At 65.8% G+C, this 43,046-nt stretch carries 29 protein-coding genes; 9 read left to right on the top strand and 20 right to left on the bottom strand.

All coding sequences use genetic code 11. From position 1 onward, the window contains the following. From DBR20_RS05920 to DBR20_RS05905, 4 genes are all read right to left on the bottom strand, one after another. Window positions 1-4,130, bottom strand: a 4,130-nt coding sequence (locus DBR20_RS05920; protein WP_308812600.1) for a calcium-binding protein, incomplete at its 3' end; no start/stop codon positions are given. Between the two features lie 2 nt (window positions 4,131-4,132). Next, window positions 4,133-4,705 carry a hypothetical protein gene (locus DBR20_RS05915; RefSeq protein ID WP_108265536.1) on the bottom strand — a complete coding sequence of 191 codons (573 nt, stop codon included), beginning with the start codon at window positions 4,703-4,705 and terminating at the stop codon, window positions 4,133-4,135. Further along, window positions 4,702-6,096 (bottom strand): HlyD family type I secretion periplasmic adaptor subunit, encoded by a 1,395-nt coding sequence (locus DBR20_RS05910; RefSeq protein WP_108265535.1) that lies wholly within the window; start codon window positions 6,094-6,096, stop codon window positions 4,702-4,704. Before DBR20_RS05910 ends, DBR20_RS05915 begins: the two co-directional genes overlap by 4 nt. 30 nt (window positions 6,097-6,126) lie before the next feature. Further along, entirely contained in the window at window positions 6,127-8,265 is a 2,139-nt protein-coding gene (locus DBR20_RS05905) for a type I secretion system permease/ATPase (RefSeq protein WP_108265541.1), read from the bottom strand. A gap of 256 nt (window positions 8,266-8,521) precedes the next feature. Between DBR20_RS05905 and DBR20_RS05900 the strand changes: the two genes are divergently transcribed. Next, window positions 8,522-9,553, top strand: coding sequence for a LacI family DNA-binding transcriptional regulator (locus DBR20_RS05900; protein ID WP_108265534.1), 1,032 nt, complete (start codon window positions 8,522-8,524; stop codon window positions 9,551-9,553). 94 nt (window positions 9,554-9,647) lie between these two features. Here DBR20_RS05900 and DBR20_RS05895 read toward each other — a convergent pair whose 3' ends face one another. After that, window positions 9,648-11,702, bottom strand: a complete 2,055-nt coding sequence (locus DBR20_RS05895) for a PAS domain-containing sensor histidine kinase (protein WP_108265533.1) — start codon at window positions 11,700-11,702, stop codon at window positions 9,648-9,650. Continuing rightward, on the bottom strand, window positions 11,692-13,188 hold the full coding sequence (locus DBR20_RS05890) for an ATPase domain-containing protein (RefSeq protein ID WP_108265532.1): 1,497 nt from the start codon (window positions 13,186-13,188) through the stop codon (window positions 11,692-11,694). Before DBR20_RS05890 ends, DBR20_RS05895 begins: the two co-directional genes overlap by 11 nt. Before the next feature lie 314 nt (window positions 13,189-13,502). On the opposite strand from DBR20_RS05890, the gene DBR20_RS05885 reads away from it, so the two are divergent. From DBR20_RS05885 to DBR20_RS05875, 3 genes are all read left to right on the top strand, one after another. Continuing rightward, entirely contained in the window at window positions 13,503-13,967 is a 465-nt protein-coding gene (locus DBR20_RS05885; RefSeq protein WP_108265531.1) for a GNAT family N-acetyltransferase, read from the top strand. Between the two features lie 72 nt (window positions 13,968-14,039). Continuing rightward, entirely contained in the window at window positions 14,040-14,939 is a 900-nt protein-coding gene (locus DBR20_RS05880; protein ID WP_100551784.1) for an ABC transporter ATP-binding protein, read from the top strand. Window positions 14,940-14,951: 12 nt separating this feature from the next. Beyond that, entirely contained in the window at window positions 14,952-18,536 is a 3,585-nt protein-coding gene (locus tag DBR20_RS05875; protein ID WP_108265530.1) for a M1 family aminopeptidase, read from the top strand. 171 nt (window positions 18,537-18,707) lie between these two features. Here the strand turns inward: DBR20_RS05875 and DBR20_RS05870 are convergent, their stop codons facing one another. From DBR20_RS05870 to DBR20_RS05840, 7 genes are all read right to left on the bottom strand, one after another. After that, on the bottom strand, window positions 18,708-19,013 hold the full coding sequence (locus tag DBR20_RS05870; protein WP_099819314.1) for a hypothetical protein: 306 nt from the start codon (window positions 19,011-19,013) through the stop codon (window positions 18,708-18,710). Continuing rightward, the gene (locus DBR20_RS05865; RefSeq protein ID WP_108265529.1) at window positions 19,010-19,474 is read right to left on the bottom strand and encodes a GNAT family N-acetyltransferase; all 465 of its coding nucleotides are present in this window, start codon (window positions 19,472-19,474) and stop codon (window positions 19,010-19,012) included. The genes DBR20_RS05870 and DBR20_RS05865 overlap by 4 nt, the downstream gene beginning before the upstream one ends. 90 nt (window positions 19,475-19,564) lie before the next feature. Continuing rightward, the gene (locus DBR20_RS05860; protein WP_089239412.1) at window positions 19,565-19,951 is read right to left on the bottom strand and encodes an SseB family protein; all 387 of its coding nucleotides are present in this window, start codon (window positions 19,949-19,951) and stop codon (window positions 19,565-19,567) included. A gap of 140 nt (window positions 19,952-20,091) precedes the next feature. Beyond that, window positions 20,092-20,493, bottom strand: a complete 402-nt coding sequence (locus tag DBR20_RS05855) for a hypothetical protein (protein WP_108265528.1) — start codon at window positions 20,491-20,493, stop codon at window positions 20,092-20,094. 86 nt (window positions 20,494-20,579) lie between these two features. Continuing rightward, on the bottom strand, window positions 20,580-22,295 hold the full coding sequence (locus DBR20_RS05850) for an alpha-amylase family glycosyl hydrolase (RefSeq protein ID WP_108265527.1): 1,716 nt from the start codon (window positions 22,293-22,295) through the stop codon (window positions 20,580-20,582). After that, complete coding sequence (locus DBR20_RS05845; RefSeq protein ID WP_025873959.1) at window positions 22,295-23,782, bottom strand: MFS transporter; 1,488 nt, start codon at window positions 23,780-23,782, stop codon at window positions 22,295-22,297. Before DBR20_RS05845 ends, DBR20_RS05850 begins: the two co-directional genes overlap by 1 nt. Then, window positions 23,779-25,971, bottom strand: a complete 2,193-nt coding sequence (locus DBR20_RS05840) for a Six-hairpin glycosidase-like protein (RefSeq protein WP_108265526.1) — start codon at window positions 25,969-25,971, stop codon at window positions 23,779-23,781. The genes DBR20_RS05845 and DBR20_RS05840 overlap by 4 nt, the downstream gene beginning before the upstream one ends. 236 nt (window positions 25,972-26,207) lie before the next feature. Here DBR20_RS05840 and DBR20_RS05835 point away from each other — a divergent pair, with 236 nt between their 5' ends. Together DBR20_RS05835 and DBR20_RS05830 are read left to right on the top strand one after the other, a co-directional pair. Next, entirely contained in the window at window positions 26,208-28,265 is a 2,058-nt protein-coding gene (locus tag DBR20_RS05835) for a glycoside hydrolase family 97 protein (RefSeq protein ID WP_108265525.1), read from the top strand. A gap of 225 nt (window positions 28,266-28,490) precedes the next feature. Then, window positions 28,491-31,247, top strand: a complete 2,757-nt coding sequence (locus tag DBR20_RS05830; RefSeq protein ID WP_181393025.1) for a TonB-dependent receptor — start codon at window positions 28,491-28,493, stop codon at window positions 31,245-31,247. Here DBR20_RS05830 and DBR20_RS21865 read toward each other — a convergent pair. Together DBR20_RS21865 and DBR20_RS05825 are read right to left on the bottom strand one after the other, a co-directional pair. After that, window positions 31,235-31,495 (bottom strand): hypothetical protein, encoded by a 261-nt coding sequence (locus DBR20_RS21865; RefSeq protein ID WP_146186955.1) that lies wholly within the window; start codon window positions 31,493-31,495, stop codon window positions 31,235-31,237. The two genes, DBR20_RS05830 and DBR20_RS21865, sit on opposite strands and share 13 nt — an antisense overlap. A gap of 91 nt (window positions 31,496-31,586) precedes the next feature. After that, a complete protein-coding gene (locus tag DBR20_RS05825; protein WP_108265524.1) occupies window positions 31,587-33,200 on the bottom strand; it encodes an alpha-glucosidase family protein in 1,614 nt (537 codons plus the stop codon). Window positions 33,201-33,415: 215 nt separating this feature from the next. Between DBR20_RS05825 and DBR20_RS05820 the strand changes: the two genes are divergently transcribed. Then, window positions 33,416-34,414: a polyprenyl synthetase family protein gene (locus tag DBR20_RS05820; RefSeq protein ID WP_108265523.1), complete on the top strand. Its 999-nt coding sequence runs from the start codon at window positions 33,416-33,418 to the stop codon at window positions 34,412-34,414. Between the two features lie 76 nt (window positions 34,415-34,490). Here the strand turns inward: DBR20_RS05820 and DBR20_RS05815 are convergent, their stop codons facing one another. Beyond that, on the bottom strand, window positions 34,491-35,282 hold the full coding sequence (locus tag DBR20_RS05815; RefSeq protein ID WP_108265522.1) for a dienelactone hydrolase family protein: 792 nt from the start codon (window positions 35,280-35,282) through the stop codon (window positions 34,491-34,493). 128 nt (window positions 35,283-35,410) lie between these two features. Here DBR20_RS05815 and DBR20_RS05810 point away from each other — a divergent pair, with 128 nt between their 5' ends. Then, window positions 35,411-36,004, top strand: coding sequence for an SMI1/KNR4 family protein (locus DBR20_RS05810; protein ID WP_108265521.1), 594 nt, complete (start codon window positions 35,411-35,413; stop codon window positions 36,002-36,004). A gap of 109 nt (window positions 36,005-36,113) precedes the next feature. On the opposite strand, the gene DBR20_RS05805 is transcribed toward DBR20_RS05810, so the two are convergent. The 4 genes from DBR20_RS05805 to DBR20_RS05790 all read right to left on the bottom strand — a co-directional run bounded on the left by DBR20_RS05805 (window position 36,114) and on the right by DBR20_RS05790 (window position 42,251). Further along, entirely contained in the window at window positions 36,114-36,653 is a 540-nt protein-coding gene (locus tag DBR20_RS05805; RefSeq protein WP_108265520.1) for a hypothetical protein, read from the bottom strand. A gap of 170 nt (window positions 36,654-36,823) precedes the next feature. Next, window positions 36,824-38,233 carry a UDP-N-acetylmuramoyl-L-alanine--D-glutamate ligase gene (gene murD, locus DBR20_RS05800; protein WP_108265519.1) on the bottom strand — a complete coding sequence of 470 codons (1,410 nt, stop codon included), beginning with the start codon at window positions 38,231-38,233 and terminating at the stop codon, window positions 36,824-36,826. After that, on the bottom strand, window positions 38,214-39,566 hold the full coding sequence (murL, locus tag DBR20_RS05795; protein WP_108265518.1) for a UDP-N-acetyl-alpha-D-muramoyl-L-alanyl-L-glutamate epimerase: 1,353 nt from the start codon (window positions 39,564-39,566) through the stop codon (window positions 38,214-38,216). Before murL ends, murD begins: the two co-directional genes overlap by 20 nt. 90 nt (window positions 39,567-39,656) lie before the next feature. After that, complete coding sequence (locus DBR20_RS05790; protein WP_108265517.1) at window positions 39,657-42,251, bottom strand: bifunctional aspartate kinase/diaminopimelate decarboxylase; 2,595 nt, start codon at window positions 42,249-42,251, stop codon at window positions 39,657-39,659. A 75-nt stretch (window positions 42,252-42,326) separates the two neighbouring features. Between DBR20_RS05790 and DBR20_RS05785 the strand changes: the two genes are divergently transcribed. Further along, on the top strand, window positions 42,327-43,046 hold a 720-nt coding region (locus DBR20_RS05785), incomplete at its 3' end, for a PhzF family phenazine biosynthesis protein (RefSeq protein ID WP_108265516.1).

Genomic DNA, 43,046 nt, shown 5'->3' with positions numbered 1-43,046 from the left:
AGTGCATACCAGTCCTTGACCGTGATCCGGTCGCCGGAGGCAGAAAGCCGCTCGGCCTCGCCATCGCGGCCGATCACCAGGCGCAGATCATTGCCATCGCGCTGCAGCATCACATCCTGGATGTCGATGCCGACGCCGAATTCCAGCGAATCGACACCTGCATTGCGTGCGATCACACCGTTGAGCGCGCCCTTGTGCCGACGCAGCACCTGCGCCTCATCATTCCAGTCGTTGTGGCTGATCCAGGTGGAACCGTCAAAATAGACGACGCCGTCCTTGCTGACCGTGCCATCGCCGTTGCGCACATAGCCGTTGACGTAGTCGCCTTTCTCCCAGACCAGATCCCAGTTGTCGACATAGTCGTCCATGACAATGTCGTCACCGTCGCCGCGCTGGTAGCGGAAGACGTCATCGCCTTCGCCGCCCACCACTTCGTCATTGCCGCGACCGCCGACCACCAGATCCGAGCCGGTGCCGCCGTACACGCGGTCATCGCCATCATCGCCGAACACCGTGTCATTGCCGGCCCCGCCCAGCACCTGGTCGTTGCCGGAGCCGCCCATCACCCAGTCCTGGTCGCCATCGCCGGCGACGAAATCGTCGCCCGAGCCGCCATTGCCGAAGTCGTTGCCGGCCAGGCCACGGATCTCATCGTTGCCCGCACCGCCGTACAGGAAATCCGCACCGTAGGTGCCCAGGATCACGTCCGAGCCACCGGTACCAATGATGTACGAGGTCATATCGCCGATGCGGATGTCCTCGCCATCGGCAAAGCGCAGCCACTCCACGCGGTGCGAGGATTCGAACCAGTCCTTGATGGTCAGTTCGTCACCGGTCAGCGTCGCATTGCCGGCGGCGTCATAGCTGACCAACGCGATGATCAGATCGTTGCCGGCACCGCTGGCCGACGAACGGCGCATCTGGATGTTCTGCAGGGACAGACCGGTGCCGAACACGATCGCATCCTCACCGCCCTTCACCGAGCCATTGACCTCGTATTCGCCACCGCCGGCCCAGTTGCGCGCCAGCTGCCCGTTGGCGATCTTCGCCAGTCGGTCGTTCAGGCTGTCACCGCTGCCGCGGATGGCACCTGCGCCCTCTTCGTCGTAGACCACATCGCGGCCGTCACCGAGCCGGAACAGGTACTGGTCGGAGCCACCACCGCCGAGCAGGCGCGCCTCGCCATTGGCACCGCGATCATCACCTGCGCCACCGGCAATGATGTCGCCACCCTCACCGCCCACCAGCAGGTCATTGCCGGCACCGCCTTCCAGCCAATCCGAGCCCGTGCTGCCATACAGGCGATCATCGCCGGCACCGCCGTCGAGGTAGTTGCCGTTGCCACCACGCGCAGCGATCGCCAGCGCCTGTGCGCTGGCATCACCGATGGCGAAGTTCACATTGCTGACATTGCCGGCGAACAGCACGTCGTTGCCGTCTCCACCGAACAGCCAGTCATCGAGCAGGCCACCCACCAGCGTGTCGTTGCCACTGCCGCCGAGCAGATCGTTACCGAGGTCACCGCCGCGGACCAGGTCATCGCCCGCGCCGGCATCGATGACGGCCGCGATCTCGATGCGATGTGTGGCCGAAGGGGTCTTGCCGTTGATCAGCAGCCCACTGGTGCTGGACAGCGTGGCACCAGTGACGATGATGCTGTCGTTGCCGGTGCCGCCGAGCATCCGGTCCTTGTCTGCGGTGACGATGGTGTCGTCCAACGAGTGAACCTCGTCTCCAGTCCAGCTGACCAGAGTGCGCTTTCGTCCTCCATCGGGATCGAGCGCCAATGTCATGTTGGAGGCGACCAGGCCAATACCATCTACAACGCCATCTGCCAGCTGATCAAGCCATGCGGCGAATCCTCCCGTCCAATCAGACGCTGCACGACGGTTGAGTCCAAGCTCTTCGACACGAACAAGGGTGATAGCCCACTGTGCGGCAAATCCGCTCTCGGGCGCTCCCGCAATCAGAGTATTTATTTCCCATGGAGACGCAATATATCGAGCGTAGTCGGTAGCAACGGCCATGTCGCCAAACAGATTGGTCGCACTGAAACTTGTCGGCGCATCCAGGCTGACAAGGTTCTTTCCAATGGCACGCTTGATGTAGATGTCTCCACCAATCATCCGATCAAGCAGATTGGACAACGCCCGCACCGTACCGTAGGAAATTACATCCTCGGCCTTGGAGGTGGTGAATGACGGCTCCGACCAATAGCGATACTTTTTGCCATACGTTCCATAGGTACCGCCATCTACCGTCGCGCCTGTTGCCAACCGGCTCCCGGAAATCTCCAGAACCGCGTTCATGGTGCCAGCGACCTGATTGGCAAGCAGCGTAGCTCCGATACTCACGCCGCCTGAACGGGCACGAACACCAGAAACGGCGAAGGTCGAATTTGCCTCGTCCCAGGTGACCGATGCCCAGGAGCGCGGCTTTCCGCTGGAGAACAGACTTCCAATCAATCCACCGAATATGTACCCCACCAACGCACCAATGGCAGCGCCGATGGGGCCCGCATAGGTCGTGCCAACGGCCTGCAGCAAAGCACTCCAGGTCTGCGCCATCGTCGCACCAACATAGGCGCCCACGGCGGAGCCGATCTGAGCACCCAGCTGTCCACCCACCGTTTCGAACTGGACGAGGCTGGCGCCCAGGCGGGCACCGATGTATCCACCGATTGCGGTAAACACCTGCCCCTTCGACAGACCATCTGTGATGCTGATCGTGGCGCCATCAGCAATCTTGATCGCGTTCTCAATGATCTGACCGAGTGAGCTTGCGGCAACAGTCTGCCCGAGCTCACCGAGGGTTCCCTTGATACCAAGCGAACTGATCAGTTCTGCCGTCAGGTAGGCAGAAACCGTACCAGCAGCGGCGCCCTGAAGGCTTGCTCGAAATTCGTCCGGGATATCAGAGAGCAGGTCCTGGATGCCCGCCCGGGTCACGACCTTCGTTCCACCTGCGGCTGCAATCTCGCCCAGATTCTTGCCCACCGTTTTCAACGTGGCCGAGGCAAGCACCTTCCACAGTGGATCGTTGATCTTCAGCGCAGAGGCGATCGCCCCGCCAATGGCCCCGCCCAATCCCCCAGCCGTGGTGATTCGCTGCAGGGTCGCCTCATCAACGGGAAGTTGAATCTGTGAAGGGTTTCGCGGCCTCTGCGAAACGTCACCCTTTCTATTGAAGACTCGCAAAGGCCCCCGTCCATCAGAAAATATGAACTGACCATCTCGACCACCGAAGTACAGTCCGTCTGCCTCAAGCGCCGCCTGGTTTCCGCCTAACGCCTCCAGGTCAATCCGAACGTCACCAGGCTGGTTTCCTGCGGGCATCTGCCGCTGCGCCGCCAGCTCGGTTTGGATGATGTACTCCAGCTGGGGACCCAGGTAGTAGTTCCGGTAATCGAGCCCACCGGATTGGCCGAGTCCAGTACCGGTACCGTCGTAGTAGCAGATTCCGAATCCCTCGATGTTCGGCGAGTCACTTCTGGACTCAATGGAGTAGTTGTCGCGCATGGTGATGCCCTGTGCGAGCTTGTAACTACCATTGGGCTCCTTGATGACGCATCCCGGCGGCATCGCCTTGTGCATCCTGGCCAGGAACGACTGCTGGTTGATGCCACTGTTGGAATTGAGTACGGCCTGTCCCCAGACCGCGTTCCATCCGCCGATCATCGCAACCGCCTCGTTATCGCGAGTAGCCTTGAGGTAGGCGGCCAGGATGGGCGTGTAGTCTCTGACACCCTTCACGATCGAGAGTGAGCTTACCTGCTGGTAGAATGTTTTGAGCGCCTTGGCGTGCTCGACTTGATAGATGCTATGCGCGGTTTCATGGCCAAGCACGAACGCCAGCGCGTCCAACGCAGCTTCACTTCCAGAATCGAACCGGTCGCGACTTATACGGATGACGCCGGAGCCAGCGCTGTAATGTCCTCCCTCTGTCGAACCGGCGGGAAGCAACTCGATCCCTTTCAACGTTCCATTCTTGGCGGACACGTTCAAACGAATCATGAGTTCGGGTGAACTCTCGATTGTCCGCCGAATGGTCTGCTCGGCCCTGGAGAACTGCCCCCCCTTTTGACGGAGGCTTTGCAGAACGGCTTCAAGCTCTTTGTTGATCGATGGCATGCTCAGAACTCCCGGGGACCGATGCTGATCGTTTCAACGCACTGATGGCGCTGACCATTGGTAGTGCTTGTGTATGTCCTGACCGCAACTTCCACGTTTCTGGCGCCGAGGTACCAGGTCTCGGGAAGCAGCGTTGATCTGACTGGCCCGCCCTTCATCCCGATGGCCCTGAGCCTCCGGGCAAACTGATCGGCATTGAACGTGCAGGTGTTCCCTGGCGTGGCAACGTAGGTGTCGAGGAGCGTTTGATAACCACCGTTGCGAAACTCGGTTTGCATCCAGAAGGACCAGCCTTCGACAGTGATCCCTTCCCCTCTGCCCGAAGAGGGCAAGCCTTCTCCACGCCGCCATCTGACCCTCATTGCCTGTTCCAGCGCACTCGGCGAGATGCCCTTCCAGTGTTCCCCTCCCTGACGGGCAAGCAGTGCAACCAGGCGTTCCTGCAGATCCACCGACCTCATCGAGGCGTGGTCTCGTGCCTGTAGGTGCCACGGGAGAAAAGCCAGTACAAGAATCAGACCAAGGAGCCGCATGGTTATACGGTCGCCATTTGAGACTTGAACGCCCTTTTTCATCGCTCCCTCCCCGCCTCCTGCACGCGCCGCGACAGCGGCGACAGCAGGTACTCGATGATTCTTCGATCACCGGTCTTGATCTCCGCCGTAGCGGCCAGACCCGGTGCCAGCGCACGGCGTCGGCCATCCACCTCGATCCAGGGCTGCAGCAGGCGCACGCGCGCCGGATAGCGCAATCCTTCCTTCTCGGTCTGCACCGCGTCACGGCCCACCGTTTCGACAACGCCATCCACCACGCCGTAGCGGGTGAACGGATAGGCCTCCAGCTTCACCTCCACTGGCTGCCCGTCGCGGACAAAGCCGGCATCACGGTTGGGCAGCATCGCGTCAACCACCAGTTCGCCGTCGTGCGGCACCAGCACCATCAGCGGGTCGGCCGGCTTCACCACACCGCCGATGGTGTGCATCTGCAGTTGCTGCACCACCCCGGTCACCGGCGCACGCAGCAGCGTATGTCCAGCCTTGTCATGGGCTTTCTTCAGCTCTTCGGTGCGCAGCACGCGCGCCGCTTCGGCCTCGGTCAGCGCATCCAGCGCCTCGCGTGCAAACTCGCTGCGGCTCTTGCTCATCTGCTGGCTGGCCGCCTGTTGCGCGGCGGACGCCTTGCGCTGTTCTTCGCGGCGGATCGCCAGGTCCTGGCGCATGCCGACCACCCGCTCCTTCACTTCGGCCACCTGCATCCGTGGCACGTAGTTATCGCGGCTCAGCTCCTCCAGCTTGTTCAGCTGGTCAGTGGCCAACGGCAGCTGCTCTTCCAGCTTGGCGATCTCGGCCAGGATCATGCCGTGCTCGCCGTCGCGCTGGCTGCGTTCCTGCTGCAGCCCACCGACGGTGGAATCGAACTCGCGCTGCTTGGCAGCTACCAGCGCCTGCTGGACAGCGGTGATGCCCGCAGGCGTCCCCTCCGGCGCGACGAAACGCCCTGTGCGTCCTGCCACGTGATCGACCACCGCCTGCGCGCGCGCGACGTCAATCTGCGCGGTCAGCAAGGCCTGGCGTGCCTGCTCCACTTCGGCCTGGCTGACGGTCGGGTCCAGCTCAAGCAGCGGCGTGCCGGCCTTCACCGATTGCCCTTCGACCACATGGATCGCGCGGACCACGCCCTGATCCGCAGCCTGGATCACCTTCACGTTGCCGCGCGGAATCACCTTGCCTTCAGCCACCGCGACCATGTCCAGGCGACCCAGGCACGACCAGACCAACGCAATGACCAGGAAGGCGATCAACAACCAGAGCACGGTGCGGCCGATCGGGTTCGGTGGTTTCTCCAGAATCTCCAGCGCAGCCGGCAGGAAGTCCGGTGCGGCCGAGCTGCGGGTGTCCGGCTGCGCGCGCTCCGCGCGCAGGCTCTCACGCAGGATGCCCAGGTGGTGCCTCAGTCCTTTCAACATGCGTGCTGTCCTTGGCTGGGCGCGCGATGGTCAGTTCAGCGGGGCCGCCACAGCGGGTAGACCCATCTGTTTGGTATAGAGCAGTGAATAGCGGCCACCCGCACGCAGCAGGTCCTCGTGCGTGCCGGTCTCGGTGATGCGCCCGCGTTCGAGGGTGACGATGCGATGGGCCTGGCGTACCGCCGACAAGCGGTGCGCGATGATGATCACGGTGCGACCGACGGACATGCGCTTGAGGTTGTCCTGGATGACCTCTTCGCTCTCGGCATCCAGTGCCGAGGTCGCCTCGTCGAAGATCAGGATCTTCGGGTCGATCGCCAGTGCACGCGCGATCGCCAGGCGCTGCCGCTGCCCTCCGGAGAGGTTGCCGCCACGTTCGTCGATGCGGGTGTCGTAGGCTTCGGGCAGTTCCAGGATGAAATCGTGCGCGCCGGCCAGCTTGGCCACTTCCACCACGCGGCTCATCGGCATCGCCGGGTCGGCCATGGCGATGTTCTCGCGCACGCTGCGGTTGAACAGCAGGTTTTCCTGCAGCACCACGCCCACCTGGCGACGCAGCCATGCCGGATCGACCATCGACAGGTCCACACCATCCACCAGCACACGGCCGCGCTCCGGGGTGTGCAGGCGCTGGATCAACTTGGTCAGGGTCGATTTGCCCGATCCTGATGGGCCGACCACGCCGAGGATTTCGCCCGGGGCGATCTCCAGGCTGACCGACGACAACACTTCCTGTCCCTCAGGGCGATAGCGGAACGACACATGCTCCAGCGCGATCCGGCCGTCCACGGCCGGCAGGCTCGCGCGCGACGGTGAGCTGGCCGGCTCAGTAGGAGAATTGAGGATGTCGCCCAGCCGCTCCACGGCGATGCGCGCCTGCTGGAAGTCCTGCGCCAGCTGCGCCAAGCGCAGTACCGGTCCGGCAACCTGCCCGGCAAGCATGTTGAACGCCACCAGCTCACCCACGGTCAGCTTGCCGTCGATCACCAGCCGCGCACCGAAGAACAGCAGCGCCACCGTGGCCAGCTTGTGGATCAGCTGCACGGCCTGCGAGCCCCAGTTGGCCAGCATGCTGGCGCGGAAGCTGGCCTGGATGTAGCCGGCCAACTGCTTGTCCCAACGGTTCTGCGCCTGCGGCTCGACCGCCAGCGCCTTGATCGTTTCCACGCCGGTCACCGCTTCGACCAGAAACGACTGGTTCTCGGCGCCGCGCACGAACTTCTCGTCCAGCCGGCGCCTCAGCATCGGCCCGACCACCATCACCACCACGGCGTACAGCGGCAGCGTGATCAGCACGATCAACAGCAATGCGGGGCTGTACAGCCACATCACGGCCAGGAACACGATGGCGAAGAACAGGTCCAGCACCACCGTCTGCGCCGACGAGGTAAGGAATTCGCGGATGGTCTCCAGTTCGCGTACGCGCGCCACCGAATCTCCCACCCGACGCGCCTGGAAATAGGCCAACGGCAGATGCGTGAGGTGCGAGAACAGCTTCGAGCCCAGCTCGGCATCGACGCGGCTGGTGGTGTGCGAGAACAGGTAGGTGCGCAGCCCGCCCATCACCACTTCGAACACCGAGACGACCAGAAGGCCCAGGGCCAGTACCTCCAGCGTGGTGATGCCCTTGTGCACCAGTACCTTGTCGATCACTACCTGGAAGAACAAGGGCGTGATCAGCGCCATCAACTGCAGGAAGAACGAAGCCACCAGCACATCACGCAACAGGCGACGGTACTTCATCAGCGCCGGGATGAACCAGCCCACGTCGAAGCGCTGCGCTGCGCCGGTGACACTTTCGCGCGTGGTCATCAGCAGCAGGCGACCGTCGAAGTCCTGCGAGAATTCACCGAGGGTCAGCGTGACCGGGCGCCCTTCGGCCGCCGCGTCGAAGCACAGGACGCTCTCTGCATCGGCCTTGAGCACGAGGGTGTAGCGTCCATCGGCCAGGCAGGCGATGGCGGGCAGAGGATGGTCACGAAGCGCCGTGACCCGCGCCTTCACCTCGCGGGCCTTGACGTCCATTCGTTTGGCCAGGCGCAACAGGTCTTGGGTGCCGATGCGGCCCTGGGGATGGCCGAGCTGATGCCGGAGCTGGTCCGGATCGGCGGGCCGATCAAGGAATCCCAGCAGGGCGACAAAGCATGCAAGCGCCCCACCGTCGTCCACGCACGGCACCTCCTGCAGATCGATCCCTGATCCGTTGCTGCCCACGTCAACTGCCTTGTTGTCCTTGGTGCGCGGACTCTAGGGCCAGGCAATGGCAGCTGTCTATCGGCTGAACTCACTTTTGTGCAAATCAGGTCAAAATGATAATTCCGTCACATTTTTTAACATCACTCCCGTTCATTCAGATGGAGGCGGGTCGCCAGGCTTAGGCCGACCTCATGGCATCATGATGGCTGCATGTTCCCTAACCGTTTCCATGACGATCAAAGGCAAAGCCACCTCCCTGGACATCGCCCACCTGGCCGGGGTTTCCCAGCCTACGGTGTCGCGGGCCCTGCGCGGCAGCCCGATGGTCAATGCCGAAACCCGCGAGCGCATCCTGCGCATCGCCCGCGAGCTGAACTACAAGGTCGACAAGAACGCCTCCAGCCTGCGCCTGCGCAATGCCGGCACCCTGGCCCTGCTGTTCTTCGAAGACCCGACCAACGACGACTCGCTGATCAACCCCTTCTTCCATTCGATGCTGGGGTCGATCACCCGTGCCTGCGCGCTGCACGGGCAGGACCTGCTGGTGTCCTTCCAGCAGCTGTCCACCGACTGGCAGGCCGATTACGAGGACAGCAACAAGGCCGATGGCATCATCCTGCTCGGCTATGGCGACTACCACGAGTCGCGCGACCGCCTGCAGCGGCTGGTGGAACAAGGCACCCACTTCGTGCGCTGGGGCGCGGCCCTGCCCGGCCAGCCGGGCGTGTCGATCGGCAGCGACAACTTCCAGGGCGGGCATGACATCACCGCCCACCTGCTGGAACAGGGCTGCCGCCGCATCGCCTTCCTCGGCCATGCCTCCAGCCATTACCCGGAATTCGAGGAGCGCTATCGCGGCCACGTCGAAGCGCTGCGTGCGCATGGCCTGGCCGCCGATCCGGCGCTGCAGCACGATGCGATCACCACCGAAGCGTCCGGTCATGAGGCGTGCTTGGCGCTGCTGGCCCAGGACCGTTCCATCGATGCGATCTGCGCGGCCAGCGACCTGATTGCCATCGGCGCGGTGCGTGCCCTGCGCGAGCAGGGCCTGCGGGTGCCGCAGGACGTAGCGGTGACCGGCTTTGACGACATCCCGCTGGCAGCTTCGGTGTCGCCGCCACTGACCACTGTGCAGCAGGACACCAAGCAGGCCGGCCAGCTGCTGGTGGAGAAGCTGCTGGCGCTGATCGGCCGGCAACCGGTGGAAGGCCAGAGCATTCCGGTGAAGCTGGTGGTACGCGAGTCATCGCTGCGCACCTAGCACTTTTGTAGTGCCGAGCCATGCTCGGCAGAATGCGTGAAACACACGGCCAACGGCAGCCGAGCATGGGCTCGGCTCTACAAGGCCTACAGCGCTATGCGCCGCCCGGCATGGCCGTACGTACCGCCATGCTGAACTCATCCAGCAGGAAAGGCTTGGCGATCATCGCCATGCCTTCATCGAGGAAGGCCGCGCGTTCCTGTGCCTTTTCCGCATAGCCGGTCATGAACAGGATCGGCAGCGCTGGCCGCGATTGCCGCGCGATTTCCGCCAGCTGGCGGCCGTTGAGTCCCGGCAGCCCGACATCGGTGACCAGCAGGTCGATGTTCTGCGCCGACGCCAGGATCGGGATGGCTGCATCGGCATCACCCACCACTTGGGCGTGATACCCCAGGTCCTCCAGCACCACCGTCACCAGCATCCGTACCTGCTCGTCATCCTCCACCACCAGGATGGACTGGCCGGCACCACGCCGTATCGGCTGCGAGACTGCAGGCTCGTCCTCCACCACGGCTTCCGACAACGGAATGAACAACAGCACCGTCGTGCCCTGGCCCAGATTGGACTGGATGGCGATGTGGCCACCGGACTGCTGCATGAAGCCGTACACCATCGACATGCCCAGGCCCGTGCCCTTGCCGATGGGTTTGGTGGTGAAGAAGGGCTCGAACGCGCGCTCGACCACTTCCGGCGCCATGCCGGCACCGGTATCGGCCACCGCCACCATCGCGTAGTCGCCAGCAGGCACAGCCCTGTATTGCCCCTCACGCACGCTCACCGCCGATGCGCGCAGGGTCAGATCACCGCCGTGCGGCATCGCATCGCGCGCGTTGATGGCCAGGTTCAACAGCGCGCTCTCGAACTGGTTGGCATCCAGCGTGGCGTGCAACGGCAGCGGTGAGGGCTCGGCACGGATACGCACGGCCTCGCCCAGCGTGCTGTGCAGCAGGTGCTGTACCGAAACCAGCAATGTGTTGATCTCCACCGGCCGCGCATCCAGCGACTGCCGCCGGGAGAACGCCAGCAGGCGCTGGGTCAGTGCCGCTGCACGCTGGGCCGAGGCGGTGGCGGTGTCGAGGAAACGTTCGAGGTCGTCGAACCGGCCCATGTCCAGACGCAGGCGCACGATGTCCAGCGCGGACAGGATGCCGGTCAGCATGTTGTTGAAGTCGTGGGCGATGCCGCCGGTCAGCTGGCCGATCGCTTCCATCTTCTGCGACTGCCGCAGTGCGGCGTCGCTGGCCTCGCGCGCCGCCATCTGCGCTTGCAGTTCACGGGTACGCTCGGCGACCATCGCCTCCAGCGCGTGCGCGTGCTGTTGGCTGCTGGCAAGGGCCAATTTGGCGGCGGTGATATCGGTAACGAACACATGGAAGCCGTCGATGCGGCCATCAGCATCGCGGCGCGGCGAGTAACGCACCTCGCAGTCCCGACGTCCGTGCAGGCGGTGCGGCCAGACAATCTCGAACACGGCCTCGCGGCCGGCCAATGCTGCTTCCATCGCCGGCCGACGCTGCTGCCACACCGCCTCGCCGATGACCTCGCGCACATGCCTGCCAATCACTTCGCCGGTAGCCAGATCGAACCAGCTTTCATAGGTCTTGTTGGCGAAGCGGAAACACAGCGCGCGGTCCACGAACGCGATCAGCACCGGCATCGCGTCGGCGATCAGGCGCAGCTCGGACTCGCTGCGCGCCAGTGCGGCGCGGCCATCGGCCAACGCAGTGACCTGATCGCGCACCACGAACTGCTTCGCGCGCGCACGCAGCGCACCCTGCACTGCGCTGAGCAGCGACATGCTGCCCAATGGCCGGTCCATCTCCACCACGTTGATCGAGCCGGGCAGCAAGGGTTCGCGGGTGGAACGCCGATAGGAACGCGCCGAGCGCAGCAGGATGAACGGAATGTCCGACCAGGCCGGCTGTTGCTGCAGCGCCTGCTGCAATACATCGCTGCCGCGTACCACCGCTTCCTGGGTCACCACCACCAGCCCGGTGCAGTCATCGAGTTGGCTGGCCAATACCTCCAGGCTGGGCGCGATGCCCGTTCTCAACCCCGCGTTGGCCAGCACCGCCGCGATACTGTCGGCGTCGCGGCCGAAGGGAGCAACGATGCGGACAACCGTGCCGCCATCATCGCTATCGGACATCGGACTGGCCCAGCAGTGCCGCACTGTCGCCGACGAATTCGGGCGTGCCGGTGAGGATGCCCTGGAAATCGGCCAATGCCGCGCTGACCGTGATACCCCGCCCGTCGATCTTCAGTTCGCGGATGGTGTCTTCGTGCGCACCGCCGCGGTTCTTGATCACCGAGATTGCTTTGCGGATGCGTCCCTTCGCTTCGAAGAAGCGGAACAACACCACCGCGTCGGCGATGTAGGACACGTTGAGGCTGCCGGTGGACATGGTGCCAACCAGGCCGTGTTGCGGGTTGATCAGGAAGGTCGCCACGCCCTTCTGGTTCAGATAGGACAGCATCTCGTGCAGCTGCAGCATCAGCTGTTTTTCCTGCGGCATGGCGGTCACATAGCCGTTGAGGCTGTCGATCACCAGCACGCTGCAGTTGCGCTCTTCCACGGCCTTGCGCAGGTTCCAGGAGAATTCGCCCGGCGACACTTCGGCTGGGTCCATCTGCAGGATCTCCAGCAGACCCGATTGCAGGTGCTTGTCCAGGTCGATATCCAGCGCGGAAGCGCGCGCCAGCAACGTGCCGACCCGCTCGTCGAATTCGAAGATACAGCTGCGCTCACCGCGTTCGCAGGCCGCCCACACGTACTGCAGTGCCACGTTGGTCTTGCCGCTGCCGGCCGGGCCGGTCAGCAGCGTGGAGGTGCCTCGCAACGGCCCACCACCCAACAGCCGGTCGATCTCCGCTACCCCGCTGCTGATGGGCGTTCCGACGAAACGGCCATGATGTTCGGAGGCGATCAGGCGCGGGAAGATCTGCACCCCACCACGACGGATCACCATGTCGTGGTAACCGGCGACGAAATCGACACCCCGCAGCTTCTGCACCTGCATCCGGCGCCGGGCGGGGCCAAAGTCCAGGGTGAGACGTTCCAGCGACAGCACGCCGTGGCACAGGCTGTGCAGCTGGCCATCGCGTTCATCGCCGGTGGACGTCAGGTCGTCCACCAGGATCACCGTGGCGCTCTTGGGCGCGAAGAACTGCTTGAGCGCGAGGATCTGCCGGCGATAGCGCAGCGAATCCTGCGCCAGCAGGCGCAGTTCGGACAGCGAATCGAACACCACCCGGGTCGGCCCGATGCTGTCCACCTTGGACATGATCAGGTTGACCGTCTCGTCCAGCTCCATTTCCCACGAGTGCAGCACCGACTGCAGGCGGCCATTGCCCATGGCCCCCTCGGCCGAGCCCAGCTCGAACAGGTGCAGCCCATCCAGCGACCAGCCGTGCGCCGAGGCTACTTCCCTCAGCTCTTCGGCGGTCTCGGAAAGGGTGATGTACAGGCAGCGCTCGCCGCGTTGCAGCCCCTCCAGCAGGAACTGCAGCGACAAGGTGGTCTTGCCGGAGCCGGGCGGGCCTTCCAACAGGTACAGGCGCGCCTGCGGCAACCCGCCGCCCAGAATGCTGTCCAGCCCCTCTACCCCGGTTACGATCCGCATGAGCGCCTGCATGGCAATGACAAAAGAGGGTCAGAGCCTAGCGACGCGGCTGTGGACGGATTGTGTGATCCAGGGCACCGCCGCCAACGCATTCAGGAAGATTTCACGGCCGTCGCTTCAATGCACCGGTGATCCGCAGTTAAGCTATTGCGGTGCGCTCCGTGCAGCACTCCCTCCCGCCAGGAGAAGGCCTTTGTCCTCCGCCAGCAGTTCCCACACCGCACCGGTGACGGCGGCGAACGGCGAGTTGCACCTGGGCTGAGGCTCACGCTGCCCTGCCCTCGCACCGGCAATGCCCTTCCGGGCAACTCGCTGTCGAGGTTCCCATGCTCATTCCCGCGTCCGCACACGACGTGCGCGCTCTGCTGTCCTGCACCGATACCGCTGAAGACGCTGTCGCCCCACCCGAAGTGATCGCCATGCTGGCCGACCTCACCGCCGCCATCGAGCCGCAGTTTGCTCCGGCCGCATGGCGGATCGTCGACGCCGGCCGCACGGTCGGCCTGCTGTCCCTGACCTGCACGCCGCAGGACGGTGTTCTCACCCTCGGCTATGGCATCGCTCCGGCCCACCAGGGACGCGGCCTGGCCGGCGCCGCATTGGCCGAGTTCGTGCAATGGGCGTGGACAGAGCCAGGCATACACGTGCTGGCGGCCGAAACCGCCGTGGACAACCTGCCCTCGCAGGCGGTGCTGTGCCGGAACGGTTTCCGCACGGCCGGCCGGCGCGTGGATGCCGAGGACGGTGTGCTGCTGTGCTGGCAGCTGGACCGCTGGCCAAAGGCACCATGACCAAAGGGGCATGACGCCGCCCCCGTTCAGCGCGATAAACAGCAGATCAACACACGGAAAGGTGTACGTCGCATGCTGAAGATCGATTCGCTGTCCAAGACGTACGCCAACGGCGTGCACGCGTTGAACGGGGTCACCCTGGATATTCCCCGCGGCATGTTCGGCCTGCTCGGGCCGAACGGCGCGGGGAAATCCTCGCTGATGCGCACCCTGGCCACCCTGCAGGAGGCTGACAGTGGCAGTGCCACCCTGAGCATTCCGGGTGAATCACCGATCGACGTACTGCGCGACAAGGACGCCGTGCGCCGCCGCCTGGGCTACCTGCCACAGGACTTCGGCGTGTACCCGAAAGTCAGCGCGCTGGACCTGCTGGAGCACTTCGCCGTGCTGAAGGGCCTGACCCAGCGTGGCCAGCGCCGCGAGGTGGTCGATGGCCTGCTGCAGCAGGTGAACCTGTGGGATGCGCGCAAGCGCAAGCTGGGCACCTACTCCGGGGGCATGCGCCAGCGCTTCGGCATCGCCCAGGCGCTGCTGGGCGACCCGCGTCTGGTGATCGTCGACGAGCCCACCGCCGGGCTCGACCCGGAAGAGCGCAACCGCTTCCTCAACCTGCTGGCGGCCATCGGCGAGAACGTGGCGGTGATCCTGTCCACCCACATCGTCGAGGACGTGACCGACCTGTGCCCGACCATGGCGATCATGAACAAGGGTCAGGTGCTGCTGACCGGCCGCCCCACCGATGCGATCGACGCGCTGCAGCAGCAGGTCTGGCGCAAGCAGGTGGATCCATCCGAACTGGCCGACCATGAGGCGCGCTACACGGTGCTGTCCTCGCGCCTGGTGGGGGGCCGTCCGGTGATCCACGTGCACAGCGCCAGCGACCCGGGCGATGGCTTCGCGCCGGTCGCACCCGATCTCGAGGACGTGTATTTCCAGCGCCTGCGCCTGCAGGCGCGTGCCCGTGCAGCCTGAGCGGAGTACACCATGACCCTCGACTTCTTCCGGTTCGAGCTGCGCGAGCAGCTGCGTTCCCCCCTGCTGTGGCTGTTTGCCGGTCTGTTCGCTCTGCTCGCCTTCGGCGCCGCGTCCAGCGATGCGGTCCAGATCGGGGGCGGCAGCGGCAATGTGCACAGCAATGCCCCCACCGTCGTCGCCTCGATGCTGGGCATCTTCACCCTGCTCGGCATGCTGGTGTCCACCCTGTTTGTCAGCAATGCGCTGCTGCGTGACTTCGAACTGGGCACGGCCGAACTGATCTTCGCCAGCCCGATCAAACGCCGTCACTATCTGGCCGGGCGCATCGCTGCAGCGCTGGTGTCGGGCCTGCTGGTATACGTGCTGATCGCCGTTGGCATACTGGTGGCGCAGTTCATGCCCTGGGTCGACGCCGAGCGCCTGGGGCCCACCAACTGGGCCGGCTATGCCTGGACCTTCGCGGTGGTGGTCATTCCCAACCTGCTGTTCACCACGGCACTGCTGTCACTGCTGGCGGTAACCACCCGTTCGATCCTGTGGGTGTACATCGGCGTGGTCGGTTACTTCGTGCTGTACGGGGTCAGCGCCGCCCTGCTGCGCGACATCGACAACACCTGGATCGCGGTGCTGACCGAGCCATTGGGCATGCGTGCGCTGTCGCGCACCATCCGCTACTGGTCCACCGAAGAGCGCAACAGCGGCATTCCGGAACTGGCCGGCTACCTGCTGGCCAACCGGGTGCTGTGGCTGACCGTGGCCGCCGCGCTGTTCGCGGCCACCTTCGCCCTGTTCCGTACCGAGCGCAGCGGCAGTGGCCGCCGCCGCTGGGGCCGCGGCCAGGCGGTGGCATCAGCAGATCCCGTGCCGCTGCGACCGGCAACGACCACGCTGCCGCGTGTGACGCCGGTGTTCAGTACAGGCACCGCGTGGCGGCAGTTCCTGCGCCAGGTGCGGTTCGATACACGCGGCGTGCTGCGCAGCGTGCCCTTCATCGTTCTGCTGGTGTTGGGGCTGGCCAATTTCCTGCCGTCCGCGCTGTTCCGGCAGACGCTGTACGGCACCTCCATCTGGCCGGTCACCTCGCAGATGATCATGGCCCTGCAGGGCGCCTTCAGCTGGCTGCTGATCATCATCGTGCTGTTCTTCGCCGGTGAGCTGGTGTGGAAGGAGCGAGGCGCACGCATCAACGAGGTGAACGATGCGATGCCGGTGCCCAACTGGGTGCCGCTGCTGGCCAAGTTCGTCGCACTGCTGGCGGTGATCGCCTGCTTCCAGGCGGCCGGCGCGCTGGCAGCCATGGTCGTACAGCTGGCCAAGGGCTACACCCATCTCGAACCGCTGCTGTACCTGCGCAGTCTTGCGCTGGATTCGGTGGTGTACGTGCTGATGGGCGGTCTGGCGCTGGTGCTGCAGGTGCTGACCAACAACAAGTTCTTCGGCTACGCGCTGCTGATCGTGGTGATGATCGGCCAGGGCGTGCTGGGCATGCTCGACTACACCCAGAACATCTACAACTTCGGCAGCTGGCCGATCGCCCCCTATTCAGACATGAACGGCTACGGCCACTTCCTGACCGGGCAGTTGGCCTTCCAGGGCTACTGGGCGCTGTTCCTGCTGGCATTGATGTGCCTGGCGTCGGCGTTCTGGGTACGCGGCGTCAGCCAGGGCCTGCGCCAGCGGCTTGCCCTGGCCGGGCGACGCCTGCGTGGCCCGACCGGCGCGATGGCAGCGCTGGCCGCCGTCGCGTTCATCGCGGTAGGCGGCTGGCTGTACTGGAGCACCAACATCCGCAACGATTTCCTTTCGCCGGACCAGCAGCTGGACCTGCAGGCCCGTTACGAACGCGAACTGTCGAAGTACCGCAACCTGCCGCAGCCGCGCATCATCGCCGTGGACAACCGGGTGGACCTGCATCCCGAGACCCAGTCGATGGTGATCGACGCCAACTGGACGATCCGCAACACCCATGTCGCGCCCATCCAGGAGGTGCACGTGGCCACGGCCGACGACAAACAGCTGGTGGCCGTCGACCTGGGTGGACAGACGTTGTCGATGCACGACGCCGACCTCGGCTACCGCATCTATCGCCTGGCTACGCCGTTGCAGCCGAGCGAAGAGCGCCGCATCCATTTCCGCGTGGTGCAGCAGCCCCATGGCATCACCGCAGATCAGGCGCCGAGCAACATCGTCGACAACGGCAGCTTCTTCAACAGCCGCGTACTGCCGTCCTTCGGCTACAACGAAGGCGTTGAGATCAGCGACCGCAACGAGCGGCGCAAGCGTGACCTCGGCGAGCCACGACGCATGCCCAAGCTGGAAGACGAAGCCGCACGCGCGAACACCTACGTCACCAACGACGCCGACTGGCTCGACTTCCGCAGCACCATCTGCACCGCACCAGACCAGGTGGCACTGGCGCCGGGCTACCTGCAGCACGAGACCACGGTGAACGGCCGACGCTGCTTCAGCTATGCGATGGACCGGCCGATGCTGAACTTCTACGCCTACCTGTCGGCACGCTGGGAGGTTCGCCGGGCAAAGTACAAGGGCATCCCGATCGAGGTGTATTTCGATCCCGCCCATGGCTACAACGTGGACCGCATGATCGACGCGGTGCAGAAGTCGCTGGCCTACTACGAAGCCAACTTCACTCCGTACCAGCATCGCCAGGTACGCATCATCGAGTTCCCGGGCTACCAGCGCTTCGCCCAGTCCTTCGCCAACACCATTCCCTATTCGGAGTCGATCGGCTTCATCGCCGACCTGCGCGACCCGGACAAGGTGGACTATGTGTTCTACGTGACCGCCCACGAAGTGGCGCACCAGTGGTGGGCGCACCAGGTGATCGGCGCCAACGTGCAGGGTGCAACCGTGTTGTCCGAGTCGCTGTCGCAGTATTCGGCACTGATGGTGATGGAGCAGGAGTACGGTCGCCAGCACATGCGCCAGTTCCTCAAGCGCGAGCTGGATGGCTACCTGTCCGGGCGCGGAGGTGAGGCCATCGAGGAGCTGCCGCTGGAGCGTGTGGAGAACCAGCAGTACATCCACTACCAGAAGGGTTCGCTGGTGTTCTACCGCCTGCGCGAGGAAATCGGCGAGGAGGCGCTGAACCGTGCCCTGAAGCGTTTCCTGCAGGACAAGGGCTACCAGCAGCCGCCGTACACCACCTCGCGGGAGCTGCTGGCCTACATCCGCGCCGAAACGCCCGCCGACCGCCAGCAGCTGGTAACCGACCTGTTCGAGAAGATGAGCTTTTACGACAACCGGGTGTTGGCCGCCAGCGCGCGCAAGCGTGCCGACGGACGCTACGACGTGACCCTGGACCTGCATGCCAGCAAGCAGTACGCCGATGGCAAGGGCAAGGAGACCGCCGGCACGATGGACGACTGGGTCGAGATTGGTGTGTTCGCCAATGGTCCGTCTGGCAAGGAACGCGACCAGAAGGTCCTGTACCTGCAGCGCCACCACATCACCACGGCCAAGCCGAAGATCACGGTGACGGTGGATGCCAGGCCGGATGAGGCGGGCTTCGATCCGTACAACAAGCTGATCGACCGGGTGAGCGAGGACAACCGGCGCAAGGTGTCGATGTGATGTGAGCGACGGTGCCGGTCTGTGGGCCGGCATCGTTTGCGGAAGCATCCACGCATGGCGTGGATCTACTGGCATGCATCCACGCATGGCGTGGACCTGCCCGGACGATGCGATGGCGGAAGTAGATCCACGCCATGCGTGGATGCCGTACTGCCCGGTCGACGCCCTCGGCTACGCTGCGGGGCTCTGCGAACCGGCCTTCGGCCCCAGCACCGCCAGCAGCACGTAGATCACGATCGACGCCACGGTGCCGAGTGCAGCCAGCAACATGAAGGCAAACTCCGAACGGCCCTGCTGCCGCGCCCACTGCCCCAGATGCCAGGCCGCGCCCAGATTGATCAGCCAGGCGATGACGAACACCGGCCACTGCACGATGCCGACTGCGCGCAGCAAGGGCATGGCGACGAGTGCTGCGACGATGGCGCCGATCAGGAAGACCAGGGCCAGGCGGGAATGGCGTACCGAAGCGGCAGTCATGCGCCCAGCTCCCGTACCATCACCAGTACGCGATAGCCGTGGCTGTCGGCTTCCAGCAGGGGCGTCCAGCCCAACCGCGCGTAAAGGCCGCCATCCAGGGCTTCGGTCTGCAGGTACAGATGCGAGACGCCCATCCGCACCGCCTGCGCCGCAGCCTGTTCGACCAATCCACTGGCCAGCCCACGGCCACGATGACTGTCGGCCACGAACACACTGCCCAGCCAATGCTCGTATTGCGGCAAGGCCTGCATCTCCCGGCGCTTGAGCTGCACCGCGCCGGCCACCTGGCCGCCATCGAATGCGGTGATCAGGTGCGGAAAGCCTTCCGCATCCTGCGGCTGGTTGAGCCGCTGCAGTTCCTGCTCCAGCGACATGCCGGCGTCCCGGCCCCATTGCGCGTTGTACCACTGTGCCAGTTGCAGCCTTTCCGGCGCGTCAGCGGGTAGCACCCTGAATTCCATGGCGAAGCCTCGATCCCTAAGTCGTGCAAGAGGATCACGTACGGCCTTCAATTGGAAGCAGACGAGCGACGGCCTGGCGCTACAGAACGGTCAGCCCTGCGCGAAATCCTTCAGGATCTCGCCGACGCCGCTGGGCGAGATCTCAAAGCCCAGCGTGGTACCCGGATTGATCACCACACCGTAACCGCCCGGCACGCGGCGCAGCACGTCCAGCATCAGCCAGCGGGCCTGATGCTCGGCCTGCTGGTTGTAGATGCCCACCCGCGCCGGATCGGTGAACACGGCCACGTGCAGGGTGCCCTGCTTGTCGAACAGCAGCGGATCGAAGCCGCTGCCATCGGGGGTGACCAGGCTGCCAGTCAGCAGCACCACCTCGGAGGCGACGAAGGCCTCCATGAACGCGCGGATCGGCACTGTTCCGTCCATCGCGGCCTTGAGCAGGGTTTCGATCGGGGTCTGCGGGGCAAGGTCGGTCATGGCGGTACGGCTGGTTTCGGGGGGATGGCTATTGTAGAGTCGAGCATGCTCGACTGCTTGGGCGTCCGCCGGGCATGGCCCGGCGCTACCGGATTCCAGCCAGGCATGGTCCGGCTCTACCGGGGCGAAATGGCCGGGTCCTACCGGGCATGAGCCTGCAGCGGGCCCTGGTCGGACCGCCGCCAGTACCGGTGAACCAGTGCACCCAGCAGCATTCCCACGGCCCACGCCATCAGCACGCTGCCGCCGCCCTCCAGCGCATCCAGCACGACCAGTCCCGCAACCAGCGCCAGCATGGCCGCCACCAGCATGGCCGCTACTCCAGTGCCGCGCGCCCTGGCGAGGCGCAGGCCCGCCAGCATCAGCGGGAACGCCACCAGGCTGGCGCCGAGGCCGAACACCACCAGCGCGTCCCACAGGTATAGATTGAAGCTGCGCGGCATCGCGATGGCGGCGGTACGCGCCAGCCACGGGAAGGACACGGCGGCGATCAGGCCACCGGTGGCCGCGCCACCACAGAGCGGAATCAGTAAACGTCGCATCGTTCAGCCCATCCCTGTCGTAGTGCCGGCCGCTGGCCGGCAGCCGCATGTGCCAATGATGTGGAGCTGCCGGCCAGCGGCCGGCACTACCGCTTCAACCGCTGGTCGCGTGCCTGCTGGTCGGCCACGGCCTTGTCCAGTTCGGCCTGCAGCGCCGGCTGCTTCACGTCCGCATCCAGTACGAACACCTTCACCCCGTGCGCTGGCACGTCAGCCTTCAGCGCCCCCGTCACTTTCACCTCGCCGCCATCCAGCGCGTCCCGCCAGGTGCCGGCCTGCAGGTAGCGATCCACCTTGATGGTCTTCGCTGCATCGCCCTTGTTCAACAACACCAGCGCAGTCTGCGCCACGTCGGCGTGCTGCAGCACGCGGAAGAACACCGCTTCATCGCCCTGCAGACGTTCGTTCACCTGCAGGCCGCGCTGCAGTGCCGGGGTCGCTCCACGCAGCTTGGCGATGCGCTGCAGCGGGGCGAAGATCGGGCTCTGCGGGGCGGCATCCACCCGCGGCTGGCCGAAGTAGGCGCGGTTGCCGGCGTGTTCCGCACGGCCGCGCATGAAGCCGATTTCCGAACCGTAATAGACCACCGGAATGCCACGCGCGGTGAACAGCCAGTTGTGCGCGTCGATGAAGCCGTTGTCGCTGGCCTGCAGGCGCGGCATGTCATGGTTGTCGTAGAAGCTCATCAGCTCGTACGGGTTGGCGTACGGGCCACCGGTCAGGTGCAGCGGCTCGGACAGGGTTTCAAACCCCTTGCCGGCAGTGCCGAAGGTCTGTTCCAGCGCGCCGCGCAGCGGGAAGTCGAGCACGCTGACATTGGCGTTGGCCGGCCAGGTGTGTTCGGCGATGCTGGCGGCGTTGTAGTCGAACGCTTCGCCGAACATGAACATGCCCGGATGCTGCGCGCGGATGCGGTTGACGAACTCGTGCCACCACGGATGCGGCAGCCAGCCGATGGTGTCGATGCGCAGCGCATCCACACCCTGCGCGGTCCACTGCAGGTACGCCCCCACCAGGTAGTCCATCACTGCCGGGTTGTCCTGGTTGAAGTCGCCCAGCTCGGCCAGGTTGCCATCGAAGATCGAGCCGTCCTTGCTGTCGACCGGGCCGATGTTGTTGTAGAACGCGTGCAGCGGATTGTGCTTCGGGTCCAGCTTCTGTGGCGGCAGGTTCTGGTGGTCGGCAATCAACCTGCCGTCCTTGTCGAAGATCTGGCCGAACTGCGGCTGCCGCTTGGGCATGGTCCAGGCCGGCGAACCATGGTTGCCGACGATGTCCAGCACCACCTTCAGGCCGGCGCCGTGCAGGCCCTTGGTCAACCCGGCAAAATCCAGGTCCCTGCTCGGCAGGTGCTCGTCCAGCGCGTAGAAGTTGACGCCCCAGTAGCCGTGGTAGCCGGTCTTGCCACGGTCGGTCAGGGTGCTGGTACAGCTGATCGGCTTGCTGCCGGTGAAGGCTTCATCCGGGTTGTCGACGATGGGGGTGATCCACACCGCGCCGAAGCCGAGGTTGCGGATGTAGTCGGCATTGTCGAGCACACCACGGAAATCGCCACCGAGATAGCCGATGTTGCCGTCCACCTTGTCCGGGCATGGCACCGGAATATCGAAGGTACGGTGCTTGCCGCCCTGGTCGCGATGGTCGTTGGACGGATCGCCGTTGACGAAGCGGTCGGTGACCACGAAGTACACCGCGTCACTGGCGAACGGCTCGGTGGTACCAACATAGGCCGGACGTGGCGCAGCCGAAGCATGGCCAGCGAACAGCACAAGGGATACAGCAGCAGACAGGGCACCACGCATCACACCACCTCCGGACGGGACGGAACCCGCAACACGCACAGACCGGCAATCAACAGACTGCAGCCACCCAGCACCAGGACATGCATCGGCTGGCCCCCCAGCCATGCACGCAGGGCGAAACCGAGCGCGCTGGCCGCGACCAGCTGCGGGATCACGATGAAGAAATTGAAGATGCCCATGTACACGCCCATCTTCGCTGCCGGGACGCTGTCCGACAGCAGCGCATAGGGCAACGACAGGATCGAGGCCCAGGCAAAGCCGACGCCGACCATCGACAGCAGCAGCCACTGCGGATCGTCGATGAACATCATCGAGATCAACCCTGCCCCACCCAGCCACAGGTTGACCAGGTGGCTCCAGCGCAGGCCGATCGCCCGCACCATCGGCGGGATCAGCAGCGCGGCCAGTGCGGCGAAGCCGTTGTAGGCACCGAACAGCACGCCCACCCAGTTGGCACCTTCGTTGTAGGCCGCCGATTCGACATCGGTGGAACCGAAATGCATGCCGGCCACCGCACGCGTGGTGAAGATCCACATCGCGAACAGGGCGAACCAGGAAAAGAACTGCACCCACGCCAGCCGGCGCATGGTGATCGGCATCGCGCGCAGGTCGCCGACGATGGCGGCCAGCATGTGCGTACCCGGTAGTACCCGCGCCGCCGCCAGCAGTGCGCCGTAACCCGCGCACAGGCCTGCCAGCACGTACAGCATCTTGTCGCCCTGGCGCCACGCGATCAGTGCCGCCAGCAACGCGCCGAGACCGAGCCACAGCGCAACCTGGGTCCACGGTGCGGGCCCGGTGACCGCGGCCCCGGCGTGATGCGCCGGTGGTTCGGCATCATCGAAGCTGGCCAGCTCGTCGGGCGAATACTCACGGGTGCTGACCACCGTCCAGGTGATCGCCGCCAGCAGCACCACCGCGCCGAAGTAGAACGCATAGCGCACGGTATCGGGCACCTCGCCCGCCGCTGCCGTGTTGGCAACACCGAAGTGGGCCAGGATGAAAGGCAGGAAGCTGGCAACGATCGCGCCGACGCCGATGAAGAAGCTCTGCATCGCATAGCCCGCCGGGCGCTGCCGTGGTGCCAGCTGGTCGCCAACAAAGGCGCGGAACGGCTCCATCGACACATTGATCGAGGCGTCCAGCACCCACAGCGTGCCGGCCGCGATCCACAGCGTCGGCGAGTTCGGCATCACCAGCAGGGCCAGCGTGGTCAGCACCGCGCCGATCATGAAGAACGGGCGGCGCCGTCCCCAGCGTGTCCACGTGCGGTCGGACAGGTAGCCGATCACCGGCTGCACCAGCAGGCCGGTCAGCGGTGCGGCGATCCACAGTCCGGGCACCGCGTCCATGTCTGCACCCAGCGTTTCGAAGATGCGGCTGGCGTTGGCGTTCTGCAGGGCAAAGCCGAACTGGATGCCAAGGAAGCCAAAGCACATGTTCCAGATCTGCCAGAACGACAACTGCGGTTTTGCAGGACGGCTCATCGTGCGTCCTCTGCTGCCGCCACCGGCGCAATCTTCAGCGCCTGCACCTGGGCCTGGTTCAGCACGCCATCACGACCGCCCTTGCCGCCGGTGTAGTGCGCGAAGTGCTGCAGCGCGCTCATGTTGAAGCCCTCTTCCAGCGTCACCGTGCAGCGGCCTTTGGGTACCGCGAAGGTTGCCGCGGTCGAGTCCTGCGCCGCCACGCTGTGCGGCAGCGTTACCGTGTGCCGCTGCGGAGGCTGGCCCTTGCACTGCACGGCCAGCTGCTTCACCGCCGCGGTCACACCGGTGTTGATCGGGCCGTTCGGGTTGCTGTACTGCAGGCGCAGGCGCACATGGCCCACCTTGGCGGCGTTGAACTGCCACTGCCGGCCGCCACGCAGCACCTGTTGCGGGCCGACGCAGGCCATCGGGCTGTGCAGTGATTCCAGTGCACCTTCGCGGCGGGTCAGGCTCAGGCAGTGCTGCAGCCCGTCATCGCCGATGCGCACCTGGCCCTTGCTGGCAGTGGCCGCGACACCGTCCTGCCACAGCACCTGGCCGGCGGCGACCGCGACGATCCAGCCCTTGCCACTGCGCTTTGCCTGCGGCGCCAGCGGCGTGGCCGGTGCACGTGCATTGGCATCGGCGAGCGGCACATCACGGCTCGCCGCTGCCGGCGCGGCGACCAGCTGCACGGTCGTCGTGGCACCACGCGTGCGCGTCTTTCCCGCGACCAGCAAGCCAGCACCCACCTGCTTCGGGCGCTCCAGCACATAGCGCTTGCCACCCGACTCCAGACTGATCCGCTTCTGCTTTCCGAACAGCTCCGGCACCAGCTCGGCAGGCAGCTTGGGCTCCACGCGACCGTCGTCCTGCACGCCGAACACGCCCTCGGTCACCATCGACAGATAGCCGGCCACCGACCACAACTGGCGCTCGGAGTTGACCACCGGACCACTCAAAGCACCTTCGTCCACGTGTACGGCCTGGGTGACCAGCTCGTAGTTCTCCATGTTGGAGCCGGCCAACGCCGCCCCCTGCATCAACGAGCGGATCTCGGCGGCGATGCGCGGTGCATCGTCCACCTTGCGCGCCGCGCGCAGCGAGTAGGCGCTGACGAACGGCCAGATCGCGCGGTTGTGGTAGATCGGTTGCTGCGCTTCCTGCGGCCACACCACCGGGCTGCCGGCAGCACCCATCGGATAGCCCGCCAGCGCACGGCGCGCGCGCTCAGCAGGCAGCACGTCGGCAAGGATGCCCAGCGACAGGCCGAGCAGATCGATCTTGGCATACGGCACCGGGTGCGCCGCTTCGCCGATGTAACTCATGTACTGGCCCATGTCTTCGCGCCAGAAGCGTGCGTCGATCTGCACCGCCAGTGCGTCGGCCCAGGCCTTGTACTGCTCGCTGCGTTCATCGCCCAGCTGCGCGGCCATCTGCTGCGCCAAGCGCAGCGCCTGGTAGTGCAGCACGTTGGTGGACAGCGCATAGGAATCGCCGATGAAGCGCACGTCCTCGCGTGTCCAGTCCGGATAGGTCTGCTCGCGCCAGTCGAGGAAAGAGGTCTCGCCGCGATACAGGCCCATCCGCGCGTCGAACACCATCGCTCGATCCTGCGCCAGCGTGCCCTGCAGCGCCTGCCATACCTGCTCGGCAAACGCAGGGTCATCGAGCAGGTGGCGTGCGGCCAGGAACCACACCGCGCGGTCGCTGCTGATCGGCCAGCTGCCGCCGGAGCCGGTGTCCTGGGCCACGAACAGGCCGGGCGTATGCCCGTCGCGCGCCACCGACAACTTGAACTGCAGTGACTGCCGGGTGCGCTTCGGGTCCAGCTTGGCCAGCGCCAGGTCGGCAGCGAAGCTGACGTCGCGCGTCCACACGTAAGGCCAGCGCGCACCGGTCTGGAAGCACTCGCACGGTACCGGACGGCCTTCATCGAAGGCCGGATCGCGGATGGCGTCCACCCGGTCCTGGTCCATTTCCTGCTGGGCCAATGCGAACAGCGCGTCGAACATCACGCTGCCGGTCTGGCTGCGCATGGGCGCGGCGGCGATGCGCACCTCGCCCTTGGGCGCATGCAGGATGAAGCTGCCCTTGGCAGCGGCTTCGGCGCGCGCCTGGCGGCCGTCGAATGTCAGGTCGGCCGCGTGCGCGGTCGTCCCCAGCGCTGCCCCCAGGGCAGCGGTCAGGCAAATGATCTTCAGCATCGAAGCGGCAGACCGGCTTGCGCCCGTCGACCTCCCTCCCTCTCTGCACCGTTGTGGGTCCGCACTGCCGTTGCCGGCGTGCGGGCGCGGCACCTCCCTCAAGGTGCCTTGGCCCCATGGTAGACGCGGGGCTGTCGGCTGCGTCCAGCTGCATACGTATTCATGGCGCGCAGTACCGGCGCGCCTACCGCGCTGGCTTATGGTCCGGGTCTGTCAACGGCGCCTTGGGAGGGGAAATGCCGACGTCATCCACAACGGTACGCGCGGCGTTCGCGCACGCCTTCGGCCTGGCCCTGCTGGGATTGGCCACGCTGGCACACGCGGCTGCACCGCAGATCGCCAGCGTCGAATCGCCGGACAAGATACTCAAGGTCAGCCTGGTGCTGGACAGCGGCACCGCGCGCTACCGCGTCGAGCGCCTTGGCCAGACCGTGGTGGCCGATTCGAAGCTGGGTTTTGAACTGCGGGATGGTCGCCTCGACCGCGACTTCAGCCTGCTGGCGCAGGAACGCCGCAGTGTCGACGACCGCTGGGAACAGCCGTGGGGCGAGCGCCGCCTCACCCGCAACCACTTCAACGAACTGACCGTGCACCTGGCCGAAACCACCGGCAGCAAGCGCCGGCTGGACCTGGTGTTCCGCGTCTACGACGATGGCCTGGGTTTCCGCTACGTGTTCCCCGAGCAACCGAACCTGCGCGAAGCGATCATCGATGACGAACTGACCGAGTTCGCCATCGCACCGGAGTCCACCGCATGGTGGATACCCGCGGGCGAGCCGATCCACTACGAATACCTGTACCAGCGCACGCCGTTGCGCGAAGTGCCGCTGGTGCACACGCCGATGACCCTGCGCAGCCACGACGGCCTGCACGTGGCCATCCATGAAGCGTCCTTGGTCGACTACGCCGGCATGTGGCTGCGCCGCACCGAGGGCCAGCGCCTGCGCGCGCAGCTTTCGCCTTCTGCCGAAGGCTGGAAGGTGCGCCGCGCCCTGCCCTTCGCCACGCCATGGCGCACCCTGCAGATTACCGACCGCGCCGGTGGGCTGGTCGAGTCCGACCTGATCCTCAACCTCAACGAGCCCAATGTCCTGGGCGATGTGAGCTGGGCGAAGCCGGCCAAGTACCTCGGCGTGTGGTGGTCGATGCACCTGGATGAAGAGAGCTGGGCGACCGGACCGAAGCATGCCGCGACCACCGCGAAAACGCGGAAAGTGATCGACTTCGCCGCCGCGCACGGCTTCCGAGGCGTGCTGGTGGAAGGCTGGAATCCGGGCTGGGACGGCAACTGGGTCGGCAACGGTTACGAATTCGACTTCACCCGCGCCACGCCGGATTTCGACATCGAAACCCTTTCGGCGTACGGGATGAAGAAGGGCGTGCACCTGATCGGCCACCATGAAACCGGCTGCGCGATCGAACATTACGAAGACCAGCTGGATGCTGCGCTGGACCTGTATGCGCGGCTGGGCGTGGACCAGTTCAAGACCGGCTACGTCTGCGACGACGGCCAGGTCGATCGCCGCAATCCGGCCGGCGGCCCGCTGTGGCGCGAGTGGCACGACGGGCAGTTCATGGCCCGTCATCACCTCAAGGTCGTGCAGGAGGCCGCGCGCCGGCACCTGTCAGTGAATCCGCACGAGCCGATCAAGGACACCGGCCTGCGCCGCACCTACCCGAACTGGATCTCGCGCGAAGGCGCGCGCGGCATGGAGTACAACGCCTGGGGCCAGCCGCCGAACCCGCCCGAGCATGAGGTCAACCTCGTGTTCACCCGCATGCTGGCCGGGCCGATGGATTACACGCCCGGCATCCTCAGCCTGAAGGGCCGCCACGGCCAGGCCATTCCCAGCACGCTGGCCCGCCAGCTGGCCCTGTACGTGGTGCTGTACAGCCCGATCCAGATGGCCCCGGACCTGCCCGAACACTACCTGCAGCACCGCGAAGCGTTCCGCTTCATCGAGGACGTCGCGGTGGACTGGGAGCAGAGCCGCGTGCTCGATGGCGAGGTCGGCGACTACGTGACGATCGTGCGCCGCGACCGCAACAGCCGCGACTGGTTCCTCGGCAGCATCACCGATGAGAACGGCCGCGTGCTGCCGGTGTCGCTGGGCTTCCTGGAGCCGGGCGTGCGTTACCGCGCCGAGATCTACCGCGATGGCGACGGCGCGGATTTCCGCAGCAATCCCTTCGCCTTCAAGCGCGAAACCCGCGAGGTCAGCAGCACCGATTCACTCACCCTGGTGCTGGCGCCGGGCGGCGGGCAAGCCATTCGATTCACGCCGTTGGATTGATGAACGCCCCCGCGTGACGTTCGCCGGGCATGGCCCGGCGCTACCGTGGCGGGGATCTGAAAGCGATTACAACCCTGCAAACGCCATTGAATACGTATGCAGGGTGATTCCCACGAAGAACGCGCTGCCTACCATAGCGGCGACGACAGCGGCCACCGCGTCGCACGTCCTCGACAGCATCGGGACGACCACGAATCGCACTACAACATTGCCTGGGAGGGGAAAATGTTGAACCACAAGCGCAGTGCGCTGAGCATCGCGTTGGCCGTCGTACTGACGCCGTCGCTGGCAGCAGCACAGTCCACGCAGACCACCACCCCGCCGACCGGCACCGCCGCCACCAACCTGGATACCGTGCAGGTCACCGGCATCCGTCGCGGCATCGAAAGCGCCATCGCGACCAAGCAGGACGCCACCTCGGTAGTTGAAGCGATCTCCGCCGAAGACATCGGCAAGCTGCCCGACGTCAGCATCGCCGAATCGATCTCGCGCCTGCCCGGCCTTGCCGCGCAGCGTGTGGCCGGTCGTGCGCAGGTGATCAGCGTGCGCGGCCTGTCGCCGGATTTCGCCACCACCCTGCTCAACGGCCGTGAAGTGGTCAGCACCGGCGACAACCGCGGCGTCGAGTTCGACCAGTACCCGTCCGAGCTGGTCAACGGCGTGACCGTGTACAAGACCCCGGATGCGGCGCTGGTCGGCCAAGGCCTGTCGGGCACCATCGACATGCAGACCGCACGTCCGCTCAGCTTCCCCGACCGTGTCATCGCGATCAGCGGCCGCTACCAGAAGAGTTCGCTTGGCCGCGCCGCCGACACCGATCCGTACGGCAACCGCTTCAGCGCCAGCTACATCGACCAGTTCCTGGACAAGACCCTCGGCATCGCCATCGGCTACGCGCACAGCGACATGCCGATCCAGGAAAACCAGGTCGGTCTGTACGAGCCATGGACCACCGAACACACCACCAACGGCAACCGCCCGGGTGTTGCCGCTGGCACCTACTTCACCGACGGCATCAAGGCGCTGCGCCGCACCGGCAACAACAAGCGTGACGGCGTGATGGCCACGATCCAGTTCCGGCCGAACAACAGCTGGACCAGCACCTTCGACGCGTTCCATACCGAGGCGGAGCAGATCGACACCGCCAACCAGTTCGAGCTCAACCTCAGCAACTACAACGGCAACTACACCCCGGGCCTGCTGGTCAGCAATCCGCAGGTCAATGCCAATGGCACCTTCACCGGTGGCACCGCCAGTGGCGTGTACCCGCTGGTGCGCGGCATGTACAACAAGCGCAAGGACAAGATCGATGCGTTCGGCTGGAACAACGAGTTCACCTTCGGCAGCGTCAAGCTGGTCGCCGACCTGAACTATTCCAAGGCCACCCGCGACGAACTGAACCTGGAAAACAACCTGCAGCTGACCCCGATGCCGCAGCTGGATACGGTCGGCGTGCAGTTCCGCCAGGATGGCTTCTCGCAGATCAGCCCGGGCCTGAACTACTCCAACCCGGACGCGCTGTTCCTGACCAATACCATCTATGGTTCTGGTTACGGCAAGGTGCCGAAGGTGGAAGACCGCCTGAAGGGCGGCAAGCTGGCCGCGACCATCGCCCTGCCCGAAGCAATTGCGTCCTGGGCACCGGACCTCGATATCGGCGTGAACTATGCCGATCGCCGCAAGGTGAAGACCCAGTCTGAAGGCAACATCCTGCTGGGCGCGCAGGGCGATGCCAACATCGCATCGGACCTGCAGTACCGCCCGGTCAACCTCGGCTTCGCCGGTCTCGGCAGCATCCCGGCCTGGAACGTGCCGGGCGCGGTCGGTCGTTACATGACCTTCAATCCGGTCGACAACCTCGACTACCTGATTCCCAAGTCGTGGACGGTGCAGGAAAAGATCACCACCGCCTGGGCGCGCCTGAACATCAACACCGACATCGGCGTGGTCGGCGTGCGCGGCAACATCGGCGTGCAGATGCAGCACACCGACCAGAGCTCGGACTCGCGTTACTGGGACAGCTCGCAGGCGGCCGGCAACAACATCCAGCCCTACTCCGATGGCCGCAAGTACAACGACTGGCTACCGAGTTTGAACCTGGCCTTCATGTTCCCGCACGAGCAGACCCTGCGTTTTGCCGCAGCCAAGCAGGTCGCGCGCCCGCGCGTAGACCAGATGCGCGCGGGCCTGGAGTTCGGCGTGGATACCGGTACCGGTCGCCCCGGCGGCAGTGGCGGCAACCCGCTGCTGGATCCGTGGCGCGCCACCGCGCTCGACCTGTCCTACGAGAAGTACTTCGGCGAAAAGGCCTACGTGGCCGCCGCGATCTTCTACAAGGACCTGAAGAGCTACGTCTACACCCAGTCGGTGGACAACTACGACTTCACCGGCCTGCTGGGCGACTATGTGCCGCCGCCGGGCATGGTGGTGCCGGTGCTGCCCACCGGCACGTTCTCGACTCCGGTGAATGGCAAGGGCGGCACCCTGAAGGGCCTGGAGCTGACCGCGTCGTTCCCGCTGGAAATGCTGACCGACAGCCTGCGTGGCTTCGGCGTGCAGGCCAGCGCGACCTTCAACAAGAGCGACATCCAGATCCTGGATCCGGAAAGCGCGTCCAGCGTGGGCACCGACCCGATCAGCCTGCCCGGCCTGTCCAAGCGCGTGTACAACTTCACTGCCTACTACGAGCGTAGTGGCTTTGAAGCACGCGTGAGCCAGCGCCGCCGTTCGGACTTCATCGGCGAGATCGGCAACTTCAACGGCAACCGCACCCTGCGCTATGTCGTGGGCGAGAACGTGACCGATGCGCAGATCAGCTACACCTTCAGCGACAGCAGCAGCCTGCGTGGGCTGACCCTGCTGCTGCAGGGAAGCAACCTGACCAACGAGCCGTACCGCACCTACGCCGGCACCAGGGATCGCCCACTGGAATACATCGAGTGGGGCCGCACCTACATGCTGGGCGTGAACTACAAGTTCTGACCTGCACGGTAGTGCCGGCCGCTGGCCGGCAATCCACCGGAAACCCGCTGCGCAGGCAGCGGGTTTTCTTTTGCGCGCGTGCCGGCAGGTGATCGGCAAAGCCCATCCACGCATGGCGTGGATCTACTGACATCGGCGTACCGTTGCCACGTGCGGATGCCGATCACCGCCACGTCGCCCCCGGTAGATCCACGCCATGCGTGGATGCCGATCACCGAAGCATCGCCTCTCCAGTAGATCCACGCCATGCGTGGATGCCCTGCACCGCAACCGCGCCCACAAAAAAGGGACGGGGCGCTTCGGCCCCGTCCCCGCAAGTACCGCCACCGGAGAAATCGGTCAGCTGCGTCGTGCGCAATACACCGCACGCGGCGGCAGCTGGAGTTCGTTGCCCTGCACCGTACCCGCATCCGGGCCCGGTACGGCCACCTGCTGCCAGGTACCCGCCGGCAGCGGATGGGTCACCGCCTCGGCCGACAGGTTGAAGGCCAGCAGGAGAGTTTCATCTGCAAGCATACGCTCGAACAGCAGCACTGGCTCGGCACTGTCCAGGAACCGGATGTCACCGTGCAGCAGAGCCGGCTGGGTGCGGCGCCAGGCCAGGAAGCCACGGAAGGCCGACAGCACCGACTGCGGATCCTGCGCCTGCACCGCCACGGCCGCCGCCTGGTGCTCGGCCGGGATCGGCAGCCACGGCTTGCCGGTGGTGAAACCGGCCAGCGGCGCGTCGATCCACGGCAGCGGCGTGCGGCAGCCGTCGCGGCCCTTGAAGTTCGGCCAGAAGGTGATGCCATACGGGTCCTGCAGCGCCTCGAACGGCACCTCGGCCTCGGCCAGGCCCAGCTCCTCGCCCTGGTACAGGCAGACCGAGCCGCGCAGTGAGCACAGCAGCGCCACCAGCATCCGCGCCAGGCGCGGGTCGGCCGGATGCCCACCCCAGCGGCTGACCGCGCGCTCCACATCGTGGTTGGACACGGCCCAGCACGGCCAGCCCTGGGTCATCGCCGCTTCCAGTCGCGACACCGTGTCGCGGATGTAGGCCGCGCTGTAGTCGTTGACCAGCAGCTCGAAGCTGTAGCCCATGTGCAGGCGGCCATCCTGGGTGTATTCGGCTGTAGTCGCCAGCGAGTCCTCCGAGGAGATCTCGCCCAGGCTCACCGCCCCCGGGTACTCGTCCAGCAGGGCGCGCAGCTGCTCCAGGAACGGCAGGTTCTCCGGCTGGGTGTTGTTGTAATAGTGGTACTGGTAGGCGTACGGGTTGTCCGCGCTGAAGCCGCGGCCCACACGCTTGTCGGCCGGTTTGGGCGGATTGTCGCGCAGCTGCGCGTCATGGAAGCAGAAGTTGATCGCATCCAGGCGGAAGCCATCCACGCCCCGGTCCAGCCAGAAGCGCACGTTGTCCAGGGTCGCCTGCTGCACCTCCGGGTGGTGGAAATTCAGGTCCGGCTGGTCCACCAGGAAGTTGTGCAGGTAGTACTGCTCGCGGCGCGGTTCCCACTGCCAGGCGCCGCCGCCGAACAGCGACAGCCAGTTGTTGGGCGGGGTGCCGTCCTCGCGCGGATCCACCCACACATACCAGTCCGCCTTCGGATTGCTGCGGTCCTGCCGGCTCTCGCGGAACCAGGCATGGTCGATCGAGGTATGGCTGAGCACCTGGTCGATCATCACCTTCAGGCCAAGACCATGCGCCTTGGCCAGCAGCCGGTCGAAGTCGTCCAGGCTGCCGAACAGGGGATCGACATCGCGGTAGTCGGCGATGTCATAGCCGAAGTCGGCCATCGGCGATCGGAAGAACGGCGAGATCCAGATCGCATCCACGCCCAGCGCGGCGATATGGTCCAGGCGCTGGATGATGCCCGGCAGGTCGCCTACCCCGTCGCCGTTGGCGTCGAGGAAACTGCGCGGGTAGATCTGGTAGATGACGGCTCCGCGCCACCATGGATAGTGCGACATCGACAGCCCCCCTCCGGGCATGCGGGACCCGCTGCAAGCGGGCTGAAAACCAACTCCCGCAAGCTTAGCGGGGGCCCGCGACGATGGCGCTGCCTGCATACGTATTCACGCCAGACGCCGTGGTCGGCGGTCCGCAGCGGCGGCCTGGGAACCGGTTTCCTCCCGAATTCACAGGCAACGCCTATAATCAGGGATGAGCCTGAAAGCCTGATCGCATGACCATCACTGAAGACACCCGTCCCGCCCTGGGCCTGTCCCAGATCCAGTCGCTTGCCGCAGCCGACATGGCTGCCGTCGATGCCCTGATCCGCCGCCGGCTGTCCTCGGATGTGGTGCTGATCAACCAGATCGCCGACCACATCATTTCCGCGGGCGGCAAACGCCTGCGGCCGATGCTGGTGATGCTGGCCGGCCATGCGGTCGGCGGCGCCGGCCCCGAGCACCACCAGCTGGCCGCGATCATCGAGTTCATCCACACCTCCACCCTGCTGCACGACGACGTGGTGGACGAATCCAGCCTGCGCCGCGGCCGCAGCACCGCCAATGCGCTGTGGGGCAACGCGCCGAGCGTGCTGGTGGGCGACTTCCTGTACTCGCGCAGCTTCCAGCTGATGGTCGAGCTGGACCGTATGTCGGTGATGCAGATCCTGGCCGACACCACCAACCGCATCGCCGAAGGCGAAGTGCTGCAGCTGCTGCACGTGCACAACCCGGACACCGACGAAGCGGCATACCTGCGCGTGATCGAGCGCAAGACCGCGGTGCTGTTCGCCGCCGGCACCCGCCTGGGTGCACTGGCCAGCGGCGTCGATGAAGCCACCCAGCAGGCCCTGTACGACTACGGCATGCACCTGGGCTACGCCTTCCAGATCGCCGATGACGTGCTGGATTACTCGGCCAACGCCGACGAGCTGGGCAAGAACCTGGGTGACGACCTGGCCGAGGGCAAGGCCACGCTGCCGCTGATCCACGCCATGGCCCATTCGGATGAGGCCACCCGCCAGCGCCTGCGCACGATCGTGCAGAACGGCGACGCCTCGGCGATGCCGGACGTGCTGGCCGCGATCCACGCCACCGGCGGCCTGGACTACAGCCGCCGCCGTGCCGAGGAATATGCGGAAAACGCCGAGCGCGCGCTCGACGGCCTGGCCGACAACGATGCCGTCGCCGCCCTGCGCGGCCTGGCCCGCTACGCGGTACAGCGTTCGCATTGATTGCTTCGCCGGGCATGGCCCGGCGCTACCGCACGCGATCTGGTAGCGCCGGGCCATGCCCGGCGGAAACGGCGCCTCAACGCTTTTCGAAGCGTTCCTCGAAGAACTCATCCAGCGCCTTCCATGCCCGCTTCGCCGCACGCTCGTTGTACTGGCAGCCCGGCGGGCTGTTGGCATCGCGCTCGGCAAAGCAGTGCACCGCACCACTGTAGTTGGTGAACTCCCAGTCCACCTTGGCCGCATCCATTTCCTTCTGGAAGCTGCCGATATCCTCGGCGGTCACGCTCCTGTCGTCGGCACCGTTCAACACCAGCACCGACGGATGGCTGCCGCCGGCCTGCGCCGGCAAGGGCGAGCCGAGCCCGCCATGCAGGCTGACCACGCCCGCCAGCGGCGCGCCCGCACGGGCCAGTTCCAGCACCGTGGTGCCACCGAAGCAGAAGCCCACCGCGCCGATCCGGCTGGCGTCCAGCGGTGCCTTGCCCGCCTGCGCCTTCAGCACGTTGACCGCCTCCAGTGCCCGCGCCCGCAGCAGTGGCCGATCATTGCGCAGCTTGGTCGCCACCGGACCGGCCTCAGCATCGGTCTTCGGTCGCACGCCCTTGCCGTACACATCGGCCACCAGCACCACGTAGTCATCGCCAGCCAGCTGCTTGGCCTTCTCGATGGCCGATTCGTTCACGCCCTTCCAGTTCGGCACCATCACCAGGCCCGGGCGCTTGTCGTTATCGCCATCGTCATAGACCAGCACGCCACTGAAGGTCGTGCCCTGGTGCTTCCACTCCACCGGCTGCGTCTTCATCGCCGCAAACGCTGGCATCGCCGCCAGTCCCAGTACCATCGCCACACCGCAACGCCAACGGTTCATGCGCCTGCTCCAGAAAAAGGGGACGGAGGGGATTAAGCCGTAATCGCCCCTCCCGCGTCGCATTCTGCATTGGCTGCGTGACGCAGGTGTGGTTGGATACGCGCTGACCCCCTCCGTCCCCTCTCTGCATGAACCTTGTCGAACGCTTTCTGTCTGGACTGATCCCGCGCCTGCCCGCCGACGACGCTGCGCAATGGGCGCATGTCCAAGGCGCCAGCGCCGAAGACCTGCAGGGCCTGCGCGCGCAGTGGCCAAAGGTGCCGGACAGCCTGCTGGCATTGCTGTCGCGGGTGGATGGCACGCACTTCCGCGAATATCCTGGTGGTGAGGTCTGCGTGTTGATGCTTGGTTCGGATGTCGGGGACGGCCGCTATCCGTACTACCTGAGCTCGGTCGCGGATATCTTCGAAGACCAGGACCAGTGGGACGACAGCATCCGCTCCATCTACGAAGAATGGCTGGAAGAGGAACCGGAGATCCTTGGCGACGGCATCGACGCCGATCTTCCGATGGACCGCCGCCTGTGCTTCTCGCAATGTGCGAACAACGGCGGCACCTCGAAGCTGTACCTGGATTTCGATCCCGCGCCGGGCGGCAGCGTCGGCCAGGTGGTGCGCTACCTGCATGATCCGGACAGCTACGTAGTCATCGCGCCGAACTTCGATGCCTACCTGCAGCAGTTGATCGATGGTGGATACGCGTTCATCGACGAGGATCAATAAAGGCAGCCGAGCGTGGGCTCGGCTCTACAGTAAACATGCGGCATGCGTTGATGGACGCCGCAGCCTCCGACCCCCGGCAGTAGATCCACGCCATGCGTGGATGGCGGTTTCACCCGCGCTCGATCCAATGCAACGTGCCCGGCGCGAACGCCAGCAGATCCGCTGCATCCAGCTGATCCCGCGACCAATGACGTTCCGGTGGCTTCGGCTGCCGGGCACCCACAGCACCATCGTAGTCACGAACCAGCAGGCCGATGCGCGCGGCACCGGCCCCCAGCAGGGCATCGATGCGTTGCAGCCATTGGCCGGCATCGCCCAGGCCTTCATTCCGGCGCAGCTGTCGATCCTGCTCATGCCGCGCCAACTGCTCGGCCAGGGCACGGGCGATCTTGGCCTCGCTCCAGCCCTTCTTCCGCCAACGCTCTGTGTCGTGCTGGCCTATTGCCGCCTCAACTCCCTTCGCCGATGCCAAGGCGGTACCGCAATCACAGCTCCCGGTCGTCAGCCACGGCCGCCAACCGTCCCCGACCACGGACTGCAAGCTTTCCGACGCCTGCGCCGACAGCGTGCGACCGGACTGCTTGAGGATCGCCGCAGCTCTCTCATATGGAAAGTCGGTAGGCAGGAACAGCGTGATGAAAGTGCACATGGGTGCGACTCCGCTTCGATCGATGCAGCAAGTTCGACTCTACGACATCCTGCTGCGCACCTTCCCCAAAAGGGTATGAAAAGCAGCCGAGCATGGCTCGGCTCTACAGTAGATCCACGCCATGCGTGGATGCGGCACCTCGGGTTGCCGGCCAGCGGCCGGCACTACCCTCAGCCGATCCCGATCCCCGGAATCGCACTGATGGTGTCCGGGTCGAACCCGGCCAGTTCGGCGAAATGCCGCCCGCGTGCAACGTAATCGCGGTAGGCGCCATAGCTCGGCGCACCCGGTGACAGCAGCACCACCCCACCCAGCTCACCCAGTGCGCGACGGGCCAGCGCCATCGCGTCGGGCAGATCGACAGCAGCATGCAGGCCGAAACGGCCGGCGTCGGCCAACGGCTGCAGCATCGCGTGGATGCGCGGGCCGTTGCTGCCCATGGTCACGATCTCCACCGGCGGCACGTCATGCGCCATGTGCTGCATGAAGTCAGTCCAGTCCAGCCCACGATCATGCCCGCCCACCAGCAGCGCGATGCGCTGGCCGGCAAAGCACTCCAGCGCGGCCAGGCTGGCATGCGGCGTAGTGCTGATCGAATCGTTGACGTAGGTGAGGCCATCGGCCTCGCCAATCCGCTGCAGGCGGTTCGGCAGCGGCCGGAAATCCTGCACGGCCGGTGCCAGCGCCACCGCATCCAGGCCCAGCGCCTCCAGCGCGGCCAGCACCGCGCACAGGTTGCCGCGGTTGTGCCGGCCCGGCAGTGGCGTGTTGCGGGTATCAAACACCGCCTGCTCGCCGCGATGCACGATGTCGCCGCGCATGTGCCAGCCCTGCGGCTGGTTGAACCAGACCACCTCGCTGCCGGGTAGCGTCAGCGAGGCCAGGTGCGGGTCTGCGGCATTGAGCACGGCAACGCGCGGCGCGGCGCCGGTCACCAGTTGCAGCTTGTCTTCGATGTAGCGCTGTTCGCTGCCGTGCCAGTCCAGGTGTTCCGGGAACAGGTTCAGCACCACGGCTACCTGCGGGTGCGCACCACTACGTGCGACCTCGCGGGTCTGGTAGCTGGACAGCTCCACCGCCCAGTACGCGGGGGCCGGTTGCGGGTCCAGCACTTCCAGCAGCGGCAGGCCGATGTTGCCGACCAGACCGGTGCGATGCCCGGCTGCGCGCAGCAGGTGCGCGACCAGCGCGGTGGTGGTGCTCTTGCCCTTGGTACCGGTCACGCAGATCGTGTCGCGCACGGTGCCATCGGCATCGGCGTGTTCGGCAAACCACAACGCCGTGCCGCCAATGAAGACGGTGCCCTGCCCGGCCGCCGCCAACGCGATCGGCAGATACGGGCTGATCCCCGGCGACTTGATCACCACCTCGAATGAAGCCAGTGCTCCGGCCGTGGGTTCGCCGAGTACATCCAGCGCGCCCTGCGTTTCCGCACGCGCGGCCTCGACCTCGCCGGCCGGGCAGAACAGGCTCAGGCCAAGTGATGGCAGGCGCGCACGCAGCACCGCAAACGCAGCACGCCCCTCACGTCCCCAGCCCCACAGCGCTACGCGCTTGCCTTCAAGCTGCGAAATCTTCACTCACCCGTTCCCACAGTGTCGCCGGAATACGATGTTCGCCCTGCAGCTGCATCAACGGTGCCAGCTCCAGTTCGGCCGCATCCAGCTGCGGCCGGATTTCATTGCAGAAACGCTTCACCAGCGCGTCTTCCTTCCACTCCGGACGCTGCGCCAGGGTCGCCATCGCCGCACGCGATTCGCGGCCTTCGCCCACGCATTCGAACGGCTTGTGGTCCTGGAATTCCAGCAGCGCGTCGAAGCCACCGGCCTGCTCGATGTCATCCAGCAGGTTGCGGCCGAAGATGCGCACCAGGCGGGTCTTCGGCATGAACGGGGCCAGCGCCAGGAACACGAAGTGGCACTTCGGGCAGACGCCGCACCAGCGGTTCACCGGGCGCTCGCCAAGGATGTGGAAGTTGCGGTTGCAGCTGGAGAAATGCGCGTCGTAGAAATCGCTCTTGGCGAACTGGCGGGCCACCGCCAGCTCCGACATCGGCCGCAGCAGCGAGTAGTACTGCAGGTCAGCGGCCACCTGTTTCTGTACGTACATGCCGAAGGCCTGCTCGAACGCCCAACCCTTCGACCACTGGTGGTTGACCTCGCCGGTGCCCGGAATCTGGCTGCCGTAGCTGGCCGAACGTTCGTTGGAGAACACCACCTGGTCCACGCCCTGCAGCACTGCAGCCAGCACCATGATTGCCGAGTTCACCGCGGTGACCGGGATGTGGCCGTTCCAGGCGCCTTGGCGGTTGAGCTCGAACAGTTCCGGCGCCAGCGCGCGACCGAGGTTCAGCGTCGGCAGCCCGGTGCGCTCGGCACAGGCACGGATCAACTGCGAACCACCAATCCAGGTCACCGTCTCGTCCACGCCGGCGCGACGCAGCGCTTCGATGCTGACCAGCGAATCCTTGCCGCCACCGATGGCCACCAGCGCATGCGCCTGCAGGCCCAGCACCGGTGCCTGCACCGTTTCGCCCTGCACCGGCAGGCGGAAGCGCCCACGCAGGTTCAGGCCGTTGCGGTAGGCGAACTCACCCAGGCCGTTGAGGTAGATGGTCTCCACCAGCGCAGCGGTATCGGCATCGATGCTGTAGCTGTCGATGCTGACCGTATCGGGCACACCGGCCTTGTAGTAGCTCACACCGGCAATCAGGTGCAGCAGCCGCAGCGCGCGCTGCACGGCGTCGGCACGGGCCGGCTCCAGCACGAACGGGGCGCCGGGCACGGTAACGGTTTCCACCATCTCCGGGCCGTCATCGAAGGCGTAGACCAGCTTGGCCACGCCGGTGTCCGCGGCGAATTCGCAGCGGACGAAGCGGAAGCGGGAAACCTGGTGTTTATCGAAAGCAGTCATGGTGAATCCAGTTCAAGCACGGTCAGGCACGTGCCCGCGCGCAGGCGCGGGACGTGTCGGTGGGCGGGTGCAGGGCGCGGAAGGCGGCGATCACTCGATCACGTCCTCGCGCGGCATCGCCCGTTGGTTGTAGGTGTTGGACATCACATAGCCGTAGGCACCGGCGTCGGCGATCAGCATCACATCGTCCGGCGCGGTCGACACCGGCAGCTTGCGGCGCTTGCCGAACACATCGCTGGATTCGCAGATCGGGCCGACCACATCGAACGCTGCTTCGGCGTAACCGCCCTGGCGGCTGAGGTTTTCGATGTCGTGCCAGGCGTCGTACAGGGCCGGGCGCATCAGCGTGTTCATGCCCGCATCCAGGCCGACACGGCGCACGCCGTCCTTCTCCACTACCTGGGTGGCATGGGTCAGCAGCACGCCCGATTCGGCCACCAGGAAGCGGCCCGGTTCGATCGCCAGGCGGAATGCCGGGTGCAGCGCCTTGACCTCGGCCAGGCCCTCGGCCCAGGCATCCAGGTCGAACGGCTCGTCTTCGTCGCTGTACGGAATCGGCAGGCCGCCACCGATGTCGATGGTCTGCACGCTGCCGATACGGCGCGCGAAACCGGCCAGCTCATCGCACATCAGGCGCCAGTGCTGGGCGGTTTCCACGCCACTGCCCAGGTGCGCATGCAGACCGACCACGCGCGTGCCCAGCTCGGTGGCCGCGCGCACGAACTCGTCCACGCGCGCGATCGGCAGGCCGAACTTGGATTCCTTGCCACCGGTGCGGACCTTGGCGTGATGGCCTTCGCCACGGCCCAGGTCCACGCGCAGCCACAGCTCGCGGTTGCGGAACAGGTCCGGCCAGCGCTGCAGGGCTTCGACGTTGTCGACAGTGACGGTCACGCCCAGCGCGAACGCCGCTTCGTACTCGTTGCGCGGGCAGAAGCTGGGGGTGAACAGCACGCGCTTGGGCGACAGTTCCGGAATGGCCTGGAACACATGCTTCAGCTCGCCGTGCGACACGCACTCCAGGCCGAAACCTTCGGCTTCCAGCAGCTGCAGGATGGCCGGATGGCTGTTGGCCTTGATCGCGTAATAACGCTGGTCGATCGGCTTGATCGCCGCCAGCGCACGGGCACGCGCCCGTACCGTCGGCAGGTGGTAGACGTAACGTGGGGTGCCGGCATCGGCCAGCTGCAGCAGGTGCGCACGCTGGCCACGCCACCACGGCGTACCGCGCGGGCGCACGGTGCCGGCGATTTCGCGCCAGCGCGGGCCGAACACTTCGGTCTCTTCCACCGGCATCGCGCCGCTGTCGATCAGTTCGGCGTGCAGGATCGGCAGCAGGCCATCGGCATCGGCCTCGTCGATGACGAAGGTCAGGTTCAGGTCGTTGGACGACTGCGAAATCATGTGCACGCGCTCACGACCGAAGGTCGCCCACACGTCCGACAGCTTGTGCAGCAGCGAGCGCATGCCCAGGCCGACCAGGGTGATCGCCGCGCACGGCACGATCACCTTGACCTTGCAGATCTGCGACAGGTCGGCCGACAGTGCGGCCAGCACATCGGTGTTGACCAGGTTCTCGGACGGGTCCAGCGACACGGTGACGTTGGTCTCGGCCGAACCGATCAGATCCACCGACAGGCCGTGCTTCTTGAACAGGCCGAACACATCGGCGAGGAAGCCGACCTGCTGCCACATGCCGATGCCTTCCATCGACACCAGCACGATGCCGTTGCGGCGGCTGATCGCCTTCACTCCGGGCACCGGCGCGGCGTTGCCGTCGATACTGGTGCCCGGCAGTTCCGGACGCTCGGTATCGAGGATCGCCATCGGCACGCCGGCATCGCGGCACGGCTTGATCGAACGCGGGTGCAGCACCTTGGCGCCGGTGGTGGCGATTTCCTGCGCTTCGTAATAGTCCAGGCGGGTCAGCAGGCGCGCGTCCGGCACGTCCTTGGGATTGGCGCTGAACATGCCCGGCACATCGGTCCAGATCTCCACGCGGCTGGCGCCGAGCAGCGCACCGAAGTACGCCGCCGAGGTATCCGAACCGCCGCGGCCGAGAATGGCCGTGCCACCGTCGGCATGACGCGAGATGAAACCCTGGGTGATCAGCAGGCGCGTGGGCTGCGCGCGGAAGCGCTGCGCCCATTCTGCATCGGCACGCCACTGGCAGTTCACCGACAGGCGCTGCGACCAGTCGCTCTGGTTCGGCTGCGGCGGCAACGCGTCCAGCCACTGGCGCGCATCCATCCAACCGAAATCCAGGCCGCTGGCGCGCAGGTAGGCCGCGCCCAGGCTGGAAGACAGCAGTTCACCCTGGCCCAGCACTTCGGCCTGCCAGTCCAGCGGACGGCTGGGCGCACGCGGGTCGTCCAGCAGGCCCTGCAGTGCGGCCAGGCGCTCGGCCAGCACCTCGGCGCCCAGGCCCAGCTCCTCCAGGAAGCCCTGGTGGCGTTCGACCAGCGCCGCCACGCGATCACGGCTGTCCGGCGCGCCATCGGCAATCGCGGTCAGTTCGTTGGTGACCCCGGACAGCGCCGAAACCACCACCAGCACGCGCGCGCCAGTCTCTTCCGCCCGTTTTTTCGCCAGCTTCCCGATCGTGTCCCAGCGGTGGCGACGCGACACCGAGGTGCCGCCGAACTTCAGTACGATCCAACGATCGACAAGGGGGGAAGCTGACATGGATAGGCTATGTGTAATGTGGGGAAGCCGCCCTTGGGGGCGGAACCTTCGATTCTAAGCCCAATACACCCGTCAATGACCGCCTACCGTTACCTGCAGCTCGATGTCTTCGCCCACCACCCCGGTACCGGCAACCCGCTCGGTGTCGTGTTCGACGCGGATGGGCTGTCCACCGACCGCATGCAGGCCCTTGCCGCCTGGCTGAACCTGTCCGAGACCGTGTTCTTCCTGCGCCCCACCGCTGCCGGCGCCGACTACCACGTCCGCATCTTCACCCCTGCCAGCGAGCTGCCCTTCGCCGGCCATCCCAGCGTGGGCGCCGCCTGGGCCGCGGTCACCTGCGGCCTGGTGCAGCCACGCGACGGGGCCCTGGTACAGCAATGCGCGGCCGGCCTGCTGGCGGTGCAGGTCACCGGCCCGGCCAACGCGCCCACCATCCGCCTGGCCAGCCCAGCGGCGCGCCTGCTGCCGACAGCACCGGGCGCCGTCCCGGAAGCGCTGCGCGCCGTCATCGCCGAGGGCCAGGGCGCCGAACTGTGGGAAAACGGCCCGCGCTGGTGGCTGCTGCCGCTGGGCGATGCCGATGCGGTGCGCACACTGGTACCGGACATGGCAGCCCTGCGCGACTGGAGCATGGCCACCGATGCGCTCGGCGTAGCCGTGTTCGCGCTCGAACCCGGTGCCGACCATGACCTGGTGGTGCGCGCGTTCTGCCCTGCCGATGCGCCCAACGTGCCGGAGGATCCGGTGACCGGCAGCGCCAATGCACTGATCGGCGCTTGGCTGCGGCAGCGC

Origin of the sequence: Stenotrophomonas sp. HMWF023 (assembly GCF_003060985.1) — a bacterium.
Lineage (GTDB): Bacteria > Pseudomonadota > Gammaproteobacteria > Xanthomonadales > Xanthomonadaceae > Stenotrophomonas > Stenotrophomonas lactitubi.
This window is presented reverse-complemented; position numbering and strand designations above follow the sequence as displayed.

Coding starts and splice junctions, on each gene's coding strand:
- DBR20_RS05805 (WP_108265520.1), bottom strand. CDS start 36,653: ATGTGCACTTTCATCACGCTGTTCCTGCCTACCGACTTTCCATATGAG.
- DBR20_RS05875 (WP_108265530.1), top strand. CDS start 14,952: ATGACCCTCGACTTCTTCCGGTTCGAGCTGCGCGAGCAGCTGCGTTCC.
- DBR20_RS05835 (WP_108265525.1), top strand. CDS start 26,208: ATGCCGACGTCATCCACAACGGTACGCGCGGCGTTCGCGCACGCCTTC.
- DBR20_RS05900 (WP_108265534.1), top strand. CDS start 8,522: ATGACGATCAAAGGCAAAGCCACCTCCCTGGACATCGCCCACCTGGCC.
- DBR20_RS05885 (WP_108265531.1), top strand. CDS start 13,503: ATGCTCATTCCCGCGTCCGCACACGACGTGCGCGCTCTGCTGTCCTGC.
- DBR20_RS05845 (WP_025873959.1), bottom strand. CDS start 23,782: ATGAGCCGTCCTGCAAAACCGCAGTTGTCGTTCTGGCAGATCTGGAAC.
- DBR20_RS05825 (WP_108265524.1), bottom strand. CDS start 33,200: ATGTCGCACTATCCATGGTGGCGCGGAGCCGTCATCTACCAGATCTAC.
- DBR20_RS05820 (WP_108265523.1), top strand. CDS start 33,416: ATGACCATCACTGAAGACACCCGTCCCGCCCTGGGCCTGTCCCAGATC.
- DBR20_RS05910 (WP_108265535.1), bottom strand. CDS start 6,096: ATGTTGAAAGGACTGAGGCACCACCTGGGCATCCTGCGTGAGAGCCTG.
- DBR20_RS05890 (WP_108265532.1), bottom strand. CDS start 13,188: ATGCAGGCGCTCATGCGGATCGTAACCGGGGTAGAGGGGCTGGACAGC.
- DBR20_RS21865 (WP_146186955.1), bottom strand. CDS start 31,495: ATGGCGTGGATCTACTGGAGAGGCGATGCTTCGGTGATCGGCATCCAC.
- DBR20_RS05840 (WP_108265526.1), bottom strand. CDS start 25,971: ATGCTGAAGATCATTTGCCTGACCGCTGCCCTGGGGGCAGCGCTGGGG.
- DBR20_RS05855 (WP_108265528.1), bottom strand. CDS start 20,493: ATGCGACGTTTACTGATTCCGCTCTGTGGTGGCGCGGCCACCGGTGGC.
- DBR20_RS05850 (WP_108265527.1), bottom strand. CDS start 22,295: ATGCGTGGTGCCCTGTCTGCTGCTGTATCCCTTGTGCTGTTCGCTGGC.
- murL (WP_108265518.1), bottom strand. CDS start 39,566: ATGACTGCTTTCGATAAACACCAGGTTTCCCGCTTCCGCTTCGTCCGC.
- DBR20_RS05880 (WP_100551784.1), top strand. CDS start 14,040: ATGCTGAAGATCGATTCGCTGTCCAAGACGTACGCCAACGGCGTGCAC.
- DBR20_RS05895 (WP_108265533.1), bottom strand. CDS start 11,702: ATGTCCGATAGCGATGATGGCGGCACGGTTGTCCGCATCGTTGCTCCC.
- DBR20_RS05815 (WP_108265522.1), bottom strand. CDS start 35,282: ATGAACCGTTGGCGTTGCGGTGTGGCGATGGTACTGGGACTGGCGGCG.
- DBR20_RS05870 (WP_099819314.1), bottom strand. CDS start 19,013: ATGACTGCCGCTTCGGTACGCCATTCCCGCCTGGCCCTGGTCTTCCTG.
- DBR20_RS05865 (WP_108265529.1), bottom strand. CDS start 19,474: ATGGAATTCAGGGTGCTACCCGCTGACGCGCCGGAAAGGCTGCAACTG.
- DBR20_RS05810 (WP_108265521.1), top strand. CDS start 35,411: ATGAACCTTGTCGAACGCTTTCTGTCTGGACTGATCCCGCGCCTGCCC.
- DBR20_RS05915 (WP_108265536.1), bottom strand. CDS start 4,705: ATGAAAAAGGGCGTTCAAGTCTCAAATGGCGACCGTATAACCATGCGG.
- DBR20_RS05790 (WP_108265517.1), bottom strand. CDS start 42,251: ATGTCAGCTTCCCCCCTTGTCGATCGTTGGATCGTACTGAAGTTCGGC.
- DBR20_RS05860 (WP_089239412.1), bottom strand. CDS start 19,951: ATGACCGACCTTGCCCCGCAGACCCCGATCGAAACCCTGCTCAAGGCC.
- DBR20_RS05830 (WP_181393025.1), top strand. CDS start 28,491: ATGTTGAACCACAAGCGCAGTGCGCTGAGCATCGCGTTGGCCGTCGTA.